The sequence below is a fragment of the Streptomyces sp. AC512_CC834 genome, assembly GCF_019049325.1.
In the GTDB taxonomy this organism is placed as follows: Bacteria; Actinomycetota; Actinomycetes; order Streptomycetales; family Streptomycetaceae; genus Streptomyces.
Map to the genome: position 1 here is coordinate 1 of NZ_JAGMUO010000013.1, position 54,969 is coordinate 54,969.

Genomic DNA, 54,969 nt, shown 5'->3' on the forward strand with positions numbered 1-54,969 from the left:
TTTCAACTTCACGGGAGCGGAACAGTCGGAGGAATAATCCGACCGTTCACAGCGTCCTCGCTGTTGTGTTACTTCAAAGGAACCTCAACCCGATCAGAAGAACCGATCAGGTCGAGGTATCAACATATCTGGCGTTGACTTTTGGCACGCTGTTGAGTTCTCAAGGAACGGACGCTTCCTTTGTACTCACCCGAGAGACTCTCTCAGGCTTTCCTCCGGGCGCTTCCCTTCGGTCCTGCTATCCTGCTGTCTTGCGTTTCCGACTCTATCAGATCTTTTCGACCCGATTCCCTGTCGGCGAGATTTGTCGTAGCCTCGGACTTTCGCCCGCCGACCTTTCGACATTCACTACGTTAGCGGACTTCCCCGTGGACTCATAATCGAGTCTCGCGAGTTTGAATTCAGGCATGCGGGCACACCGAATTCGCTCCCGCTGAAGGGAAGTCGTAGGTAGTGGGTTGGCCGCTTCCGGCTGCAGGCGATTGCCGTACCCGGGTCAAGCGGCTCGGGCTACCTTACGCGTCTCCCAAAGGCGAGTCAACTTCGGTGCCGGTGAGGAAGTTCCGGACGTCGGCGGCCAGGGAAGTCATATGCTCGCCGGCCTCCAGCCAGGTGGTCACTGAGGCGCCCCAGCCGCCAGCGGCCCGTGTCCACGGACGCAAGGCCCACGTCAGCCCGACGTAGCCGCCAGATCGGCAGACGGCCGACACCGTCAGGTCTCGGTCGTTGGTGCGCCAGCTCCGTTCGCCGTCCCATCCCCGGTAGTCGGCAGCGAGCTCTTCCAGGAACGCAGTGAGATCGCTGTCCCAGATCCAGGCGACGACCTCGTTGACGCGTGCGGTCAGGCCCGGGGCCCGTAGCTCGACGGCATAGTGCACGGAATCCGCGTCGAGGCTGAACCGGTCGCAGAACGTCACGCCCACGGAGGAGGTGTCCTGGCAGCGGATGATCACGCTGGACTTGTCGTCGTGGTGGCCGTCAGGGGATGCCATGCCAGGAACGCTAGGTCAGGGCTTCCTTGATCGTCATCCAGATTCGGCGCAGACCGGGACTCGGTCCGACTCCGGGCCGACTTACCGGCGAGCTGTCAGCAGGGCGCACAGCGGCTCAGGCTCCGGCGGGCGGCTTGGCTCTCGGGCTCAGTCGGTACGCCGAGACCGTCGGATCACCGGCGAGGTAGAAGCGGTGCTGCCAGTCGTGGGCTTGACTCACGCCCACCCGGGGGCCGACCCGGATGAGCGCGGGCTGTACTGGCTCGCCCTCGGACAACTCGACCGAGGCACCTGTCAGCAGGTCCGTGCCGTTGTGCTCTGCCGTGATGCCGAGCGCCTGGCAGAAGTTCCCCGGACCCCGCGCAAGGCGTGGACTCTCGACCCTCTCCCCTCGTCGCTTGCGTGCCAGGTCTTCGCCCTCGACGACTCTGCCTGCCCGGATGAGGACAGCCGAGGCGATGCCGTCCGTCCCGGTGACGACGTTGGCGCACCAGTGGAGGCCGTGGGACCGGTAGACGTAGAGGTGTCCCGCGGGTCCGAACATGACGGCGTTACGGGGTGTCCGGCCCCGGTAGGCGTGGGAGGCTGGGTCGGCCGTACCGGAGTACGCCTCGGTCTCCGTGATGGCGATGCTCACGGTTCCCTCGGGGGTCTTGCAGGTGAGGACGCTCCCGAGCAGCTTGGGGGCGACCTCTTCGGCAGGATGGGCGAGGGGGTCAACGTTCATGCCGACCGCCTTGGCATGCGCAGGTGAAGAGGATGGGGCGGTCGAGGAAATCCCTGGGCAGGGGCGTACGGTCGGGGCTCGCGATCATGCCGTCCGAGCGTAACGCAGCCGGGTCCGCACGCGGGGTGGTCAGGGAGCGTCCGACTTGCCAGGGTGTGGTGCGCGGAACCGGCCACGGCCGGATCGCGTTTGTAGAGATCGAGGATTCACACGCAAGCCTGGAGAGGGAGAGACATGGCGTTCAAGAAGCTGCTCGCGAGCCTGGGGGCCGGCGGGGCTTCGGTAGAGACCGTGCTGAGTGAGGTCAACGTCGTTCCGGGGGGTGTCGTCCAGGGCGAGGTGCGGATCCAGGGAGGGTCCGTCGACCAGGAGATCGAAGGGGTGTCGGTCGGGCTCCAGGCCAAGGTCGAGGTGGAGAGCGGCGACCAGGAGTACAAGCAGGACATCGAGTTCACCAAGGTGCGGCTGGGGGGTGCCTTCGAGCTGAAGGCCGGTGTCGTGCACGCGGTGCCGTTCGGCCTTGAGATCCCGTGGGAGACGCCGATCACCACGATCGACGGGCAGCCGCTGCGCGGGATGAACATTGGCGTCACCACGGAGCTGGAGATCGCGCGCGCCGTGGACTCCGGTGACCTGGACGCGATCAGCGTGCACCCGCTGCCGGCGCAGAAGGCGATCCTGGACGCGTTCATCCAGCTCGGTTTCCGCTTCAAGAACGCGGACATGGAGCGCGGTCACATCCGGGGTACCCGGCAGAAGCTGCCCTTCTACCAGGAGATCGAGTTCCACCCGCCGCAGCAGTACCGCGGGCTGAACCAGGTCGAGCTGAGCTTCGTGGCCGACGCGCAGGCGATGGACGTCATCCTGGAGATGGACAAGAAGCCGGGGCTGTTCAGCGAGGGCAGCGACTCGTTCCGCTCCTTCAAGGTGGGGCTGGACGACTACCAGGGCACCGACTGGACGGCGTACCTCAACCAGTGGCTGTCGGAGGTCGGCAGCAAGCGCAACTGGTTCTGAGGGATCCGGGGCAGCCTCTAGGCTCGGTCATCTCTGCACCAGACCATTCAGGAGGTACCGAGGTGACCGAGCTGAAGCGGCGTCCGCTCCCCCATGACTTCCACCCGCCCGTGCCGTCGTTCACCGTCACGAGTGAGGACGTCCCGGAGGGCGGGACGCTCAAGGACGCTCAGGTCCACGCGGTCGGCAACACCTCTCCGCATCTGCGGTGGGAGGGCTTCCCCGCCGGGACCAAGAGCTTCGCCGTGACGTGCTACGACCCGGACGCCCCCACGGGCAGCGGGTTCTGGCACTGGGTGGTGTTCGACATCCCGGCCTCGGTGACCGAACTGCCCGCGGGCGCGGGCAGCGACACGTTCGAGGGGTTGCCGGAGGGTGCCGTACACGCGCGCAACGACTACGGCAGCAGGGACTTCGGTGGTGCCGCGCCACCGGCCGGGGACGGCCCGCACCGGTATGTGTTCACGGTGTACGCCGTGGACGAGGAGAAGCTGGGGCCGGACGCGGAGGGGAGCCCGGCGTTTGTCGGCTTCAATCTGCGGTTCCACACGATCGCGCGTGCTCAGCTCATCGGTGAGTACGAGGTGCCCGCCGACAGCTAGCCGCTCGGAGCGTGCCGAGCGAGCATTCCGAGCGAGCGTTCATGGAACGTTTGCCCGCTCCTGGTCTTGGAATGGATCAGGGGCGGGCATTTTTGTTGCCGGGGGTGGCGGGGGCGTCCCGCGCGGGAGCAGCAGATATTGCGTTGTCCATCTCGGCGTGCCCGGCCAGAGTTGATCCCAGCCCGCCAGGGGGTGGGCCGGTGCGCACGGGAGGTGGGCTGGTATGCGGGACACGCTGGTGCTGAACGCGAGCTTCGAGCCGTTGTCGACGGTGACGTTGAATCGAGCCGTCGTTCTGGTGCTCCAGGACAAGGCCGTCGTCGAGCAGGCCCACCCCTCGCTGCGGATGCGCGGAGCCGCGCTCGACATACCCGCGCCCCGGGTGATCAGGCTGTGCCAGTACGTACGGGTGCCGTTTCGAAGACGCGCTCCGTGGTCGAGGAGGGGGGTGCTGGTCCGGGACCGGCACCGGTGCGCGTACTGCGGGCGGCGGGCGACGACCGTCGACCACGTGGTGCCGCGCTCGCACGGCGGGCAGGACTCCTGGCTGAACACGGTGGCCTCGTGCGCGGAGGACAATCACCGCAAGGCGAACCGGACGCCGGAGCAGGCGGGGATGCCGTTGCTGCGGGAGCCGTTCGAGCCCACGCCCGCCGATGCGATGTTGCTGGCGCTGGCCCGGGACGACTTCGCCGCGCTGCCGGGTTGGTTGGTTCTGGACGCTGCGTGACGGCTCCGCCGTGGGGCTTCGGGCTTGCCGCCCGGGTGCCGGGTGCCGGGTGCGGTGGTGTGTGGCTGGTCGCGCCCACGCGGCGGAGCCGTAAATCGATACAGCCCCGCGCCCCTGTGTGGGCGCGGGACGCGCCCTCAGTCGATCGACGGCTTCTCGCGGCGTTCCTGGGCGGGCACGCCGGCGCCGCCGTTGCCGCCGCCGCTGCCCGAACCGCCGCCCAGGCCGCCGAGGTTGCCCATGGCGCCGGAGAGGCCCTTGAGGGCGTCGCCGATTTCGCTGGGGACGATCCAGAGCTTGTTGGCGTCGCCCTCGGCGATCTTCGGGAGCATCTGGAGGTACTGGTAGGAGAGCAGCTTCTGGTCCGGGTCGCCGGCGTGGATGGCCTCGAAGACCGTGCGGACGGCCTGGGCCTCGCCCTCGGCGCGCAGGGCGGCGGCCTTGGCCTCACCTTCGGCGCGCAGGATCTGGGACTGCTTCTCGCCCTCGGCGCGCAGGATTTCGGACTGCCGGACACCTTCGGCCTGGAGGATCGCGGCGCGCTTGTCGCGGTCGGCGCGCATCTGCTTCTCCATCGAGTCCTGGATGGAGGTGGGCGGTTCGATGGCCTTGAGCTCGACGCGGTTGACGCGGATGCCCCACTTGCCGGTGGCCTCGTCGAGGACGCCGCGCAGGGCCGCGTTGATCTCCTCGCGGGAGGTCAGGGTCCGCTCCAGGTCCATGCCGCCGATGATGTTGCGCAGGGTGGTGACGGTGAGCTGCTCGATCGCCTGGATGTAGCTGGCAACCTCGTACGTCGCGGCGCGGGCGTCGGTCACCTGGTAGTAGATGACGGTGTCAATGTTGACGACCAGGTTGTCCTGCGTGATGACCGGCTGCGGCGGGAAGGGGACGACCTGTTCGCGCAGGTCGATGCGGTTGCGGATGGTGTCGATGAACGGGACCACGATGTTGAGGCCCGCGTTGAGTGTCCGCGTGTAGCGGCCGAAGCGCTCGACGATGGCGGCGCTGGCCTGTGGGATGACCTGGATGGTCTTGATCAGGGCGATGAAGACCAACACCACCAGGATGATCAAGACGATGATGACCGGTTCCATCGTGGTTGTCCGTCCCCTTCTCCGCCTTGGCGCTCCGGCAGATCCTATGTGGCCAGATCCTATTGGTCAGATCCCAATGATCTGACTGGCCGTGACTGGCCCTGACTACTGCTGATCTTACGGCTGTTGAGGATCTTGCTGGTCGAGTCTGACAGACCGTCGCACGACTCGGGGGGCCTTCGGGCCACTTGAGCACGGCGGGGTCACATGATGATCGCCGTGGCGCCCTCGATGTCCACGACGTCCACTGCCTCGCCCGCCTCGAAGGCACGCCCGGTGTCCAGGGCGCGTGCCGACCAGATCTCCCCGGCGAGTTTGATCCGGCCGCCGGAGCTGTCGACCCGCTCCAGGACGACGGCCTGTCTGCCCTTCAGGGCGTCCACGCCCGTGGCCAGTCGGGGCTGTTGGGAGCGGTGTCGGGCGGCGATGGGCCGTACGACGGCGATGAGGGCGACCGAGACGATGACGAAGACGAGGACCTGCACGACGAGGTCCGCGCCCAGCCCGGAGGCGACGGCGGCGGCGACCGCGCCGACGGCGAACATCCCGAACTCCGGCATCGCGGTCACGACGAGCGGGATTCCGAGCGCTGCCGCGGCGACGAGCCACCACACCCATGCGTCGATGTCGTTCACATGGTCATGGTAGGTCCGTGGGGCGTGCCGGGGACAGGGCGCACGGGGGGCGGCTCAGGACAGCGGGAGCCCCTGTGCGGTCCAGCGGTCGCCGTTCTGCTCGACGACGAGCGGGAGTCCGAAGCAGAGGGACAGGTTGCGGGAGGTCAGTTCGAGCTCCAGCGGGCCCGCGGCCATGACCTTGCCCTGACGGATCATCAGGACGTGGGTGAAGCCCGGGGCGATCTCCTCGACGTGGTGGGTGACCATGATCATGGAGGGTGCGATCGGGTCGCGGGCGAGCCGGCCGAGGCGGCGGACGAGGTCCTCGCGCCCGCCGAGGTCGAGGCCGGCGGCCGGCTCGTCGAGGAGGAGCAGCTCGGGGTCGGTCATCAGGGCGCGGGCGATCAGCGTGCGCTTGCGCTCGCCCTCGGAGAGGGTGCCGAACCTGCGGTCCATGTACTCGGTCATGCCGAGGCGGTCGAGGAAGGCGCGGGCGCGCTGCTCGTCGACGGCCTCGTACTCCTCCTGCCAGCCGGCGGTCATGCCGTACGCGGCGGTCAGCACGGTCTGCAGGACGGTCTGGCGCTTGGGCAGCTTGTCGGCCATGGCGATGCCGGCGATGCCGATGCGCGGGCGCAGCTCGAAGACGTCGGTGCCGGGCCTGCCGAGCGTCTCGCCGAGGATGGTGGCGGTGCCGTTGCTGGGGTAGAGGTAGCTGGACGCGACATTGAGGAGGGTGGTCTTGCCGGCGCCGTTGGGGCCGAGGATGACCCAGCGCTCGCCCTCCTTGACCGACCAGGAGACCTGGTCCACGAGAGCCCGGCCCTCACGGATCACGGATACGTCCTGAAGTTCCAGAACATCGCTCATGAGCGCGTTGTCTCCCCTTGCATTGTGGCCGGTCTCGGCTGTCGCGTATGCCTGTGGCTCGGGCCGCCGCGCCGGTGGGCGCAGGCCCTCCGGGAAATCTACGCCACCGGTCGGCTTCACCGTTCCATCGGTCCGGTCCTTAGGGTGTAGGCATGCTCTCGGAACCACGCGCAGGGCGCCTTGCCGCCTGGGGAAATGCCCTTATTGCCGGAATGGTCTCGCCGGATGACGCCGCCGTCGCGATCGTCGGCGAGGACGCGGTGCACCGGGTGGAGGGGCTGCCGGGCGAAGCGGCGCCGGTCGGTCTCACGTTGGCGCTGGGGCGGCTGCGGGCGCTCGGGGCGAGTGGGCTGCGGGTCGCGCTGCCCGTGCCGGGGCATCCGCTGGGGCTGAGCGGGCCGCCGGACTTCAACGCGCGGGCGTTGGAGGCCGAGGAGGCGGTGATCTGTCACGGTGCCTCGCTCGGGCTGGTGCCGGAGGTGCACGAGGCGGGGCCCGAGGGTGATGTGCATGTCGAGGTCGTCTGGCGCTGCCTGCCGGTGCGGGAGGCTCCGCCGGCGGATGTGCCCTCGCTCGGGGAGGCGGAGCGGGAGCTGGCGGAGGCGTTGCGGGACGCGACGGAGGTGCTGACGCGGCTCGACGTCGCCGGGTCGGGGCCGGTGGCGGAGGCGGCGGTCGCGGCGTACCGGGCGCGGGCGGAGCGTGGGCGGGAGGTGCTCGCGCCGGGGTATCCGCCGCGGGCGGTGCGGGTGCTGGAGTTGGCGCAGCGGGTGGGGGTGTTGGTGACGCTGGCGTCCGAGAACGGGCACGGGGGTGCGGTGAGCGCGTCGGAGATGGCGGCGCGGGGGGATGCGTTGCGGCCGGTGGAGCGGACGGCTCGGCGGGCGCTGGTCGCGGCGTACAACTCCGTTGTGGTGGAGCGGGGGCGGTGACGGTGCGGTGCCGTGTCTTGGAGGGGTGCCATGAGTGGGTGCGGGGGTGGGCGGGGGGGCGCTGCTCGGCGCTGACGAGGTGCCTCCCCCAGTGCCTGAACGGCCTGGGAGGTACCCCCATCGCCCACCCGTGCCGCCCCAGCGGCACGACTGCCCGCTGCTGGGGCGGCACGGCCGAGGGGCGGCTTCGGGGCGGGCTGCGTCAGTGGTTGACGCCCAGGTTGCCGAAGGCCGGGTTCAGGACGCCGATGACGTTGACGCTGTTGCCGACGGCGTTGACCGGGATGTGGATCGGCGCCTGGACCAGGTTGCCGGAGGCGACGCCCGGGGAGCCGATGGCCTGGCCGTGGGCGTGGGAGCCCCCGTCCGTGGCGGAGGCCATGCCCGCACCGGCGGCGATCAGTCCGCCGGTCACCATCGTCACGGCCGCTGCCTTCTTCAGGTTCTTCACTTACAAGCCCTCCTTGCGATCGCCGCGGCAGTCGCCGCGGCACGCACTGGAGAACGGCCGCACCCCTCGAAGGATGCGCCATATGGGGGACATTCCCACGACGGTATGAATCTCCGACCGGAAGGGAACCCTCCGCGGCGCTGCCGCGTACCGGCCGCCGGGGCCGGTCAGCCGGTCATCCGGCCACTCCGTGGCGTACGGCCCACAGCGCGGCCTGGGTGCGGTCCGCGAGGTCGAGTTTCATGAGGATGTTCGAGACGTGGGTCTTCACGGTCTTCTCGGAGAGCACCAGGGCACGGGCGATCTCCCGGTTGGAGCGGCCGTCGGCTATCAGGCCCAGCACTTCCCGCTCCCGCTCCGTGAGGGATCCCGCCCTCCCCGGGCCGGAGTTGCTCTCCTCCTGGCTCAGCAGGGCGCCCGCGACCTCGGGCTGGAGCAGGATGTGGCCGGCGTGGACGGAGCGGATGGCGCCCGCCAGCGCGTCGGGGTCGACGTCCTTGTAGACGTAACCGGCCGCGCCCGCCCGCAGGGCCGGGACCACGGTGCGCTGCTCGGTGAAGCTGGTGACGACCAGCACGCGCGCGTGGTTGTCCAGCTCGCGGAGTCTGCGCAGCGCGTCGACGCCGTCCATGCCCGGCATCTTGACGTCCATGAGGATCACGTCGGGTTTCAGTTCCTCGGCGCGGTCGACGCCCTGGGCTCCGTCGGCCGCCTCGCCCACCACCTCGATGTCCTCCTGCACCTCCAGGAATGTGCGCAGGCCCCGGCGGACCACTTGGTGGTCGTCGACGAGCAGCACCTTGATTGCGTCAGCCACCGGGGACCTCCATCTCGATCGTGGTGCCCTTGCCGGGCTCGGACCTCACGTTCAGCCTGCCCCCGGTGCCGTTCGCCCGGTCGCGCATCGAGACCAGGCCCAGGTGACGTCCCGCACGGCGCACCGTGCGCGGGTCGAAGCCGCTGCCGTCGTCGGTGACGCGCAGGACGGTCGCGGTGCCGTGCCGGCGCAGGGTCACGTCGACGTGTTCCGCCGCGGAGTGGCGCAGGGCGTTGTGCAGGGCCTCCTGGGCGACGCGCAGCAGCGCCTCCTCCTGGGCGGCGGGCAGGGCCTTGACCCCGTGGCCGGCGAAGGTCACGCGCGCGCCGTGGGCGCGGTCGAGGACCTGGATCTGGGTGCGCAGGGTGGCGACGAGGCCGTCCTCTTCCAGGGCGGCGGGGCGCAGCTCCACGACGGCGGCGCGCAGTTCGTCGGCGGCCTCCGCGGCGAGCGTGGCGACCTGGTGCAGCTCGCCCTTGGCACGGTCGGGGTCGCGGTCGACCAGGGCGGTGGCGGCCTGGGCGGTCAGGCGCAGGGAGAACAGCTTCTGGCTGACCGCGTCGTGCAGCTCGTGGGCGAGGCGGGAACGCTCCTCGGCGATGGTCAGTTCGCGGCTGCGTTCGTACAGGCGCGCGTTGGTGAGGGCGATCGCGGCGTGCTGGGCGAGGATGCCGAGCAAATCCTCGTCGTCCTGGGTGAAGCCGCAGGTGCCTTCGGGCTTGGGGCACGGGGGGTGTGGGGGGTGTCCCGCCACACCCCCCACAGGGCGCAGTTTGTTGGCCAGGAACAGGGCGCCGATGACCTCGTCGCCGTCGCGGATCGGCAGGCCCAGGAAGTCGACCATGTCGGGGTGGGCGGAGGGCCAGCCGCCGAAGCGGGGGTCCGTGCGGACGTCGGCGAGGCGCTCGGGGGTGGCCTCGTGGAGCATCGCGGCGAGGATGCCGTGCTGGCGCGGCAGGGGGCCGATGGCCTTCCACTGCTCGTCGCTGACGCCGTCGACCACGAACTGGGCGAAGCCGCCGTGGTCGTCGGGGACGCCGAGTGCCGCGTACTGCGCGTCGAGCAGCTCGCGGGCCGAGGCGACGATCGTCTTGAGGACGTCGCGCACCTCGAGGTGCCTGCTCATGGCCAGCAGCGCGGAACTCACCGCGGCGAGGCCGGACCGGGGGCCGTGACTCATGTCCTCACGGTACCGGCGGGGGGTGACAGCGGGGATCGGACCTGTGACCGCCGCCGCCTGGGACGGTGGGACTAGGACCGGGGTCTAGGACCGATGTCCCGCCCGCCGGGCCTAGGGCGAAGGGCCCTGCCCGGTTGGGGCCCGTGCCCGAGGCGGCCGGTGGGGCCCGGTTCCTACGTTGAGGATCACGCCGGACCGATCGGGCGGCGGGGACGACGAAGGGGACGTGTCATGCCGGTTGCGATCATCACCGGGGCGTCGAAGGGACTGGGCCGGGCGCTCGCCGGGGCCCTGGCGGCACGGGGCTGGGACCTGGTGCTCGACGCCAGGAACCCTGAGGTGCTCAAGGAGACGGCGGCGGCGCTGGAGGCGTACGGCACGCGTGTGACGGCGTTGCCGGGTGATGTCACCGACTCCTGGCACCGGGCGGGGCTGGTGACGGAGGCCAGGCACCTGGGCGGGGTGGACCTGCTGGTCAGCAACGCGAGCGCGCTGGGCGCCGAGCCGCTGGTGCGGCTCGATGAGCTGCCCCTGGACGGGCTGCGGCGGGCTCTGGAGGTGAACCTCGTGGCCGCGCTGGGCCTGGTCCAGGAGGCGCTGCCGGCGCTGCGGGCGGCGCCCGCGGGTGCGGTGGTGACGGTCAGTTCGGACGCGGCCGCCGAGGCGTACGAGACGTGGGGCGGGTACGGGGCGTCCAAGGCGGCGCTGGACCAGTTGGCGGCGGTGCTGGGCGCCGAGGAGCCGGGGCTGCGCGTGTGGGCGGTCGATCCGGGTGACATGGCCACGGATCTGTACGCCGCGGCCGTACCGGACGACGACGATCCGCGGCCGGATCCGGTGAGTGTCGTGCCGGCGCTGCTGCGGCTGCTGGACGAGCGGCCGGCGAGCGGGCGCTACGGGGCGCCGGCGCTGCTGGAGGCTCGCTGATGTCGGTGGCGCTGAGGGTTCCGGAGGAGTTGTCGGCCCGGGTGCCGGCCGAGCAGCGGGGGCCGGGCCTGGACCGGGACGACGTACGGCTGCTGGTGTCGCGCGGTACCGAGGTGTCGCACCACGGTTTCCGGGAGCTGCCGGGGCTGCTGCGGGCGGGTGATCTGCTGGTGGTCAACACGTCTCCCACGCGGGCCGCCGCCGTCGACGGCCGGGTCGGGCACGCGCGCGTGGTGGTGCACTTCTCCACGCGGGGGGACGACGGCCGGTGGGCGGTGGAGCTGCGGGAACCGGACGGAAGGGGCACCACGCGCGCGCGTGCGGGAGTAGTGGGAGTAGAGGGCGACGGGCCCCCGCCGAGGGGCGGTGGTAGGCGGGCGGCCGAGCCGGAGGGGACGGAGGTGTGGCTGCCGGGCGGTGCGCGGCTGGTGCTGGAGGAGCCGTTGAGTGCGCGCGGGGAGCGGTTGTGGTGGGCGCGGGTGTCGGGGGCGGAGGTGCCCGCGGTGCTGCGGGAGCACGGGAGGCCCATTCGTTACTCCTATACGGAGCGGGATCAGCCGCTGTCCGTCTACCAGACGGTGTTCGCGCTGCCGTCGAGGGACGGGACGGGCAGCGCGGAGATGCCGAGCGCGGCGCGGCCCTTCACGGCGCGGCTGGTGGCGGAGCTGGTGAGCCGTGGGGTGCAGTTCGCTCCGGTGACGCTGCACACGGGGGTGGCATCGGCGGAGTCGCACGAGCCGCCCTATCCGGAGTGGTTCGCCGTGCCGGAGACGTCGGCGCGGCTGATCAACGCGGTCGGCGCCGGTGACGGGCGGGTGGTGGCGGTGGGGACGACCGCCGTGCGGGCGGTGGAGTCGGCGGTGGGTGCCGACGGGGCCGTACGGGCTCGGGCGGGGTGGACCGATCTGGTCGTGACTCCGGAGCGCGGGGTGCGGGTGGTGGACGGGCTGCTGACGGGGCTGCACGAGCCCGAGGCCTCGCATCTGCTGATGCTGGAGGCGGTGGCGGGACGGGCGGCGATCGACCGCGGGTACGACGCGGCGGTGCGTGGGCGCTACCTGTGGCACGAGTTCGGGGACGTCCATCTCCTCCTGCCGTAGGAGAGGGCGTCCAGCCCCTCACACACTGCATTGCTCCAGCAACAAGACGTGAGAAAGGTGGGGGGTGGATGTGAGCCCTCGCATAGGGCGCACGTCACGTACGAAGGGGAGTAGGAGAACGACTCGTCCGTTTTGAGCGGGGCAGATGGTCCAATCTGCCCCGTTTTGCCCTTCCCCGATCCACTACCTCGGATCGTACGTCACACCTTTGCCTTCGGATTTTGCGGCCGCTAACAATTGCTCTCGTCGCTCAGCGCCGTGGATTTCCCTCCGCGGCGTTTGTGCCGGAAGCACCAACTGTCCCCACCGGACGAGAGCGACCTCCGCGCTATCCGAAGAGGTCTATCCCGCCATGCTCAAGAACATCCTTCCCCGTGGTCGTAGTCGTTCCCTGAACCGGAACCAGAAGGCCGCGATTGCCGGTGTCGGCGCGCTCGGCGCCGCCGCCGTCGCCCTCACCGCCGTCCCGGCCAGCGGCCAGACGACCACGAGCGAGGCCGCTCCCACGGCCAAGGTGGCGTACAGCACCAAGCAGATCCAGGACGTGCACGCCGGCGTCACCGGCCAGCTCGCCGGTGCGAGCCAGAAGGTCGCCTCCATCGAGGCGAAGAAGGAGGCGGCCACCGAGTCCGCCGCCAAGAAGGCCACCGCCGAGAAGTCCACGGCCAAGCGCGCGACCGAGAAGACCACGAGCCGCGACGCCAAGCGCACCGAGGTCAAGAAGGTCGCGAAGAAGAGCTACTCCAACAACCTCGACGGCTGGATCCGGGAGGCCCGGGCCATCATGAAGAAGCACGACATCCCGGGTACCTACGACGGCATCCACCGCAACATCATCCGGGAGTCCTCCGGCAACCCGAAGGCCATCAACGACTGGGACATCAACGCCATCAACGGCATCCCGTCGAAGGGCCTGCTCCAGGTCATCCCGCCGACGTTCAAGGCGTACCACGTGCCCGGCACGTCCTGGAACATCTACGACCCGGTCGCCAACATCGCCGCCGCGTGCAACTACGCCGCGGACAAGTACGGCACCATGGACAACGTCGACAGCGCGTACTGAGGTCGGCGCGGACCTCTTCACGCCGACGCCGACACCGAAGCCGACGCCGACACCCAGCCGTACGCCGAAGGGCGGCACCCTCCTGACGGGGTGCCGCCCTTCGGGGCCTTCAGTGGCCTTCAGCGGCTCTCGGTGGCCTTCGGGCCGTGGACTACTTGCGCATGACCTCGGGCTCGTGGCGGCGCAGGAAGCGGGCCACGAAGAAGCCGCAGATCACGCCGAGGACGATCAGCGCGGCCATGTCCATGCCCCAGGCGCCGAGGGTGTGCTCCCACAGCGGGTCCGCCTCGGCACCCTTCTCGGGCGGGCTGATCTTGTTGAAGTCCAGCGTGGCACCCGCCGCGGCGACCGCCCAGCGTGAGGGCATCAGGTACGAGAACTGGTTGACGCCGACCGCGCCGTTCAGGGCGAAGAGGCAGCCGGTGAAGACGACCTGGATGATCGCGAACATGACCAGCAGCGGCATGGTCTTCTCGGCGGTCTTCACCAGCGAGGAGATGATCAGGCCGAACATCATCGAGGTGAAGCCCAGCGCCATGATCGGCAGGGACAGCTCGACGAGCGTCATGCCCCCGAGGACCAGCCCCTCCTCCGGGATCTCCCGGGTGGCGAATCCGATCACGCCGACCAGCAGGCCCTGCAGCACGGTGATCACGCCGAGCACGAAGACCTTGGACATCAGGTACGCGGACCGGGACAGGCCGGTCGCGCGTTCCCGCTCGTAGATCACCCGTTCCTTGATCAGCTCACGGACCGAGTTCGCGGCGCCCGCGAAGCACGCGCCGACCGCGAGGATCAGCAGGACCGTGGTCGCGGTGCCGTTGGGGATGATCCGGCCATCCGCGTTGGGCGGGTTGGGCAACAGACCCTTGTCCGCGTCGATGAGCAGGCTCACCGCGCCCAGCACGGCCGGCAGGATCACCATCAGGGCCAGGAAGCCCTTGTCGGAGACGATCACCGAGGTATAGCGACGCACCAGTGTGACGAACTGGGACATCCAGCCCTGCGGTTTCGGCGGCTTCATCGCCTGCATCGCCGGTACCTGTACGGACTGCGCGGCGACGGCGTCGAGGTCCGCGGCGTACATCTGGTAGTGCTGCGAGCCCTTCCAGCGGCCCGCCCAGTCGTAGTCGCGGTAGTTCTCGAAGGCGGAGAAGACGTCGGCCCAGGTGTCGTAGCCGAAGAAGTTCAGCGCCTCCTCGGGCGGGCCGAAGTAGGCCACCGAACCGCCCGGCGCCATCACCAGCAGCTTGTCGCAGGTCGCCAGCTCGGCCACCGAGTGGGTGACGACGAGGACGGTGCGGCCGTCGTCGGCGAGGCCGCGCAGCAACTGCATGACGTCACGGTCCATGCCCGGGTCGAGGCCGGAGGTCGGCTCGTCCAGGAAGATCAGCGACGGCTTGGTGAGCAGCTCCAGGGCGACGGAGACGCGCTTGCGCTGGCCGCCGGACAGGGACGTGACCTTCTTGTCCTTGTGGATGTCCAGCTTCAGCTCGCGCAGCACCTCGTCGATACGGGCGTCGCGCTCGGCGGCCGTGGTGTCGGCCGGGAAGCGGAGCTTCGCCGCGTACTTCAGCGCCTTCTTGACGGTCAGCTCCTTGTGCAGGATGTCGTCCTGCGGGACCAGACCGATGCGCTGACGCAGCTCGGCGAACTGCTTGTACAGGTTCCGGTTGTCGTAGAGGACCTCGCCCTGGTCGGCGGGCCGGTATCCGGTGAGCGCCTTGAGCAGGGTCGACTTGCCGGAGCCGGACGGGCCGATGACCGCGATCAGCGACTTCTCGGGTACGCCGAAGGAGACGTCCTTGAGGATCTGCTTGCCGCCGTCGACCGTGACGGTCAGGTGCCGGGCGGAGAAGGAGACCTCACCGGTGTCGACGAACTCCTCGAGCCGGTCGCCAACGATCCGGAACGTCGAGTGGCCGACGCCCACGATGTCGGTCGGGCCGAGGAGCTGAGAGCCGCCCTTGGCGATCGGCAGACCGTTGACGTACGTGCCGTTGTGCGAGCCCAGGTCGCGGATCTCCATGCGCCCGTCGGGCGTGGCGTGGAACTCCGCGTGGTTGCGGGAGACCTGCAGGTCGGAGACGACCAGCTCGTTCTCCAGGGCACGGCCGATGCGCATCACCCGGCCGAGCGAGAACTGGTGGAACGTGGTCGGGCTGCGGTCGCCGTAGACCGGTGGCGCCCCCGCCGCGCCGCCGGGTCCCTGCTGCTGGGGGAAGTGCGGCGCGGCCTGCTGCGGCGGCTGCTGTTGCTGTTGCTGTTGCTGTTGCTGTTGCTGTTGCTGCCAGCCGGCCTGCTGGGCCTGTTGCTGCTGCCCGTACTGCGGAGCCTGTTGCTGCGGTGCCTGTTGCTGCGGCGGCTCCTGCGCCGGCGCCTGCGGGGCCCAGCCCGCGTTCGCGCTCTGCGCGGCGTACGGCTGCTGCTGCGGTTGGGCCTGCGGCGTGCCGACGGCGGCCTGGGCCGCGGTCAGGTTCACGCGCGGTCCGTCGGTCGCGTTGCCGAGGTTCAGCACCGTGCCGGCGCCGAGCTCCATCTGCTGGACCCGCTGTCCGTGCACGAACGTGCCGTTGGTGCTGCCGTGATCCTCGACGACCCAACTGCGGCCGTTGAAACTGATCGTGGCATGCCGCCAGGAGACCCTGGCGTCGTCGTAAACAAGCTCCCCCTGCGGATCGCGTCCGAGCGCGTATGACCGGGACGGATCGAGCGTCCAGGTCCGTCCATTGGATTCCAGTACGAGTTCCGGCACTCCAGCCCCACTGAGTTGTCCCCCGATGTACCCCCGTCGCGGGGAGTCTAGGGATGTCGAACATCGGGGGGAACTATTTCAGGCTCGGGCCCCTGACCGAAAGTCGGGCCTTGTGAAAAGTGCGTAGGCACCCACCGGCCGTTCCCGTTGACGGGGTTGAAACCTGCCCGGACAGTGGTATTCCACGCGAGGGGGACATGCGCGGCAACCTCGCCGCGCAGCGGATCGGGGGGTCTGCCATGAGCGCGTCCACAAGCGTCGGATCCGAGGGCCACGGCACCAGGGTGCCGTGGGGTGACGTACTGCTGTCCGCGATCGCCGCCGTGAGCTGGGCGTTGATCGGCATGGCGGGTACGGCGGCGCTCGGCCTGCATCTGCTGGACGCGGACGCGGCGGGCTCGCTCGGGACGATGACCGCGGCGGTCGTGGCGCTCGGGGCGGGTGGTTCGGTCACGCCGGCCGGTGATGTGTCCGCGTTCGGGCTGAAAGGAGCGGAGGCCCACACGGCCATCGAGATCACGCCACTGGGGGTGAGCCTGGTCGGTGCGCTGATCCTGTCGTTCTTCTTCCTGCGTTCTTTGCGAGCGGCCGGAGTTGTCGTCTCCCCCGCCGAACTTCTCGCGCGCGCGGGTGCGGTGGTCGGCCTGTTCGTGGCGATGACGGGCGGCCTGGCGTGGGCGGGTCACGACGTCATCACGATCGACGGCGGTGCGCTGGGGCTCGACGACCTGCCCGGCGGGGGCGGTGGCGGTGACGGTGGTCTGGAGATTCCGGGGCTCGGGGACGTGGGCGACATCGGCGGGCTGCTGCCCGACCGGGTCGGTGACCTCGTCGACGCACAGGCCGCCGTCGGGTTCACCGTCGACACCGTGCCGACGCTGCTGGGCGGGCTGGCCTGGTCCGCCGGCGTGCTGCTGATCGCGCTGCTGGCCTCGCGCCGCACGCCGCTGCCGCGCGGGTGCGAGGCCGTGCACCGGGTGGTGCGGCCGGCGGTGTCCGCCCTGGTCACGGTCGCGCTGACGGCGATTGCCGCCGGACTCGCGGCGGCGGCCTACGCGGCGATCGGCGACGACCACCCCCGGCGGATCGCGGGGGCGGCGCTGCTGGGCGCGCCGAACGGGGTCTGGCTCGGCGTCCCGGTCGGCCTCTTCGTGCCGTGGGACGGGCGGGCCACCGGTGAGCTGGTGCGGGTGCTCCCGGCTCCGCTGGACGACCTGCTGGGCGCGGGCTCCGAGGAGCCGGTCACGCTGGGGCGGCTGGCGGAGCTGGACGGGCGGGTGTGGCTGCTGGGGGTGGCCGCGGCGCTGATGATGCTGCTGGCCGGGGTACTGACGGCGGTACGGACACCCGTGGCGCCCGTGGCGCCCGGTGAGACACGTTCCTTCGCCTTCGCAGGGCGCTGCGCCCTGCGGCTGGGCGTCGCCACCGCGCTGACGCTGCCGCTACTGGCCTGGCTGACGGAGGTGTCCGTGAACGCCTCCCTGTCGGTGCTCGGTATCGATGCCTTCGGCGCGGGCATCGACCTGCGCGGACACCTCAGCACGGCCCTGCTGCTGGGTGCCGCGTGGGGCGCGGGTGCGGGAGCCGCCGGGGCGCTGCTGGCGCGGGCGAGCGGGGCGGCGGGGACGGGGGCGACGGAGGTGGCACGGGGTGCCGGGATGGCTGGGGTGGGGGTGGGGGCGGGTGATCCGAAGCATGCCGGGCCGCCCCCGCCGTCGGGACCGTACTGGCCTGCTGCGCCGCACCGGCCGCCCAATCCGGGCTCCAATCCATACCTGCGGTTGCGGGAGGGGGCCGGGGCGGGGGCGGGGGCGGGCCCAGAGTCGGCCCCAGGGTGCTCAGAGAGCCCAGAGGCAGGATGGGAACCGGGACGAATGCCAGGAACGGGAGAACCCGAAGACGCGCGGCCGTCCGGGGCACAGCCGCGCGGCGGCACAGGGCAGCGACCGGGCGGCGAGGGCCATGGGACCGGCGGCCCCGGGCAGTACGGCGACGAGGCAGGTCAGGAAGCCGACGGGACTGATCGCCCACCCGACGACGTGTACGGCGCCCCCACGGTGGCCGGACCGCTCGGGCAGCCGCCGGGAACGCCGCGCCGACCGCCGCCCCGCCGCTGGGGCGAGCGCCCACCGCCCCCTCCGCCCCCGCCTCCGGCGCCACCGCCGCGCCCCAGGGACGGACAATGAAGGGCGGCAGCGGTCCGGAGAGTGTCCCCGGCCGCATCCGTCCGCGTCCGCTCTCCGGCCGCACCCGCAGAGCGGAAGCTGACGCCGTATCTCGCGGACCCGAGAGGGCCCTGACGGCCGGCTGCGGCCACCCCGCGGTGGTACGCACAACCACCGGCACGACCGGCCCGAGTCCCCCGAGGCGGCCTCCGCGCGTGCAGGCGCCCGGTCACCGCCCGCCAGGGCGCGAAAAGCTCGCGGACCCCGCTCCCCCGCCACCGCCCCTGCCCCCGCCCGGCCCCCACGGGTCGTGTCCGTCAGGCGGACCTCAGGGGCGGGAGGCACCGCGTGCCGGATACGGTTGGAGCACCATGAGCGCTTCGCAGACCTCTGACGTTCCCACGCTTCTCGTCAAGATCTTCGGCAAGGACCGACCGGGCATCACGGCCGGCCTGTTCGACACCCTCGCCGCCTACTCCGTCGATGTCGTCGACATCGAGCAGGTCGTCACCCGTGGCCGGATCGTGCTGTGCGCGCTCGTGACCGAGCCGCCCCGTGGCCTGGAGGGCGACCTGCGGGCGACCGTCCACGGCTGGGCCGAGTCGCTGAAGCTGCAGGCTGAGATCATCTCCGGCATCGGCGACAACCGGCCGCGCGGTCTCGGCCGCTCCCTGGTCACGGTGCTCGGGCACCCGCTCACCGCGGAGGCGACCGCCGCCATAGCGGCCCGGATCACCGAGTCCGGCAGCAACATCGACCGTATTTTCCGGCTGGCCAAGTACCCGGTGACCGCCGTCGAGTTCGCGGTGTCCGGCGTGGAGACCGAACCGCTGCGCACGACGCTGGCCACCGAGGCCGCGGCGCTCGGCGTGGACATCGCGGTCGTCGCGGCGGGGCTGCACCGGCGGGCGCAGCGCCTGGTCGTGATGGACGTGGACTCCACGCTGATCCAGGACGAGGTCATCGAACTGTTCGCCGCGCACGCCGGCTGCGAGGACAAGGTCGCCGAGGTGACGGCGGCCGCGATGCGCGGGGAGCTGGACTTCGAGCAGTCGCTGCACGCGCGCGTGGCGTTGCTGGCGGGGCTGGACGCGTCGGTGGTGGAGAAGGTGCGCGCCGAGGTGCGGCTGACGCCGGGTGCCCGCACCCTGATCCGCACGCTGAAGCGGCTCGGCTACCAGGTGGGAGTCGTCTCCGGCGGTTTCACGCAGGTCACCGACGCTCTGAAGGAGCGGCTGGGGCTGGACTTCGCCCAGGCCAACACGCTGGAGATCGTCGACGGCAGGCTGACCGGCCGGGTCACCGGGGAGATCGTGGACCGGGCGGGCAAGGCGCGGCTGCTGCGCCGGTTCGCCGCCGAGGCGGGCGTACCGCTGTCGCAGACGGTGGCGATCGGCGACGGCGCCAACGACCTGGACATGCTGAACGCGGCGGGTCTCGGTGTCGCCTTCAACGCCAAGCCGGTGGTGCGCGAGGCGGCGCACACCGCGGTGAACGTGCCCTTCCTGGACACGGTGCTCTACCTGCTGGGCATCACCCGGGAGGAGGTCGAGGCCGCGGACACGGTGGACGAGGGTCTCGGCCTGTCCCTCGACCGGCTCTGATCCGGCGGGCGGGCCTCCGGCGGGGGCCCTCCGGCGCGGCGGTCCCGGCACGAGGAGGGCCCGGACCGCGAGGATGCCGGGCCCGGGCCCTGTCAGGTGCGTGGGTCAGTCGGTCGGCGCCCAGTAGTCGACCAGGGAAGCCCTGCCGGGTTCCACGTCCTTCCAGGCGCCCGTGAAGGTCAGGACGGCGAAGGCGGCGGTCGGGAAGCCACGGCTGCCCATCCGCTCGCGGGCCTCGTCCTCCGCCGAACCGGCCAGGATCTCGGTCACTCCCTCCATGCCGGGATTGTGGCCGATCACCAGCACGTTCTGCAGGTCGTCGGGGGTCTCGTTGAGCACGGCGATCAGCTCGCCGGGCGAGGCCTCGTAGATCCGCTCCTCATAGACGGTTTTCGGCCGGTGCGGGAACTCCTGGACGGCGAGCTTCCAGGTCTCGCGGGTCCGGGTCGAGGTGGAGCACAGGGCCTGGTCGAAGGGCACGCCGGTATCCGCCAGCCGGCGCCCGGCCTCTGCGGCGTCCTTGCGGCCCCGGTCGGCGAGCGGCCGCTCGTGGTCGGTCACCTGTGGCCAGTCGGCTTTCGCATGCCGGAAGAGAACAATCCTGCGGGGTTCTGCGACGCTCATGGCATCCAGCTTCGCATGAAACAGGCCATGGGGCTCTGGGAGTTGACATGCGGATTCACCGCGTGACGGGCGTCGCGGGCTCCGGTCCGGGCTCAGCGCGCGGTGAGCTGCTCCACGCGCTCCAGGAGATGGGCGATCGCGGGCTGCTCCGCGGCCGCGTGGGCGTCGGCGGGATTGAGTATCAGCAGGAGCAGCGCGACGAAGGCGAGCACGGGCAGGGCGAGGGCCCACCAGGGCAGCCGGATGTCGACGCCGCCGCGGGTCGCCTGGGGAGGCCGGGTCTGGGTAGGGGCCGACATGAGTGCCTCCGCTGGTCTTCGGGCGTCCCTGGTCCGTGCTGCGCGGCCCGCCTGTGGCGGGCACATCTCGAAGCTACGGAGTCCGCGGGCTCCAACCCATCCGGAGGTCCACCCACTTCACCCTGACCCTCGCCCCCTAGGGGATGGGGGGTTAACCCCACCATCCGGCGGCCGACGAGGGCGGCGTCACGGCGAGGCGATCGTCGCGATGATGCCGATGATCACGAAGATCGCGAGGAAGGAACCGAAGATGATCAGCATCTTCTTCTGGCCGTGCTGGGGGTTCGGGTCGAGGACTGGCATACGGCAAGTCTCGCATCCGTCGCCCGGGCCGGGTCCGGCGGGCCACCGACCGGGGGGTCAGCGGGCCGCCTCCTCCTCGACCGTGCGATCGCGCCCCGCCATGAAGCCGACCACCATCTGCGGCACCATCAGCGCGCTCATCAGTGCGATCGGCAGGCCCCAGCCGCCGCTGTGCTGGTAGAGCACGCCCACCAGCAGCGGGCCCGGGATGGAGATCAGGTAGCCGGTGCTCTGTGCGAAGGCGGACAACTGGGCGACGCCCGCTCCCGTCTTGGCCCGCATCCCGACCATGGTCAGCGCGAGCGGGAAGGCGCAGTTGGAGACGCCGAGCAGCAGGGCCCAGGCCCAGGCGCCGCCGACGGGGGCGAAGTACAGACCGGCGTATCCGGCGAGCCCGCACACGCCCAGGACCAGCACGATCGGGCCCTGGTGCGGCAGGCGGGTCGCCACCCGCGGGATGACGAAGGCGAGGGGTACGCCCATCACCATGATGACGGCGAGCAGCAGTCCGGCGGTGCCGGCGGACACGCCCGAGTCGCGGAAGATCTGCGCCATCCACCCCATCGTGATGTACGCGGCGGTGGCCTGGAGGCCGAAGAAGACGGCGAGCGCCCAGGCCGTACGGCTGCGGGTGATCCGCAGCGGGGGCTGTTCGGCGGTCTGCCCGCTCTGCCCGGTCTCCTGCCGCGGCGACGGCGTGGACGGCGCCTTCCGGTCCCGCACGAAGGGGATCCACGACACGATGGCCACGGCGGGCAGTACGGCCCAGACCGCGAGGCCCGGCTGCCAGTGGCCGCCCAGCGCGTTGGTCACGGGCACGGTCGCCGCGGCGGCGATGGAGGTGCCGAAGGCGAGGGCCATCGAGTACAGGCCGGTCATGGAGCCGACCCGGTCGGGGAAGTAGCGCTTGACGATGACCGGCATCAGGACGTTGCTGACCGCGATGCCCATCAGCGCGAGGGCGGTGGCGGCCAGGAAGCCGGCGGTACCGCCGGCGTACGGGCGTATCAGCAGGCCGGTGGTGATGGCGACCATGCCCGCGCAGACCACCGCGCCGGGTCCGAAGCGGCGGGCCAGCCGGGGGGCGGTGACCCCGAAGACGGCGAAGCAGAGCGGGGGCACGGAGGTGAGCAGTCCGGCGACACTGCCGCTCATGCCGAGCCCGTCGCGGACCTCTTCCAGGAGGGCGCCCAGGCTGGTGATGGCGGGGCGCAGGTTGAGCGCGGCGAGGACGATCCCGAGGAGGAGCAGGCGGGTGGTCCACGTCGTCCACGCGCGCGTGCCGGACGCCTCGCCGGGTGTCTCGCGCATCCCGCTGCCGTCCGTACGCGTCTCCGCACTCGTCTCCGTACGTGTCTCCGTCCGGGTTTCGTCACTAGCCATGAGACCCATCATAGAATCATGGGATGATTGATTGTCCACTCGCGTTGTCCACTCGCGTACGAAGGTGAGCCATGCCCCTGAGCCATCCCCGTCGTTCGGCACTGTCCGAGCAGGTCATCGCGGCGTTGCGACAGCAGATCGCCTCGGGCGAGTGGCCGGTCGGCTCCCGTATCCCCACCGAGCCCGAACTGGTCGAGCAGCTCGGCGTCGCCCGGAACACGGTCCGTGAGGCGGTCCGCGCGCTGGCCCACAACGGCCTGCTGGACATCCGCCAGGGCTCGGGCACGTACGTCGTGGCGACCAGCGAGCTGGCGGGCGTGATGCAGCGCCGCTTCGCCGACGCCGACCGCCGGCACGTCGCCGAGCTGCGTTCCACGCTGGAGTCGGCCGCCGCCCGGCTGGCCGCCGAGCGGCGCACGGAGAAGGACCTCAAGCAGTTGGACACGCTGATGGTGCGCCGCGAGGAGGCCTGGGAGACGGGCGACACGGAGGCCTTCGTGACGGCGGACGCGACCTTCCACCTGGCCGTCGTGGCCGCCTCGCACAACGACGTGATGACCGCGATGTACGCGGACCTGGGCGAGGTGATGCGGGACTGGCTGCGCGGGGACGTCGGCAGCGAGCTGACGCCCGAGACCCACATGGACCACACCCGGCTGGTCGACGCGATCCGCGCGGGGGACGCCGAAACGGCGGGGACGGAGGCCGCGGGCTACCCGTTCCTGTGCCGCCCCGGGCGGGTCAGCCGGCCCTCCGGTGGCTGACCCACGCCGACCCGACCGCCTTCCAGCACCGGCCGTCCAGACGTACGGTCTGCGCGGGCCCGGCCTCGACCGCCGGACCGTCGCTGTCGAGGTCCCACCAGCGCGCGCACTCGACGTGCAGGCGCACGTGGTCGGTCTCCGGGTACGGGTTGTGGCAGTACGCGGTCACATCGGAGCCGTCGACGCGGACCCGGCACTCGGCACCGAAGGGCTGTGCCGACGCGGTGTCCCCGGCGGGCACGCGCGCGTGGGACATCGCTTCGTACGGCAGGATCAGCACGCAGCCGAGGGCGAGGGTCGCTGAGGCCAGGCGGGCGAGTGGACGCACGAGGGGACCTCCTCGGCCGCACTGGGAGGGAAAGCGTGCATGGAGCACGCACCTCAGCATGCGCCGCCGCCCGCCCCACCGCCCGGCCGGCTGAGCCGAACGGGTGAGCCGAACGGGTGCATGCCGCGGGCTCGCACCCCGAAAAGGGATGCGGGCCCGCGAAGGCGATCGTCGTTCAGGCGCCGATGGCGTGCAGACCGCCGTCGACGTGGACGATCTCGCCCGTGGTCTTGGGGAACCAGTCGCTCAACAGCGCGACGATGCCGCGGCCGGCCGGCTCGGGGTCCTTGAGGTCCCACTCCAGCGGGGAGCGGCTGTCCCACACGGCGGCCAGGTCACTGAAGCCCGGGATGGACTTGGCGGCCATGGAGCCGAGCGGGCCCGCCGAGACCAGGTTGCAGCGGATGTTCTGCTTGCCCAGGTCACGGGCCATGTAGCGGCTGGTGGCCTCCAGCGCGGCCTTGGCCGGGCCCATCCAGTCGTACTGCGGCCAGGCGTACTGCGCGTCGAAGGTGAGGCCGACGACGGAGCCGCCGTTCTGCATCAGCGGCAGGCAGGCCGTGGTCAGCGACTTCAGGGAGAACGCCGAGACGTGCATCGCGGTGGCGACGGACTCGAACGGCGTGTTGAGGAAGTTGCCGCCGAGCGCGTCCTGCGGCGCGAAGCCGATGGAGTGCACGACGCCGTCGAGGCCGCCCAGCTCCTCGCCGACGACGTCGGCGAGCCGGCCGAGGTGCTCGTCGTTGGTGACGTCCAGCTCGATGACCTTGGTGGGCTTGGGCAGCTTCTTGGCGATGCGCTCGGTCAGGGTGGGCCGCGGGAACGCGGTCAGGATGACCTCGGCACCCTGCTCCTGGGCCAGCTTGGCGGCGTGGAAGGCGATGGACGCCTCCGTCAGCACACCGGTGATCAGGACGCGCTTGCCCTCGAGAATTCCGCTCATGGTGATCAGTGACCCATTCCCAGTCCGCCGTCAACGGGGATGACGGCTCCAGTGATGTACGAGGCGTCGTCCGAGGCAAGGAACCGCACCGTCGCGGCGATCTCCTCGGTCCGCGCGTACCGGGCGAGCGGCACCTGGGCGAGGATCTTCGCCTGCTGCTCCTCGGTGAGCTCCCTGGTCATGTCGGTGTCGACGAAGCCGGGCGCGACGACGTTGAAGGTGATGTTGCGCGAGCCCAGCTCACGGGCGAGGGAGCGCGCGAAGCCGACCAGCGCGGCCTTGGAGGCGGCGTAGTTCGCCTGCCCCGCGGACCCGAGGAGACCGACCACCGAGGAGATGAGGACGACGCGGCCCTTCTTGGCGCGGAGCATGGCGCGGTTCGCGCGCTTGACGACGCGGAAGGTGCCGGTGAGGTTGGTGTCGATGACGGACGTGAAGTCCTCCTCCGACATCCGCATCAGCAACTGGTCCTTGTTGACGCCGGCGTTGGCGATCAGGACCTCGACGGGACCGTGTGCTTCCTCGATCTCCTTGTAGGCCTGCTCCACCTGCTCAGTGTCGGTGATGTCGCACTTGACGGCGAGGAAGCCCGTGGGCGGCTCACCCGAGCGGTACGTGATCGCGACCTTGTCGCCGGCGTCGGTGAATGCGCGGGCGATGGCGAGGCCGATGCCCCGGTTGCCTCCGGTGACGAGAACCGAGCGGCTCAACGGATCACCCTTTCCCTAGCGGTCTGTTGTCCGCCCGAACACCCGGATGACAGGCGGTTATGACAGGCGGCTTCCTCGAAAATCTATCGGTCCCCGCCCGTCGGCGAAGACTCGGGCGCCCACAGTGGCTTACGGAGCTGACTGTCGGGTCCCTACAGAACCGCGCAGGGCTTCAGCCCTCGATACCGGGCGCGTGGGCGGGCAGGCCTTCCGCACGAGCCGTCTCCAGCATTCGGCGGTCGTAGGTCACCAGGGCCGTCAGGTCGTCCCGCAGCGACAGTGCGCCGGCCACGTGGATCGCGTCCAGTGTCCTCAGCCGCCCGACCAGCAGCGCCGCACCGTCACGCACCTCTCGGGTGAGGAGGATCTCGGTGATGCGGACGTCCAGATCATCCATCGCCTTCGGAAAGTGCCCCACGAGATCCAGCGTCCGTACGGTCTCCGCGAAACCGAGCGTGCTGGTGGCGAGCGGCTCCGTGGCCCGCTGCTGGAGGAAGGCGTCCAAGTCGCCCCAGTGATCCCGGCGCGTCATCCACGTGACCAGCGCGGACGTATCCATGTAGATCAACGCTCGTCCTCTTCGCGCTCGGCGAGCAACAGCGCCAGCGGATCGACGTCCTCCGCCACCTCGTAGTGCGGCATGCTGTGCCGGTCGGCGGCCGTGACCGGCTTCAACTTGATCTTCCCCTGCGCCACCAGGTGTGTGCTGGCATGCACCCAGCGTTCCGACCCGCTCTCGGCTTCCAACAGGGACGACACCCATACAGGCGTGGCTGTATGGGTGCACGCTCTGGACTGGGTTGGTAACTCCCCGTGACCCTGGGTGGGCCGGGCGGGGTTGAGATGAGTGAGGCGCGGACACGCGGACACGGGAGGCACAAGGCGATGAGGGCGGATCACGGCGGGGGCGGCGGCAGTAGCAACAACGCGAACGGTACGGAGGCGGAGCTCTCCGACAGTCTCAAGACCTTCGGCGCGGTCCTCAAGGCCCTGCGCGAGGAAGCCAGGGTGACCCAGGAGGAGTTCGCGCTGCGGGTGCGGTACTCGGCGGCGTACGTGGCCAAGATCGAGCAGGGGAAGCGGTTCCCTCCGGGGGATTTGCCCGCGCGGGCGGAGGAGGTGCTGGGGGCGGTCGCGGTCAAGGTCCTCACGGCGGCAGCGAGGAGCCTGACGCGGAGGGCGGGGCTGGCGTCGTGGTTCCGGCAGTGGGCGGGGATCGAGGAGGAGGCAATCTCCTTGTACGCGTATGAGTGCCGGGCGGTTCCGGGGTTGTTGCAGCCCGAGGAATACGCCAGGGCAGTGTTCACACGCCAACTTCCGCCGCACACCGAGGAGCAGATCGACCACAAGGTGGCCGCACGCCTTGAGCGCCAGACATTGGTGACGGAGCGGCCGAACACCGCCTTCACGTTCATCATCGAGCAGGCCATCCTGGAGCGTGGGCTCGGCGGCGCGTCGGTCACCGGGGCCGTCATCGACCACCTCCTGAACATGGGCGACCGCACCAACGTCGAGATCCAGATCATGCCCCTCCACCAGCAGGACCACTGCGGAGTGGACGGTCAGCTCTACATGGCCGAGACACCGGGACACCAATGGTTCGGTTACACCGAGGGGCATAGGTCGAGCAGCCTGATTGCTGATCCCGGCGAGGTGAGTGTCCTCCATCAGCGCTATGGCAAGCTGCGTTCCCAAGCCCTGGACTGCCGGGCTACGGTGAACCTGCTGGAACGGATGCGAGGAGCGCTATGAGCACCACCACTGAGCTGCACTGGTTCAAGAGCAGCTACAGCGGCGGAGATGGGGACAACTGCGTCGAGGTCGCCGTGCGCCCCGCGGCGGTCCACATCCGCGACTCGAAGGACACGCGCATCCGTCCGCTCGTCGTCACGCCGACCGCTTGGACGGCGCTTATGGCGCTGGCGGCGGACTCGTCTCTGGACGGCTGACTTCGCGCCGTACAAGACGTTCACGGGCGGGCACGGAAGCAGATCCCGTGCCCGCCCGTTGATCTGTGCCCGCTTGTGCTACTCCCCCGTAAGGGGCGGGAGCCCGCTTCCGCCGCTGGTCGCCCGTCCGCAGGCATCACCTTTTCAGTGAGCCCGGGCGAGTGAGACATGGTTCACTGCCTCCGACGGTCACCACAGGCAAGCGCCCGAAGGGATCTCCCCCCGTGCCTCACAGCATCGACGAAGCCTTCACGGCACTCCCCCTACGCGCCCTCGCCGACGCCGCCCTCGCCCGCGCGCGTGCGCTCGGTGCGGAGCACGCGGACTTCCGCCTTGAGCGGGTGCGCAACGCGTCCTGGCGGCTCAGGGACGCCAGGCCCGCCGGGTCCTCGGACACCACCGACCTCGGGTACGCGGTGCGGGTGGTGCACGGCGGTACGTGGGGTTTCGCGTCCGGCGTCGATCTCACCCTGGACGCCGCCGCCAAGGTCGCCTCGCAGGCGGTGGCGATGGCGAAGCTGTCCGCGCAGGTGATCAGGACCGCCGGGTCGGACGAGAGGGTGGAGCTCGCCGCCGAGCCGGTGCACGCCGACCGGACGTGGGTCTCGGCGTACGAGACCGATCCCTTCACCGTGCCCGACGGGGAGAAGTCGGCCCTGCTGGCCGACTGGAGCGCGCGGCTGCTGGCGGCCGCCGGGGTCGATCACGTGGACGCCTCGCTGCTCACCGTGCACGAGAACAAGTTCTACGCGGACACCGCCGGGACCACGACCACGCAGCAGCGGGTGCGGCTGCACCCGGTGCTCACCGCCGTGTCCGTGGACGACTCCAGCGGCGAGTTCGACTCCATGCGCACGCTCGCGCCGCCCGCCGGGCGTGGCTGGGAGTACCTGACCGGGACCGGCTGGGACTGGGAGGCCGAGCTGGCCGAGATCCCGGAGCTGCTCGCCGAGAAGATGCGGGCACCGAGCGTCGAGGCGGGGCTGTACGACCTGGTCGTGGACCCGTCGAACCTGTGGCTGACCATCCACGAGTCCATCGGGCACGCGACCGAGCTGGACCGGGCCCTCGGCTACGAGGCCGCCTACGCCGGGACCTCCTTCGCCACCTTCGACCGGCTCGGCAAGCTGCGCTACGGCTCGGAGCTGATGAACGTCACCGGCGACCGCACGGCCGAGCACGGGCTGGCGACCGTCGGGTACGACGACGAGGGCGTCGCAGGCCAGTCCTGGGACCTGGTGAAGGACGGCACGCTGGTGGGCTACCAGCTCGACCGGCGGATCGCGAGGCTCACCGGGTTCGAGCGGTCCAACGGGTGCGCCTACGCCGACTCCCCCGCCCACGTGCCGGTGCAGCGGATGGCCAACGTCTCGCTGCGGCCGGATCCGGGCGGGCTGTCGACCGAGGACCTGATCGGGGGTGTCGATCGCGGGATCTACGTCGTCGGGGACCGGTCCTGGAGCATTGACATGCAGCGCTACAACTTCCAGTTCACCGGTCAGCGGTTCTTCCGGATCGAGAACGGGCGGCTCGCCGGTCAGCTCCGGGACGTGGCGTACCAGGCGACGACCACCGACTTCTGGGGGTCCATGGCGGCCGTCGGCGGCCCGCAGACGTACGTCCTGGGCGGCGCCTTCAACTGCGGCAAGGCGCAGCCGGGGCAGGTCGCGGCGGTGTCGCACGGCTGCCCGTCCGCCCTCTTCAAGGGCGTCAACATCTTGAACACCACCCAGGAGGCGGGTCGATGAGCGCCGGTACGAACAAGCCGCACGAGATCGTCGAGCGGGCGCTGGAGCTGTCCCGGGCGGACGGGTGCGTCGTCATCGCCGACGAGGAGTCCACCGCCAACCTGCGCTGGGCGGGCAACGCGCTCACCACCAACGGCGTTACGCGCGGGCGCACGCTGACGGTTGTCGCCACCGTCGACGGGCGGGACGGCACGGCGTCCGGGGTCGTGTCGCGCTCGGCCGTGACCGTGGACGAACTGGAGCCTCTGGTGCGTGCGGCGGAGGCCGCCGCGCGGGGTGCCGGACCGGCCGAGGACGCGCAGCCGCTGGTCACGGGCGGGCCGGCCGCGCCCGACTTCACCGACGCGCCCGCCGAGACGTCGTCGGCCGTGTTCGCCGACTTCGCGCCGGCCCTCGGGGAGGCGTTCGCACGCGCGCGTGCGGGTGGCCGGGAGCTGTACGGCTTCGCCAACCACGAGATGACGTCGACGTACGTGGGCACGTCGACGGGGCTCAGGCTGCGGCACGACCAGCCCAACGGGACGCTGGAGCTGAACGCGAAGTCGCCCGACCGGGCCCGGTCCGCGTGGGCGGGGCGGGCCACGCGGGACTTCAAGGACGTCGACCCGGCGGCGCTCGACGCCGAGCTGGCCGTACGCCTGGGCTGGGCCGAGCGGCGGGTGGAGCTGCCCGCGGGGCGGTACGAGACGCTGCTGCCGCCGACCGCGGTCGCGGACCTGCTGATCTACCAGTACTGGTCGGGTTCCGGGCGGGACGCGGTGGAGGGGCGCACGGTGTTCTCCGAGCCGGGCGGCGGCACGCGGGTCGGCGAGCGGCTCGGCGAGCTGCCGCTGACCCTGCGCAGTGATCCGCACGAGCCGGGTCTGGAGAGCGCGCCCTTCGTGGTCGCGCACTCCTCGGGGGGCGACCAGTCGGTGTTCGACAACGGGCTGCCGGTGGCGGCGACCGACTGGATCCGCGCGGGTGAGCTGCACCGGCTGACGACGACCCGGCACAGCGCGGGCCTGACCGGGCTGCCGGTGGCGCCCGCGATCGGCAACCTGATCCTGGACGGCGGCGACCCCGACCGCTCGCTCGAAGAGATGGTGGCCGCTACCGAGCGGGGGCTGCTGCTGACCTGCCTCTGGTACATCCGCGAGGTCGACCCGGCGACGCTGCTGCTGACCGGGCTGACCCGGGACGGCGTCTATCTCGTCGAGCACGGCGAGGTCGTCGGCGAGGTGAACAACTTCCGGTTCAACGAGTCGCCGGTGGATCTGCTGGGCCGGGCCGCGGAGGCGGGGCGCACGGAGAAGACGCTGCCCAGGGAGTGGGGCGACTGGTTCACCAGGGCCGCGATGCCCGCGCTGCGGGTCCCGGATTTCAATATGAGCTCTGTCAGTCAGGGCGTATAACCTCGTAGTCGGCCGTCACCCGACTGCCGACCGCCCGAAGATCATGAGCATGTGGGAGACAAGAGAACCGTGACGGACATCGTCGACGAGCTGAAGTGGCGCGGGCTGTTCGCCCAGTCCACCGACGAGGACGCTTTGCGCAAGGCGCTCGCGGACGGTCCCGTCACGTTCTATTGCGGTTTCGACCCGACCGCGCCGTCCCTGCACGTGGGGCACCTGGTGCAGGTGCTCACCGTGCGCCGGCTCCAGCAGGCCGGGCACCGGCCGCTGGCGCTGGTCGGCGGGGCCACGGGTCAGATCGGCGACCCGCGTCCGACCGCGGAGCGCACGCTGAACTCGCCGGAGATCGTCGCCGGCTGGGTCGAGCGGCTGCGCGGCCAGATCGAGCCGTTCCTGTCCTTCGAGGGCGAGAACGCCGCGGTGATGGTCAACAACCTCGACTGGACCGAGGGCCTGTCGGCGATCGAGTTCCTGCGGGACATCGGCAAGCACTTCCGGGTCAACAAGATGCTGGCCAAGGACTCCGTCGCCCGCCGGCTGGAGTCCTCCGAGGGGATCAGCTACACGGAGTTCAGTTACCAACTGCTCCAGGCGATGGACTTCCTCCAGCTCTACCGGAGGTACGGCTGCACGATGCAGCAGGGCGGCAGCGACCAGTGGGGCAACCTCACGGCCGGGCTCGACCTGCTGCACCGGCTGGAGCCCGACGCGTCCGTGCACGCCTACGCGACGCCGCTGATGACCAAGGCGGACGGCACCAAGTTCGGCAAGACCGAGGGCGGCGCCGTCTGGCTCGACCCGGAGATGACGACGCCGTACGCGTTCTACCAGTTCTGGCTGAACGTGGACGACCGGGACATCTCGACGTACATGCGCATCCTGTCCTTCCGCTCCCGTGCGGAGCTGGAGGAGCTGGAGCGGCAGACCGAGGAGCGTCCGCAGGCCCGGGCCGCGCAGCGGGCGCTGGCCGAGGAGCTGACGACGCTGGTGCACGGCGCCGGTCAGACGGCCGCGGTGATCGCCGCGTCCAGGGCCCTTTTCGGCCAGGGCGATCTGGCGGAGCTGGACGAGCGGACGCTGGCGGCGGCCCTGTCCGAGCTGTCGCGCGTCGAGGTCGCGGAGCTGGGCCCGGTCGTCGACCTGTTCGCCGAGGTCGGTCTGGTGGCCAGCAAGTCCGCCGCGCGCCGCACGGTGAAGGAGGGCGGCGCCTACGTGAACAACGCCAAGGTCACCGGTGAGGATGCCGTCCCCGCCAAGGAGGATCTGCTGCACGGACGCTGGCTGGTGCTGCGCCGCGGCAAGAAGAACCTGGCCGCGGTGGAGGTCACCGGCGCCTGAGCGGGCACCTGAGCGGGCGCACGCGCGAGGGGCGGTCTCCGGGGCCGGGTGGCCGCCGGAGTCCGCCCCTTCGCCGTACCCGGGCGGCGGCCCCCGCCGTGCCAGGGCGGCGGCCCGGACGGGTCAGGCCCGTTCGCGCCGCTTGTTGCCGCGTACCGCCGTGTAGGCCGCGTCGCCGAGGCCGACGACGATGATCGCCGCCACCAACTGGAACAGGTGCCGCCACCAGTCGATGCCGGATGTCGCGTCGACGCCTGCCGCGCGGGCGATGGCGTTGCCGATGATCGCGCCGATCATGCCGCAGATGGTGGTCAGCCACAGCGGCATGTGCTGCTTGCCGGGGATGATCGCCTTGGCGATCAGACCGAGCACGAACCCCACGATGATCGCCCACAACCAGCCCATGACTGCCTCCTCGTACGGCTCGTACGGCTCTACGCGAGCATTGCCGCCAGTCTTCGGCCGTACCGCGTACGGCGCATGCCGGATACGGCCGAACGGGGGATTGGCGGCTACGCGGTGCGGCGCACGCGGAGCGGGCGAACCGGCGGTGACCCGCTCTCGTGAGCGGCGCAGGTGCGGCGTACCGTGGAGAGTTGTCCGGGACCGGAGTCCCCGAGCGGCCGCGGACGCGAGCGCGGCGGGGAAAGTCCGATGCGGGCGGATGGTGGAACCAGATGCGGAAGCAGAATGCCGGCGGCAGTGCCGAGGTGTTCCGGATCACCGGGGCCCGGACGGGCCTCCAGGAGGACGTGCGCGGGCGGCAGCGCCGGTACATCATCTCGATGTCGATCCGTACGCTGTCGGTGATCCTCGCCGTCTGCCTCTGGAACGTGGAACGGCACGTCGCGATCGTGGCCCTGGTTCTCGGGGCGGCCCTGCCCTACATCGCGGTCGTGATCGCCAACGCCGGGCGTGAGAACGCGCCATCCTTGCCGTCGACGTTCGTGAGGGCGCCCACCAAGCCGATGATCATGCCGCCCCGGGCCGAGGACGGGGCCGCGGAATCCGTCCCGGAGGGCGACGTGGCAGATCCGGCGCCCGACGCGGCCGGTGAGTCGCGCGGCCGGCCGTGACCGCTGGGGCGCGTGCCCGGGGCGGGCGTCGATTCCGCGCCAGGCCGAAGAAATGCTCAGATGAATCGTGTGGTTCCGGTGCCGGGCGATGGGTGGGCCGTGACATACTTCGTACGCGCTCCGCATCCCCCGTCGGAGCGACGGACCGACGCCGGGCAGCTCCCCCCGTGGCTGCTCGGCGTCGCCTTGTGTGTGGACCTTGTGCGTGGACCTGTGAGACGAAGCTGTGAGTGACGAGACCTCCCCGATCTGCTCGGCCAAGGGCTGCCGCACGCCCGCCGTGTGGGTGCTGGCGTGGAACAACCCGAAGATCCACACGCCGGAGCGCCGCAAGACGTGGATCGCGTGCGACGAGCACCGTGAGCACCTGTCCCAGTTCCTCGGGGCGCGGGGTTTCCTCAAGGACGTGGTCCCGCTCGCCGAGTGGGAAGCCCCGGAGGGCTCCGGCGGGTCCTGAGACCTGATCCGCCGGGCAGGCTAGCCTCCGATCGCCGACATCGGCCGGTCGGGCTGCACGAACGTCGGGTCGTCCAGGCCCGCGCCCGCCTTCTTGCCCCACATGGCCAGCCGCCAGACGCGGGCGATCTCCTCGTCGGGGGCGTCGGAGCGCAGGGCCGCGCGCAGGTCGGTCTCCTCGGTGGCGAACAGGCAGGTGCGGACCTGGCCGTCGGCGGTCAGGCGGGTGCGGTCGCAGGCCGAGCAGAACGGGCGGGTGACCGAGGCGATGACGCCGACGCGGTGCGGGCCGCCGTCCACGAGCCAGCGTTCGGCGGGGGCCGAGCCGCGCTCCTCGGAGCCTTCGGCGGTCAGCTCGAAGCGGGTGCGCAGAGAGGTCAGGATGTCACCGGCGGTGACCATGCCCTCGCGCTTCCAGCCGTGCTGGGCGTCCAGGGGCATCTGCTCGATGAAGCGCAGCTCGTACTCGTGCTCGACGGCCCAGGACAGCAGGTCGGGGGCCTCGTCGTCATTGAGCCCCGGCATCAGGACGCTGTTGACCTTGACCGGGGTGAGACCGGCCTCGCGGGCGGCTTCCAGGCCCTCCAGGACGTCCTTGTGGCGGTCCCTGCGGGTGAGGGTCTTGAAGACGTCCGGGCGCAGGGTGTCCAGGGAGACGTTGACCCGGTCCAGGCCCGCCGCCTTCAGGGCGGTCGCCGTGCGCCTGAGGCCGATGCCGTTGGTGGTGAGGGACATCTGGGGGCGCGGAGCGAGGGCGGCGACGCGCTCGACGATGCCGACCAGTCCGGGGCGCAGCAGCGGCTCCCCGCCGGTGAAGCGGACCTCCTCGATGCCGAGGGAGGTGACCGCGATGTCGATGAGGCGGACGATCTCGTCGTCCGTGAGCAGGTCGGTCTTGGCCAGCCACTGCAGGCCCTCTTCGGGCATGCAGTAGGTGCAGCGCAGATTGCAGCGGTCGGTGAGCGAGACCCTCAGGTCGGTGGCCACTCGGCCGTAGGTGTCGATGAGCACGTGGGCCCCCTCCCTCGACGCGGATCGGTGGAGCACTTCTCTCCTCCGATACCTGCGAGCCTACGTGACCGGTCCGACATCGACAGCGGCCCGATCCCACGACGCGGGACGCGGCCGCGTCGTAGGGATCTACGAGCGGCCGCGTCTCCCGATGGCCTCAGTGGGCGCCGGTACCGGTCAGGGACCGGACCTCCAGCTCCGCGTACTTGGCCTCGTCGGGCTTCTCCTTGGACAGGATCGTGCCCAGCCAGCCCATCAGGAAGCCGAACGGGATCGAGATGAGCCCCGGGTTCTGCAGCGGGAACCAGGCGAAGTCGACGTCCGGGAACATCGCCTTCGGGTCGCCGGAGACGACGGGCGAGAACAGCACCAGGCCGACGGCGACGATCAGGCCGCCGTAGATCGACCAAAGGGCGCCCTGGGTGGTGAACCTCTTCCAGAACAGGCTGTAGAGGATCGTCGGCAGGTTTGCGGACGCGGCGACCGCGAAGGCCAGGGCGACCAGGCCCGCCACGTTCAGGTCGCGGGCGAGGGCGCCGAGCGCGATGGAGACGATGCCGATGAAGACGGTCGCCCAGCGGGCCGCCTTCATCTCCTCCTTCTCGGTGGCCTGCCCCTTGCGGATGACGTTGGCGTAGATGTCGTGCGCGAAGGACGAGGACGAGGCGAGGGTGAGGCCCGCGACCACGGCGAGGATGGTCGCGAAGGCCACCGCCGAGATCGTGGCGAGCAGGATCGCGCCCCAGGCCGAGTCGACGCCGCCCACGTGCAGCGCGAGCAGGGGCGCGGCCGTGTTGCCGGACGGGTTGGACGCGATGATCTCGTCCTTCCCGACCAGTGCGGCGGCACCGAAACCGAGCGCGATGGTCATCAGGTAGAAGGCGCCGATGATGCCGATCGCCCAGTTCACGGACTTACGGGCGGCCTTCGCGTTGGGCACCGTGTAGAAGCGGATCAGGATGTGCGGCAGACCGGCGGTGCCGAGTACGAGGGCGATGCTGAGTGAGATGAAGTCCAGCTTGGACGTACCGGTCGCGCCGTACTTCAGTCCGGGCTCCAGGAAGGAGCTGCCCGCGCCGCTGTTCTCGGCGGCCTTGCCGAGCAGGTCGGAGATGTTGAAGTCGAACTTCAGCAGCACCAGGAAGGTGATCAGGATGGTGCCGCTGATCAGCAGCACGGCCTTGACCATCTGGACCCAGGTGGTGCCCTTCATGCCGCCGATGGTGACGTACACGATCATCAGCACGCCGACGAGGGCGACGATGAGGATCTTGCCCGCGTCGGAGGTGATGCCGAGCAGCAGCGAGACGAGGATGCCCGCGCCCGCCATCTGGGCCAGCAGGTAGAAGATCGAGACGACGATCGTGGAGGTGCCGGCGGCGGTGCGCACCGGACGCTGGCGCATGCGGTACGCGAGGACGTCGCCCATCGTGTAGCGGCCGGAGTTCCGGAGCGGCTCGGCGACCAGGAGCAGCGCGACCAGCCAGGCGACCAGGAAGCCGATGGAGTACAGGAAGCCGTCGTAGCCGAAGAGGGCGATGGCGCCTGCGATGCCGAGGAAGGACGCCGCGGACATGTAGTCACCGGAGACGGCGAGGCCGTTCTGGAAGGCGCTGAACTGGCGGCCGCCCGCGTAGAAGTCGGCGGCGTCCTTGGTCTGGCGGCCCGCCCAGACGGTGATGCCGAGCGTCGCGAGGACGAAGACCGCGAAGAGCGTGATGATGAGCGGCCGGTGCTCGCTGGCCTCGTTGGCGGCGAGTTCGGCGGCGAAAACGGACTGTGCGGGGCTCATGCGCCGCCCTCCATCCGGGACTTGATGGCCTCGGCCTTGGGGTCGAGCTTCGCGGCGGCGTGCCGCGAGTACCACCAGGCGATGAGGAACGTGGTGACGAACTGGGCGATGCCGAAGACGAAGGCGACGTTGATGTTGCCGAACAGCTTGGTGCCCATGAAGCCGCCGGCGTAGTTCGACAGCAGCACGTACAGCAGGTACCAGGCCACGAAGGCGACGGTCAGCGGGAACGCGAAGGAGCGGAAGGAGCGGCGCAGTTCGGCGAACTCGGCGCTCTGCTGCACTTCGGAGAACTCCTCGGCGGAGGGGAGTCGGTGTTCCTCATTCGAGGAGGACTCCCCGTTCGAGGGGGGCTCCTCTTTCGAGGGGGGCGGTGCGTCGGTGGCCACGGAGTCTCCTCGTACGACGGACATGACGGCTTGGACCTCGCTGTTCTCGCAGGGAACTGATCGTGCTCGGGCTCCCTGTCCAACGACACGGCGCACCGCGGGGACCGGTTCAACACCCGTGCCACTTTCCGAAGTCACCCTCGGTGGGTCATTGCTGGCCGGCGACTGCGGGAGATAGCTTCACCCTGCACCACTACGTCATGTACCTGCCCGGTCCGTCACCCGTGTCTCGGGCAGGTGCCGTTTGCCGGATGATGTGGAGACCCCATGGATCATCTGCGTTCCCCGAGTACCCCGTGCTCCAGACGCGGGCTCGCCCTCGCGGTGCCGGTCGCACCGGGCGTGAAGGGGTCGGACCGCGAGGTGAGCGACGCCGCGCAGGCACCTCCGCCTGCCCCGCAGGCACCTCCGCCTCCCTGCCACGCACCGGCAGCACGAGATTCCCGAGCTTTCCCGACGGACTGGAGACACCGCACATGACCGCACCCCTCCCGCGTCACCGCCGCGCCGTCGCGATCCCGGCCGGTCTGGCCGTGGCCGCGTCGCTGGCGTTCCTGCCGGGCACCCCGGCCGTCGCGGCACCCGCGGCCCAGGCCGCCCCCTCGGGCCCCTCGGCCGCGGCGGACGCGACCTCGCTCAGCTACGTCGTCAACGTCTCCCCGGGACACCGCCCTTCGCACACCGTGCGGCGGGCGATAGCCAAGGCCGGCGGCACGATCGTGACGTCGTACGACCGGATCGGCGTGATCGTCGTCCACTCCGCGAACCCCGACTTCGCCAAGACCGTCCGCAAGGTGCGCGGCGTGCAGTCGGCCGGTGCCACCCGCACCGCGCCGCTGCCCTCGGCCGCGACCACCGACACGGGCGCCCCGAAGGTGCTCAGCGGCAAGGAACTCGCCGCCGCGAAGGCCGACGCGAAGGCCGACGAGGGCCAGGACCCGCTGGAGCCGCTCCAGTGGGACCTGCCCGCCATCAAGGCGGACAAGGCGCACGAGAAGTCGCTGGGCAGCAGCAAGGTGACCGTCGCCGTCCTCGACACCGGCGTCGACGACACCCACCCGGACATCGCCCCGAACTTCGACCGCGAGGCGTCCGTCAACTGCGTCGCGGGCAAGCCGGACACCACCGACGGCGCCTGGCGGCCGAGCGCGGCCGAGAGCCCGCACGGCACCCATGTGGCCGGGGAGATAGCCGCCGCCAAGAACGGCATCGGCATGACCGGCGTGGCGCCCGGCGTGAAGGTGGCCGGCATCAAGGTCGGCAACCCCGACGGCTTCTTCTACACCGAGGCCGTGGTCTGCGGCTTCGTGTGGGCGGCCGAGCACGGCGTCGACGTGACCAACAACAGCTATTACACCGACCCGTGGTACTTCAACTGCAAGGACGACCCGGACCAGAAGGCACTCGTCGAGGCCGTCTCGCGGGCCACGCGGTACGCGGAGCGGAAGGGCGCGGTCAACGTCGCCGCGGCCGGCAACGAGAACTACGACCTCACCTCCGACGAGATCACCGACCCGTCCTCGCCGAACGACACCACGCCCGGTGACCGGACGGTCGACCCGTCGAAGTGCCTGGACCTCCCGACCCAGCTTCCGGGGGTCGTGACGGTCGCGGCGACCGGTGCGAAGGGCCTCAAGTCGTCGTTCTCCAACTACGGCCGGGGCATCATCGACATCGCCGCGCCGGGCGGCGACTCGACGGCCTACCAGACGCCGGAGCCGCCCGCCACCAGCGGACTGATCCTGGGCACGCTGCCCGGCGGCAAGTGGGGCTACATGGCCGGTACGTCGATGGCCTCGCCGCACGTCGCGGGCGTCGCCGCCCTGATCAAGTCGACGCACCCGCACGCCTCCCCCGCCATGGTCAAGGCCCTGCTGTACGCCGAGGCCGACGGCACGCGATGCGCCAACCCGTACGACATCGACGGCGACGGCAAGGTCGACGCGGTGTGCGAGGGCCCGAAGAACCGCAACGGCTTCTACGGCTGGGGCATGACCGACGCGCTGGACGCGGTGACCTGGTAGCCCACACACCGCTGACCCGCTGACCCGCTGACCCGCTGCCACCGCTGAGCAGCACGCGCGCGTGAAGCGGGCCGGGCGGCCACCCCGGCCGCCCGGCCCGGTTCGTCGCTCGAGCTTGCCCGGATCTGGGGACTTGGTGAAGATCCTGGGGTGACCTCGATACGCCCCCCGTCCCGGACCACCGGTGCCGAACGGCACGCGCGGCCCTCCGGCACCGGCCGGACCGTGGCCGTACTCGCGCTGGTGGCGCTCGCCGCGCTGATACCCGTACTCGGCCCGTCCCCCGCCCTGCACGGCACCGGGGAGGCCGAGGCACCCGGCACCGGCGGCATCGCCCTGCTGCGCGCGGTGCTCTTCGCCGCGCTGAGCGTGCCGCTCGGCGAACTCCTCGTCGACCGGCTGGCCCGGTCGCTCCCCGGCGCTCCCCCACAGCGGCCCCGCGGCTGGTCGCCGTACGCGGCCACCGCCGGTTTCGTGGCCGCGCTCGGGCTGGCGTCGGTCGTGGCCACCGGCAATCTGGTGCCGGACAGTGCCGCCGCCATCGACGTCGGCGGTCTCTACGAGTCCCGTGACGGCAAGCTCGCGCTCCTCGAGGTCAACGGGTTCCTCGCGGCGGGGCTGTGCGCCACCTCGCGCCGGCCCGGGCTCCAGGTCTGGCCGCTGGCCGCCGTGATCGTCGCGGAGGCGCTGCGCGCGCACCCCACGACCGAGTACAGCCCGCTGCTCGGATCCGGTCTGACCCTCGTCCATCTGACGTGCGCGTCGCTGTGGGTGGGCGGTCTGCTGTACGTGCTGCGGACCCTGCGGCAGTGGCGGGGCGCGGAGGCGGGGCCGGCCCTGCTGGGCCTCTACGCGCGCGTGGCGGCCGTGCTGCTGGCCGTCCTGACGGCGACGGGGGTGGGCAGTGCGCTGCGCCGGATGCCGGCGGGCACGATCGTGGACCAGCTCACGGACACGGCGTACGGGCGCGTGCTGCTCGCCAAGGTGCTTCTGGTGGCCGCCGTCGCCGTCCTCGCCCTGTGGGCCAGGATCCGGCTGGGCCGCGCGAGCGACCCGCTGTCGGCCTGCTCGCCCGCCCGCGCGGAGGTCGTCGCCCTGGGAGTGGTGGTCGCGGTGTCGGGGCTCCTGACGGCCCTTCCGGTACCGATCCGCTGGTGAGTGCGCGGCAGAGTGTGCGCCGGGGTGCCGCAACGCTCCCCCGGGGTGGGGAACTTGGCGCCGCGCGGCCCCTGCGGGTCCGGAGTGTCGGTCCCGGCCCGTATCCTCATTGACCATGCTCGAAGACCGCACGACCACGACCGCAGCGCCGTCCGACACGGCGTGGCCGGCCGCGTACCCGCAGGGGTACGCGGTCGTCGACGTGGAGACCACCGGCCTGGCCCGCGACGACCGCATCATCTCCGCGGCCGTCTACCGACTGGACGCCCGCGGCGAGGTCGAGGACCACTGGTACACCCTGGTCAATCCGCAGCGCGATCCCGGCCCGGTGTGGATACACGGTCTGACGAGCGACGTACTCCGGGGCGCGCCGCTCTTCCCGGACGTCGCCGAGGAGTTCGCCGCCCGGCTCGACGGGCGTGTCCTCGTCGCGCACAACGCCGTCTTCGACTGGCAGATGATCGCCCGCGAGTACGCGCGCGCGAAGCGCGAGGCGCCGGTGCGTCAACGGCTGTGCACCATCGCCCTGTCCAAGGAGCTGGGCCTGCCGCTGCCCAACCACAAGCTGGAGTCGCTGGCCGCGCACTTCGGCGTCGTACAGGAGCGGGCGCACCACGCGCTGGACGACGCGCGGGTGCTGGCGGAGGCGTTCCGGCCGAGCCTGCTCGCCGCGGCGGCCGGGAAGGTGCGGCTGCCGCTGCACGAGTGCCGGCCGCTGACCGAGTTCTCGGACCGGCCCGTGGCCCGGATCGGGCAACAGGCGGGCTACGGCGGCTACCGGCCGACCAGTTGGCGCCCTTCCCGCAAAAGGCCCGCGTGCCCCCATCCCAACCCGGGGCGGTACGAAGAGGGCAAACGGCTCAAGCAGGGCATGCGGGTCGCCTTCTCGGGTGACACCTCCGTCGAGCGCGACCTGCTGGAGGACCGCGCGACCGACGCGGGGCTGCACGTCGCCACCAGCCTGTCCCGGCTGACCAGCCTGCTGGTCACCAATGACCCCGAATCCGGCACGTCGAAGGTGGTCAAGGCCCGTCAGTTCGGCACACCGGTGGTGGACGAGGCGGCGTTCGGGCAACTGCTCGCGGATGTCGAGCCCGCGGACGGCTGAGCCGTACGTGAGCCGAGCCGTACGTGAGTCGTGGGTGAGCCGGCCGTGAGTCGTGGGTGAGCCGTACGGACGGGTGATTCCGGGCGACTCGCCCGGCGCCCGCTCGCCCGCGTCGCGGCGACGGCCCACCCTGTGGCGCATGGCGACATGTGAAGTCTGCGGCAACAACTACGGAATGACCTTCGAGGTCCACGCCCAGGGAGCGGTGCACGTCTTCGACTGCTTCTCCTGCGCGATCCACCGGATGGCCCCCATCTGCGAGCACTGCCGGGTGCAGGTCATCGGCCAGGGCGTCGAGGTCGAGGGGCACTGGTACTGCGGCGCCCACTGTGCCCGCGCCGAAGGGAGGGCCGGCATCGTCGACAAGGTCTGAGCGCCTCGGCCGTCGCGGGGACCTCCCCGCGAGGGCCGATCCCGGCCAAGGTACCGTCGACGCGTGTACCGCTTCCTCTTGTCCCGCCAGTGGGTGATCCTCAGTCTGGTGGCCGTGCTGCTCATCCCCACGATGATCCGGCTGGGCTTCTGGCAGATGCACCGCTACGAGGAACGCACCGCCCGCAACGACCTGGTCGCGCAGGCGCTCGGCGCGGAGCCGGTGACCGTGGAGTCGCTGACCGCTCCGGGCGAGAAGATCACCACGCGTGAGCGGTACCGCACCGTGACCGCGAAGGGCCGCTTCGACACGGACCACGAGGTCGTCGTCCGCCGCCGCACCGACTCCGACGACAACATCGGCTACCACGTGCTGACCCCGTTCGTCCTGGACGACGGCAAGGTCCTGCTGGTCAACCGGGGCTGGGTCCCCGCGAACGGCCAGAGCCAGACCGCGTTCCCCGAGGTCCCCGCGCCGCCCCGGGGAGAGATCACCGTCACCGGGCGGCTGATGCCCGACGAGACGACCGAAGCGAGCGGCATCAAGGATCTCGAGGGCCTGCCGGACCGGCAGATCATGCTCATCGACAGCGAGCAGCAGGCCGAGCGCCTGGACGCCCCGGTGCTCGGCGGATACGTCGTCCTGAAGGAGCCGGAGCCGAAGAACAGCACTCCGGAGCCGATCGGCACACCCGACAACGAGAACGCCGCGCTGAACTTCGCGTACGCCATCCAGTGGTGGCTGTTCGCCGCGGCCGTACCGGTCGGCTGGTGGTTCCTGGTCCGCCGCGAGAAGCGCGACCGGGAGGCCGCCGAGTCCGCCGAGTCCGCCGAGTCCGCCGAGGAAGGGGAACCGGCGCGGGCGGAACCCGCGACGATGTAGCGACCGGCACGGACGGCGCGGACGGATCCGATTGCTCCGTCCCCGGTCGGGAAGATGAGATCTCGTGCACACCCACATCGAGGACTACGCGCTCATCGGCGACCAGCAGACCGCGGCCCTGGTCTCCGCGGACGGCTCCGTGGACTGGCTCTGCCTGCCCCGCTTCGACTCGGCCGCCTGCTTCGCCAGAATCCTGGGCGACGAGGACAACGGCCACTGGCGCATCGCTCCCAAAGGTGCCGAACGCTGCACGCGGCGTGCCTACCGGCCGGACACCCTCGTCCTGGACACCGAGTGGGAGACCGAGGAGGGTTCGGTCCGGGTCACCGACCTGATGCCCCAGCGCGACCGTGCCCCCGACCTCGTACGCGTCGTGGAGGGCCTGAGCGGCGAGGTCACCGTGCACAGCGTGCTCCGGCTGCGCTTCGACTACGGCTCGATCGTGCCGTGGGTGCGCAGGTCCGACGGGCACCGGGTGGCCGTCGCCGGGCCGGACTCGGCCTGGCTGCGCAGCGAGCCCGCGGTCCGTAGCTGGGGCGAGGAGTTCGGGACGCACGCGGAGTTCACGGTCGCCGCGGGCGAGAAGGTCGCGTTCGTGCTGACCTGGCACCCCTCGCACGAGCCCCGCCCGCCGCTGATCGACCCGTACGAGTCGCTGGAGCACAGTGTCGAGGACTGGCGCCAGTGGGCCGCGCGCTGCCGCTACGAGGGTCCGTACCGGGACGCCGTCGTCCGTTCCCTGATCACGCTGAAGGCGCTCACCTACAAGCCCACCGGCGGCATCGTGGCCGCCCCCAGCACCTCGCTGCCCGAGGAACCGGGTGGCGTGCGCAACTGGGACTACCGCTTCTGCTGGCTGCGCGACTCCACCCTGACCCTGGGCGCCCTGCTGTCGGCCGGGTATCTGGAGGAGGCCGAGGCCTGGCGCGACTGGCTGCTGCGCGCGGTCGCGGGCAACCCGGCGGACCTGCAGATCATGTACGGCGTCGCGGGCGAGCGACGGCTGCCCGAGTTCGAGCTGCCCTGGCTGTCCGGCTTCGCCGGGTCCACGCCCGTACGCATCGGCAACGACGCGGTGAACCAGCTCCAGCTTGATGTGTACGGCGAGGTCATGGACTCCCTGTCGCTGGCCCGGCTGGCGGGCATGCGTCCCCGGCCGCAGATGTGGGAGCTGCAGTGCGCCCTGATGGAGTTCCTGGCCACGGCGTGGCGGGAGCCCGACGAGGGGTTGTGGGAGGTGCGGGGCGGGCGCCGGCAGTTCGTGCACTCGAAGGTGATGGCGTGGGTGGCCCTGGACCGGGCGGTGCGCACGCTGGAGCACCACCCCGAGCTGGGCGGCGGCGACCTCGACGGGTGGCGCGCACTGCGCGACGAGGTGCACCGCGAGGTGTGCGAGAAGGGCTACGACCCGCGGCGCAATACCTTCACCCAGTCCTACGGCTCGCGGGAGCTGGACGCCTCGCTGCTGCTCATCCCGCGCGTGGGCTTCCTGCCGCCGGACGACCCGCGCGTCGTCGGCACGGTCGACGCGATCGGCGCGGAACTGACCCGGGACGGCCTGGTGCACCGCTACAGCACCGAGGGCGAGCAGGTCGACGGGCTGCCGGGGGGCGAGGGGACGTTCCTGGTGTGCTCGTTCTGGTACGCCGACGCACTGCACGCGACCGGCCGGACGAAGGAGGCCAGGGAACTGTTCGGACGGCTGGTGGGGCTCGCCAACGACGTGGGGCTGCTGGCGGAGGAGTACGACCCGGTGGCCGGACGCCAGCTCGGCAACTTCCCGCAGGCCTTCAGTCACGTCGGCCTGGTGAACACGGCCCTCGCCCTGTTCGGGGACGAGGGGGCAGGATAGGGCCCATGGATCTTGGACTGAAGGACCGCGTGTACGTCGTCACGGGAGCCACCCGGGGCCTGGGCAACGCCACCGCGCGGGAGCTGGTCGCCGACGGGGCGAAGGTGGTCGTCACGGGGCGGGACGAGAAGAGCGTCACGGACGCCGCGGCGGCGCTGGGCCCGGACGTGGTGGGCGTGGCCGCGGACAACGCCGACCCGGAGGCCGCCGGCCGGCTGATCGCGACCGCCCGTGAGCGCTTCGGCCGCTTCGACGGCGTACTGATCAGTGTGGGCGGGCCGCCGCCCGGGTTCGTCGCCGACACCACGGACGAGCAGTGGCAGTCGGCGTTCGAGTCGGTGTTCCTCGGCGCGGTGCGTCTTGCGCGGACGGCGGCGGCCGAGCTGGAGGAGGGCGGGGTCGTCGGCTTCGTGCTGTCGGGCTCGGTGCACGAGCCGATCCCGGGCCTGACCATCTCCAACGGGCTGCGGCCCGGACTGGCCGGCTTCGCCAAGTCCCTCGCCGACGAGCTGGGCCCGCGCGGCATCCGCGTCGTCGGCCTGCTGCCGGGCCGCGTCGACACCGACCGGGTGCGCGAGCTGGACGGGCGGTCCGCCGACCCGGAGGCGACCAGGACGGCCGTCGAGTCGCGCATCCCGCTGCGCCGCTACGGCACCCCGGAGGAGTTCGGCCGCACGGCCGCGTTCCTGCTGTCCCCCGCCGCGTCGTACGTCACGGGCGTGATGCTTCCGGTGGACGGCGGCGGGCGGCACGGGTTCTAGGGCAGGCACGGGTTCTGGGGCACGGGTTCCAAAGGCACGGGTTCCAGGGCGGTCTCGGGTCCGCGCGCCGCCCGGGGTCCGTGTCAACTGACCCGTTCGGCGCGGTGCTTGACGCCCTGGAGGTGGACCTCCGCCGGGAGGGACGAGAGGTTCGCCGATTCCCGGGCGTGGGTCAGGGCCTGGGTGGTGAAATCGTGCAGGGCGGTGCCGGGGTCCACATGAGGGGCCAGGATCAGCCGGACGCGGGCCGCCGGGGCGTCGCGGCGGCCGGTGAGCCGGGCGCCCGCCCACTCGACCCCGTCCACCCGGTCCGCCTCCTGCGCGAGGACCGTCTCCAGGGCCCGGCCGCGCAGCGAGGCTCCCTCGCCGTCCCCGGTGTCGACGAGCACCTCGGTGAGCCGACGGCGGCGCACCACCGCGACCAGCCACCACAGGGCGAGCAGCAACAGGACGGCTAGGGCGGCGATGACGACCGGCCACCACCAGCCGGCGTCCCGCCACCGGGTCCGCTCGGCGTTGCTGAGCAGCACGTCGTGCGGCCCCTGGTGGACCCACCAGGAGGGCGCGGGGGCGTCGAAGCCCACGGCGAGCACCGCGCCGCCGACGGCGAGCAGGATCAGGCCCGCCAGTCCGACCAGCACCCTGTTCACGGTCCTGAGCACCGCGCTCACCCCTTCCGTCCGGGTCGTGCCACCCGCAGGGACACGGCGGGCGGCCGGGCGAGACCGAGCCCGCGCACCGCGTCGTCGAGCGCACCGTCCACCTCGGCCCGTACGTCGTCCAGTTCCCGGAAGTGCGACAGCGCGCGCACGCGGGCCTTCCGGCGGCGCATCCGCACCCGCGCCGACTGCACCCCGGAGACCTCCATGGCGCGGTCGCGCAGCACCTCGGCGGCGGCGTTCCGGTGCAGTCCGGCGCGTACGTCCGGGCGGGTGCGCCGCATCGGCAGCAGTCGGCGCAGACCGGGGGTGAGGGCCAGCACCACCAGCCAGAGCCCGAGCGCTGCGGCGACTCCCGCGCCGACCAGGGCCCACGTGTCGTCGACGGGCCGGTCGGCGAGCTGCCGGGCCAGGTCGCGGCGCCAGCCGAGGGCGGACCGGCCGGCCCGCACGGCGGCGATGTCGTAGAGGAAGATCCCCGCGAGGAGCAGGAGCAGCAGCGCGACGATGCCGGCCGGGACGCGGCGCGCGGACCAGAAGCGGCCGGCCCGTCCGCTTTCGGACGCACCGGTGGTGTCGGCGGTGTCGGTGGTGCCGGGTGCGCGCTTGTCCAACGACGGAGTCCTGCCCGGCTCCGTGCCGGGTTCCACGACCGGCAGGCGCTGGGTGCTGCCCTCTCCGGTCCCGAAGCCCTGGGGCTCGCTCATCGCGTCCTCCCGTGCCTCGCGCCGTACTCCGCCGCCAGGTGCAGCCGCTCCACCTGGACGACGACCTCCGGCACCGACATGCCCACCAACGCCCGTACCCGCTGGACGACTTGGTGACGCACCTGACCGCAGCGGGAGCCGATATCGCACGGGTAGCCGAGTTCTAGATGGACCCGGACGTGAGCGGTGTCGTGGTGGACGTCCACCGTGGCGTACGGGCGCGCAGCGTCCGGGTGGAGCGGGCCGACGGCCTCGAGCGCCGCCCGCGCGGCGACCTTGGCGACGACCCGGTCGGCGATCCGGGTGGCGCCGCGCTCGCCCGGCGCCACGACGGCCATGGGTCCGAGGAGCTCACCGGCCCCACCGCTCACGCCGGTCACCGCCGCCGGTCGTCGCGGGTACGGAAGAAGTCACCGAGGTCCATGTCCCCCTCCAGGAAGCGGCCGACGACGAACCCGACCGCCCCCAGGGCCGCCACCAGCAGGAAGGCGCCGAACCCGCCGAAATACCCGGCGAAGCCCAGTGCCATGCCGGCGATCATGCCGATCACGGCCATGCTCATGGTGCGCTCCCCTCATTCACCGTTCAGTCCTCTTCCCGCAGTCCTCTTCTCGCGGTCCACTTCCCGGTCGCCGTCCGGGTCACTTGATCCGGGGCTCCGGCTCCTCGTCCTCCTCGTCGGGCAGCTTCACGTCGCTCACCGCGATGTTGACCTCGACGACCTCCAGGCCGGTCATCCGCTCCACCGCCGCCACCACGTTCTCCCGCACGTCCCGGGCGACGTCCGCGATCGACACGCCGTACTCGACGACGATCTCCAGGTCGAGGGCGGTCTGCTTCTCACCCACCTCGGCCTTCACTCCGCGCGACACCCCGGACTTGGTGCCGCCGGGCACCCGGTCGCGCACGGCGCCGAAGGTGCGCGACATCCCGCTGCCCATGGCGTGCACACCGGCGACGTCGCGTGCCGCCATTCCGGTGATCTTCTCCACGACGCCGTCGGCGATCGTGGTGCGTCCACGGGTGCCGGGGTCGCCGCCGCCGCGTCGAATCGTCTGTCCCTTGGCCGTCCCGGGGGTCTCGATCGTGTCCTGCCCGGTCCGGTGGCTCTCCATGTCGCTCATCGCCGTACGTCCCTTCCGGTCGTAGTCCTGTAACCACGTTAGGTCGGGTTGCGGGCCCGCGCGCCACGGATGCGGCAGGCTGGAGGAATGACGACGGCGGACCGGTGGACGCGCGCGGTGCGGGAGCAGTTGGGTCTCGGCAGGCTGCTGCCGCTGGGCGGTCCGCGAGACGGCGCGTGGATCGCCGAACGTGCGGCGCGGGAGGTGCTGCTGGCCGCGGCGCGGGGCGTGTCGGGTGTCCGGCCCGGCGACCTGCGGGTCGGGCTCGCGGACCCGGAGGTCACGCACGAACCCGCGGTACCGCCTCCTCCGGGCGCGCTGCCGCCGGGGCCGCTGCGGGTGACGGCCGACTTCGCGGCGACGGCCGGGCTCGCCGCGGAGCCGCTGCCTGCGACGGCCGCACGTCTGCGTGCCGCGCTGGCGGACGCGGCGGCCGAGCGGCTCGGTCTCGCGGTGCCGGACGTGGACCTGCGGGTGACCGGCCTGCTGGACGCGGCCCCGAGCACCGCCCCCGGCCGGGACCCGCGACCGCCGGACCCGGATGCCGGGCAGGGGCCGGGGCACGCCGACGCGGACGCGGGGCGCATCGCGGGGGTCGCGCTGGCGGTGCCTGGTGTGGCGCGGCTGACGGGCGTCCTGGGCCGTCCGGTCCATGTGACGGAGCCGCTGCAGCGGGAGCGGGCCCTGCCGCGCCGCCATGTCCGGGTCGAGCTGGCGGTGGACGCGGACCACCGGGCCGTCGAGGTGGCCCGGCAGGTCCGCGCAGCGGTGTCCGAGGTCCTGCCGGACCGCCCGTCGGTGGCGGTGGTGGTGACTGCGGTCGACTGAACGGGCCGGGGACGCAGCAGTCCGCCCCCGGCCCGGCAGACCGACACGACGGTACGCACCTGTGCCCCACCCTCCGGGGACGCGGGCCCGTATGCCGTCGCCAATGAAGCCGTGGACGGCGTCGGCATCGGCGCAACGGGCGAGCCGCAGCACCTCCGCCACCGGCACCGCAGCGCCGACGCCCAGGCGTCACACCGGCCCCGGGACCCGGCATCCGGACCGGGCTCGTCGGCCGGTGCACCGGAAGCCACGGCCCCCGTCCACACCGGCCACGGCACCCGCCCGGGCATCGCACCAGCCCCGGAACGCGACATCCGGACCAAGCCTCCCCGGCCGACGCGCCCGAAGCCAAGACCCACCCTCCACACCGGCCACGGCACCCGCCCGGGCATCGCACCAGCCCCGGAACGCGACATCCGGGCCACGGCTCGTCGGCCGACGCGCCCGAAGCCAAGGCCCGCCGTCCACACCGGCCGCGGCACCCGCGCGGCGTCGCATCGGGCCCGGGGCGCGGTGTTCGGGCCGGGCTCGTCGGTTGGCGTGTCGGGAGGCGAGGGGCGCTGTCCGCGTCGGTCGCGGTGCCGGGCGGGGCCGGGCTACTCGCCGAGGCCGGCCAGGTCTCGCAGCCTGCGGCCCTGCGCGGCGCGTTCGGCGGCGCGCTGGGCCTCGTAGTCGCGGTTCTGGGCGCCCTGGAGCAGCGCCTTGGTCTCGACGACCGCGTCGCGCGGTGCGGCCAGGATCGCGGACACCAGGTCGTGCACGGTGCCGTCGAGCTGGTCCGCGGGCACGGCGACGTTGGCCAGGCCGGTGTTCACGGCCTCCTCGGCCGTGACGAAGCGCCCGGTCGCGCAGATCTCCAGCGCGCGGGCGTATCCGATCAGCGACACCAGGGGATGGGTGCCCGTCAGGTCCGGTACGAGGCCCAGGCTGGTCTCACGCATGGCGAACTGCACGTCGTCCGCGACGACCCGCAGGTCACAGGCGAGGGCTAGCTGGAAGCCCGCCCCGATGGCATGCCCCTGCACGGCCGCGACCGACACGAGGTCGCCGCGACGCCACCAGGTGAACGCGTCCTGGTACTCGGCGATGGTCGCGTCCAGCTCGGCGTCGCCGCCCCGCGCGAGGTCGATGAACGACGGTTCGCCGTCGAAGCCCTCGGGCGTGAACGCCTGCCGGTCGAGCCCGGCCGAGAAGGACCTGCCCTCGGCCCGCAGCACCACGACCCTGACGGAGCCGGGCAGCAGCCGGCCGGCCTCGGCGAGCGCCCGCCACAGAGCGGGGCTCTGCGCGTTGCGCTTGGCGGGGTTGGTCAGCGTCACCGTGGCGATCGCGTCGTCGACGGTGAGCCGCACGCCGTCCTGGTCGAGTGCGGGACCGGGGTCGTGGGCGGGCGAAGCCATGGGGCGCCTCCGAAAGGTGCGGTCGTCGTCCCCGCCGCGCGCCGGATGGTGCGCCGTGCGACGGCAGGGCTAAGTGACTGCACAGTAACCACCCGGACGGTCGGACGACCGACCGGGTGGCCACCGTCACTTTCGGAGCCGAGGGGCCGCCCGGGACATCAGGCCGATGTGGCCTTTTTGCCCCGGGTAGCCCCGCCACGCCCTCGGAGCGTGACGCCCGACTCGCTGAGCATGCGGTGCACAAAGCCATACGAGCGGCCGGTTTCCTCGGCCAACGCCCGGATGCTCGCACCGGCGTCGTACTTCTTCTTCAGGTCTGCCGCGAGCTTGTCGCGCGCGGCGCCGGTAACCCGGCTGCCCTTCTTCAGAGTCTCGGCCACCCGTGCCTCCTCATGGGAAGTGCGCTCTGGTCTCCTCATGATCACCCCTCCAGGCCCTCATGGCCACCCATTCGGCAAGGTCGATGAGACAAGGTTGTGACGACAGGAGCGCGTCCCCACATACGGAATCCGCGATTCCAGAGAATCTCGGCCGTACCGCCGAACGGGTTTCTCCACGAAATTCCAGGTCAGAAAGGCGTCACGGCCGGGACCCCCGGCAATGGGGGCCCGGCCGCGAAATCGATGTAGGACACACCTCTTGATGAGGAGATCTCACACAGATGGTGGATCACGGATCGGCCGAATGATCCATCACCAGTGGATCATCCATTCGATCAAGCGAGAGCGACGAGATCCGCGTAGTCGGCGCCCCACAGGTCCTCGACGCCGTCCGGAAGCAGAATGATCCGTTCCGGCTGGAGCGCCTCGACGGCGCCCTCGTCGTGGGTGACCAGGACGACGGCGCCCTTGTAGGTGCGCAGCGCGCCGAGGATCTCCTCACGGCTGGCCGGGTCGAGGTTGTTGGTGGGCTCGTCCAGGAGCAGCACGTTCGCCGAGGACACCACGAGGATGGCCAGCGCGAGGCGGGTCTTCTCGCCGCCGGACAGGACACCGGCGGGCTTGTCGACGTCGTCGCCGGGGAACAGGAACGAGCCCAGGGTCTTGCGGACCTCTACGAGGTCGAGGTCGGGGTTGGCCGAGCGCATGTTCTCCAGGACGGTGCGCTCGGGGTCGAGGGTCTCGTGCTCCTGCGCGTAGTAGCCGAGCTTGAGACCGTGCCCCTCGATGACCTCGCCGGTGTCGGGTTTCTCGGCGCCGCCGAGGAGGCGGAGCAGGGTCGTCTTGCCCGCGCCGTTGAGGCCGAGGATGACGACGCGCGAGCCCTTGTCGATGGCCAGGTCGACGTCGGTGAAGATCTCCAGCGATCCGTACGACTTCGACAGCCCCTCGGCCATGAGCGGGGTCTTGCCGCACGGGGAGGGCTCGGGGAAGCGCAGCTTGGCGACCTTGTCGGACTTCCGCTCGGCCTCCAGGCCGGCCAGCAGCTTGTCCGCCCGGCGGGCCATGTTCTGCGCGGCGACGGTCTTGGTGGCCTTGGCGCGCATCTTGTCGGCCTGCGAATGCAGCGCGGACGCCTTCTTCTCCGCGTTCTGCCGCTCCCGCTTGCGGCGCTTCTCGTCGGCCTCGCGCTGCTGCTGGTAGAGCCTCCAGCCCATGTTGTAGACATCGATCTGGGAGCGGTTGGCGTCCAGGTAGAACACCTTGTTGACGACCGTCTCGACCAGGTCGGCGTCGTGGGAGATCACGATGAAGCCGCCGCGGTAGGTCCTCAGGTAGTCGCGCAGCCAGACGATCGAGTCGGCGTCGAGGTGGTTGGTCGGCTCGTCGAGCAGCAGGGTGTCCGCGTCCGAGAACAGGATCCGGGCCAGCTCGATGCGGCGGCGCTGACCGCCGGAGAGCGTGTGCAGGGGCTGGCCGAGCACCCGGTCGGGCAGGTTGAGCGCGGCGGCGATGGTGGCGGCCTCGGCCTCGGCGGAGTAGCCGCCCTTGGTGAGGAACTCGGTCTCCTGGCGCTCGTACTGCCTGAGCGCCTTCTCACGGGTGGAGCCCTGACCGTTGGCGATGCGCTGCTCGTTCTCCCGCATCTTGCGGATCAGGGTGTCCAGGCCGCGGGCGGACAGGATGCGGTCGCGGGCGAGCACGTCGAGGTCGCCGGTGCGCGGGTCCTGCGGGAGGTAGCCGACCTCGCCGGAGCGGGTGACGGCACCGCCGGCGGGCTGGCCCTCACCGGCGAGGACCTTGGTGAGGGTGGTCTTGCCTGCGCCGTTGCGGCCGACCAGGCCGATGCGGTCGCCCTTGGCGACGCGGAAGGTGGCGCTTTCGATGAGAACGCGGGCACCGGCGCGCAGCTCGATGCCGGAGGCGGAGATCACGGTCAGACTCCTGGGGCGGGTGGGAGGCGGGATGGGCGGCTGTGGAGGTTCCCGCCGTCTAGTGCACGAGGAGAATGGCCATGGGGCCAGTCTAACGGCGCCGTGCAACCGCTTTTCCTCCCGTGTTCGGGAACGCGGATCGCGAGCGTTGTCAGTGGCCGGTGCAAGACTGGACAAACAGGTCCATCGACCACCGACCATCGACCACCGGCTCACAAGGGAGTGATCGGCATGGCAGGCAACGACGACGGACGCCCGAGCGTCTACCCGACGCTGCGGTACGCGGACGCCAAGGCGGCGATCCGGCAGCTCACCCAGGCCTTCGGCTTCACCGAACTCGCGGTGTACGAGGGCGAGGACGGCTCGGTGGCCCACGCCGAGCTGGCCCAGGGCAATGGCGCGGTCATGCTCGGCTCGCAGGGCACGGGCGGCCGCTTCGACGAGGCGATGAAGGACGGGAGCACGACCGGGGTGTACGTCGTGGTGGCGGACGTCGACGCCCATCACCGGCGGGCCGTCGAACACGGCGCGGAGATCCTGATGCCCCCGACGGACCAGGACTACGGCTCGCGGGACTACATGGCCCGTGACCTGGAGGGCAACATCTGGAGCTTCGGGACGTACGCGCCGGAGGTGCGCGGGTAGTCTCCGGCGGCCACCGGTCACCGGTCCGGTCAGCTACCCCCCGTGTGGACCTGGAAGGCCGCCCTGCGGACCGCCCTGGCCAGGGCGGGGTCGGGGTGTGCGGCGGCGAGGGCGACCAGGACCTGCACGGTGCGGGGGTGGCCGACGGCGCGGACCTCGTCGAGCAGGGCCGGGACGGTGGGCTGTACCGCCGATTCCAGGTGCCGCACGAGCAGCGGGGCCTCCCCGTGGTCGGCGACGGCGGCGGCGGTGTCGACCCACAGCCAGGTGGCCTCCCGGCGGGTGAGCACCTCATGGGCGTCCTCCGGGTCGGCGCCGTCGTGCTCGGCGAGCCACAGCAGGGCGTACGGCCGCAGCGTCGGCTCGTCGACCACGCCGCTGACGTCGGGCTCGGCGGGGGCGCCGACGACGCGCAGGGCTTCGAAGGCGAGGCCGCGCAGCAGGGCGTCCTCGCCGCGGGCGGCGGCGAGCAGCTCGGCGACGGCGCTGCCGACGGGGCGGGCGGCGAGCCAGGCGCGGTATTCGGCGCGGGCGGCGTTGGGACGGAGCTGGGCGCAGCCGCGGAGCATGCCCTCGGCCGACTGCTCGATGTTGCCGGCGGGGCTCTGTGCCGCGACGCAGATCTGCTCCAGCTTGACCCAGACCGCCCAGCTACCCAGCGGGGTGAGCGTGGCGTGGCCGTCGCCGCAAGTGAGGGCGCCGACGGAGGCGAGGGCGTGCAGAGCCCATTCGAGGAGGGGGGCGAGGGGGGTGTCGGCGGTCACCTCCGGGGGCGGCGGAGCCTGCGGGGTGCCGGGCTCGAGCCGGGGGCCGTAGGGCACCTCGCAGCGCTCGGTGCGCAGTTCGGTGACGCGCTGCTCCAGCAGGTCCAGAAGCTGCGCCACGGGGACGGGTCCGGCGGAGAGCTGGAGGAAGGAGAGCACCTGGGGCATCGCGGAGACGACCTCGGCGACGACCGCGTGCTCCTCGGCGGGTTCAGGGTGGGCGAGCGACCAGGCGTCGAAGAGGGCGACCCAGCCGCGCAGCACGGCGCTGTCGTCGCGGTTCCAGGCGCGCAGCCGCCAGCCGGGGCGGGCGGTGTCGCCGTGCACCTCGACCAGTCCGGCGAGGCGCGCGGTGTCCCAGTCGGCGCGGACCTTGGCACCGGTCAGGCCCAGTTCGCGGGCCGCGTGGTCGGCGGTCGCGTCGGACAGGGTGGCCTTGCCGTCGGCGGTCGCGCTGCCCCGGCCGGGGCCGAGTGCGGAGTCGGCCCAGCGGGCGACACGGGCAGCGTCGGCCAGGCCGGAGCGTGCCATTCCGGCCAGCTCCGACCGGGCCGGTGTGCCTTCCGGGGGGCGCGGCGCGGCGCGGCGCGGACGCCGTTGATTCATCGCTGGGGGGGCGGCGGCCAGGGGTCGCGGGCGGACGAGTCGAAGCCTGGAGTCGCGCGGAATACGGGACGTCACGGGTGCAGTCTTCCGGTTGACGGTCCGAAAACCCAAACGGAATGCCCCGGCGGCCCTCCGAGACGGCGAACGCGGGGTCCGGACGCGCTGTCGGGGCACCGGAACCGGCCAGTGGTACGGCGCTAAACGGAACCTGGGGACGCGCGGTGGAGCGGTGGATGGAACGGGGGATGGAACGGGGGCGCGCCGGGGTCGCTCCGGGAGTCACACCAAGGGGGTCATGAAGCGGCGCAGGGTCTCTTCGTAGTCCGCGGGATCGGCGTTCCACATGGCGCCGTGCGGGGCGTCCTGGACGGTGTGGAGAGCGACCAGGCGCGGGTGGGTGTCGGCGAGGCGGCGGGACAGGCGCCAGGGGGCCACCGCGTCGCCGGGGCCGTGGAAGATCAGGGTGGGGACCGCCGGGCGGTGCAGGCCCGCCGTGCCCACGTCCCGGTCGGCGTGCAGCCCGGCGCGGCCCTGCGCGGCACGGACGGCGAGCGGCAGGAACATGCCCGGGGTGCGGCGGGCGGCGGCGAGGGCGCGCAGGGTGGTCTCCCAACTGAGGACCGGGGAGTCCAGGACGAGGCCCGCGATGCGCTCGCGCACGCCAGAGAGCGCGGCGGCGCGCAGGGCCATGGTGGCGCCGGTGGACCAGCCGAGCAGGACCACCTGGCGGGCGCCGTGGTCGACGGCGTAGCGGACGGCCGCGTCCACGTCGCGCCATTCGGTCTCGCCGAAGTGGTGCAGGCCGTCGGGCGAGGGCGGTGCGCCGACGTCGCCGCGGTAGGCGAGGGCGAGTACCGGGACGTTCCGACCGTGCAGGGGGGCGATCAGGTTCAGGGCGTGTTCGCGGGTGGCGGCCAGGCCGTGCACGGCGATGATCCAGGTCGGCCGGGCGCCGGGCAGGAACCAGGCCGGGAGGGGGCCGAGTTCGCCGGGGACCTCGACGTCCGTGAACTCGAGGTCGAGGGCGGTCCCCGGGTTTCCCACGTACAGGTTCGGGGTGAACCACGCCCGGTCACCGGCGTCGAGGGTGCCGTGCGTGACACGTTCGAGGCGGCGTACGACGGTGTCGGCGCCGTGCTGGGCGCTGTCGAGGACCGGGCCGACGACCGCGTGGGAGCCGTCGCCTGCGAGCCCGTACCGGCCGGGGCGCAGCGCGGCCAGATCCCGGGTGAGGGTGATCTGCCCGGCGGCGGTGCCGTGCACGGTGAGGCGGGGTTCGGTCGGCAGGGGCCGGCCGGGGGGCGCCTTGAGCGCGGCGTCGCTGGCGAGCCGACCGGCGGCGACGCTCGCCGCACCGGCCGCGAGAGCTGCGGTGACGGCGGCTGCCGTTGCTGTGACAGTGCGCATGGGGCCAGTCTCCTGGTGGAGTCCTCGGGCGGCCAGTGGGCGGGTGACAGGGGGTGACGACGCCCCGCCGAGGGCGCCTGCCGGGAACGCCCGCCGGGCCGTGAGCCATGGGTCGCTCTCGCTGCCGGTACCCCCGAACCCGCCGGGTACGCGCTCCGCCGACCGCGGGCGGCCGCCGGGGGCCACCGCAAGTACGGGTCGTGC

At 71.5% G+C, this 54,969-nt stretch carries 58 protein-coding genes; 26 read left to right on the plus strand and 32 right to left on the minus strand.

Features of this window, described 5'->3' with window-relative positions; translation table 11 throughout:
• Window positions 1–515: 515 nt before the first annotated feature.
• Together KUM40_RS03390 and KUM40_RS03395 are read right to left on the minus strand one after the other, a co-directional pair.
• The gene (locus KUM40_RS03390; RefSeq protein ID WP_254394488.1) at window positions 516–992 is read right to left on the minus strand and encodes a DUF6228 family protein; all 477 of its coding nucleotides are present in this window, start codon (window positions 990–992) and stop codon (window positions 516–518) included.
• 115 nt (window positions 993–1,107) lie between these two features.
• On the minus strand, window positions 1,108–1,719 hold the full coding sequence (locus KUM40_RS03395; protein WP_217162646.1) for a DNA-3-methyladenine glycosylase: 612 nt from the start codon (window positions 1,717–1,719) through the stop codon (window positions 1,108–1,110).
• Window positions 1,720–1,953: 234 nt separating this feature from the next.
• Between KUM40_RS03395 and KUM40_RS03400 the strand changes: the two genes are divergently transcribed.
• From KUM40_RS03400 to KUM40_RS03410, 3 genes are all read left to right on the plus strand, one after another.
• Window positions 1,954–2,736 (plus strand): sporulation protein, encoded by a 783-nt coding sequence (locus KUM40_RS03400; protein WP_217162648.1) that lies wholly within the window; start codon window positions 1,954–1,956, stop codon window positions 2,734–2,736.
• Between the two features lie 62 nt (window positions 2,737–2,798).
• On the plus strand, window positions 2,799–3,338 hold the full coding sequence (locus tag KUM40_RS03405) for a YbhB/YbcL family Raf kinase inhibitor-like protein (RefSeq protein WP_217162650.1): 540 nt from the start codon (window positions 2,799–2,801) through the stop codon (window positions 3,336–3,338).
• Between the two features lie 223 nt (window positions 3,339–3,561).
• Entirely contained in the window at window positions 3,562–4,068 is a 507-nt protein-coding gene (locus tag KUM40_RS03410; RefSeq protein ID WP_217162652.1) for an HNH endonuclease, read from the plus strand.
• 137 nt (window positions 4,069–4,205) lie between these two features.
• Here the strand turns inward: KUM40_RS03410 and KUM40_RS03415 are convergent, their stop codons facing one another.
• The 3 genes from KUM40_RS03415 to KUM40_RS03425 form a co-directional block, all read right to left on the minus strand.
• Window positions 4,206–5,165, minus strand: coding sequence for an SPFH domain-containing protein (locus KUM40_RS03415; RefSeq protein WP_217162654.1), 960 nt, complete (start codon window positions 5,163–5,165; stop codon window positions 4,206–4,208).
• 203 nt (window positions 5,166–5,368) lie between these two features.
• Window positions 5,369–5,800: an NfeD family protein gene (locus KUM40_RS03420; RefSeq protein ID WP_217162656.1), complete on the minus strand. Its 432-nt coding sequence runs from the start codon at window positions 5,798–5,800 to the stop codon at window positions 5,369–5,371.
• A gap of 54 nt (window positions 5,801–5,854) precedes the next feature.
• Complete coding sequence (locus KUM40_RS03425) at window positions 5,855–6,652, minus strand: ABC transporter ATP-binding protein (RefSeq protein WP_217162658.1); 798 nt, start codon at window positions 6,650–6,652, stop codon at window positions 5,855–5,857.
• A gap of 152 nt (window positions 6,653–6,804) precedes the next feature.
• On the opposite strand from KUM40_RS03425, the gene KUM40_RS03430 reads away from it, so the two are divergent.
• On the plus strand, window positions 6,805–7,584 hold the full coding sequence (locus tag KUM40_RS03430) for a hypothetical protein (RefSeq protein ID WP_217162660.1): 780 nt from the start codon (window positions 6,805–6,807) through the stop codon (window positions 7,582–7,584).
• Window positions 7,585–7,786: 202 nt separating this feature from the next.
• Here the strand turns inward: KUM40_RS03430 and chpE are convergent, their stop codons facing one another.
• The 3 genes from chpE to KUM40_RS03445 all read right to left on the minus strand — a co-directional run bounded on the left by chpE (window position 7,787) and on the right by KUM40_RS03445 (window position 10,032).
• Entirely contained in the window at window positions 7,787–8,035 is a 249-nt protein-coding gene (chpE, locus tag KUM40_RS03435) for a chaplin ChpE (protein WP_217162662.1), read from the minus strand.
• A 175-nt stretch (window positions 8,036–8,210) separates the two neighbouring features.
• Complete coding sequence (locus KUM40_RS03440) at window positions 8,211–8,852, minus strand: response regulator transcription factor (protein WP_217162664.1); 642 nt, start codon at window positions 8,850–8,852, stop codon at window positions 8,211–8,213.
• Complete coding sequence (locus KUM40_RS03445; protein ID WP_217162666.1) at window positions 8,845–10,032, minus strand: GAF domain-containing sensor histidine kinase; 1,188 nt, start codon at window positions 10,030–10,032, stop codon at window positions 8,845–8,847. Before KUM40_RS03445 ends, KUM40_RS03440 begins: the two co-directional genes overlap by 8 nt.
• Window positions 10,033–10,263: 231 nt before the next feature.
• Between KUM40_RS03445 and KUM40_RS03450 the strand changes: the two genes are divergently transcribed.
• The 3 genes from KUM40_RS03450 to KUM40_RS03460 all read left to right on the plus strand — a co-directional run bounded on the left by KUM40_RS03450 (window position 10,264) and on the right by KUM40_RS03460 (window position 13,122).
• Window positions 10,264–10,959: an SDR family oxidoreductase gene (locus tag KUM40_RS03450; RefSeq protein ID WP_217162668.1), complete on the plus strand. Its 696-nt coding sequence runs from the start codon at window positions 10,264–10,266 to the stop codon at window positions 10,957–10,959.
• Complete coding sequence (locus KUM40_RS03455; protein WP_217162670.1) at window positions 10,959–12,059, plus strand: S-adenosylmethionine:tRNA ribosyltransferase-isomerase; 1,101 nt, start codon at window positions 10,959–10,961, stop codon at window positions 12,057–12,059. The genes KUM40_RS03450 and KUM40_RS03455 overlap by 1 nt, the downstream gene beginning before the upstream one ends.
• 352 nt (window positions 12,060–12,411) lie before the next feature.
• Window positions 12,412–13,122 (plus strand): transglycosylase SLT domain-containing protein, encoded by a 711-nt coding sequence (locus tag KUM40_RS03460; protein WP_217162672.1) that lies wholly within the window; start codon window positions 12,412–12,414, stop codon window positions 13,120–13,122.
• A gap of 151 nt (window positions 13,123–13,273) precedes the next feature.
• Here the strand turns inward: KUM40_RS03460 and KUM40_RS03465 are convergent, their stop codons facing one another.
• Window positions 13,274–15,877 (minus strand): FHA domain-containing protein, encoded by a 2,604-nt coding sequence (locus tag KUM40_RS03465; RefSeq protein ID WP_217162675.1) that lies wholly within the window; start codon window positions 15,875–15,877, stop codon window positions 13,274–13,276.
• Window positions 15,878–16,116: 239 nt separating this feature from the next.
• Between KUM40_RS03465 and KUM40_RS03470 the strand changes: the two genes are divergently transcribed.
• Together KUM40_RS03470 and serB are read left to right on the plus strand one after the other, a co-directional pair.
• Window positions 16,117–18,063, plus strand: coding sequence for a streptophobe family protein (locus tag KUM40_RS03470; protein WP_254394489.1), 1,947 nt, complete (start codon window positions 16,117–16,119; stop codon window positions 18,061–18,063).
• Between the two features lie 350 nt (window positions 18,064–18,413).
• A complete protein-coding gene (gene serB, locus KUM40_RS03475) occupies window positions 18,414–19,646 on the plus strand; it encodes a phosphoserine phosphatase SerB (protein ID WP_217162677.1) in 1,233 nt (410 codons plus the stop codon).
• A 105-nt stretch (window positions 19,647–19,751) separates the two neighbouring features.
• Here the strand turns inward: serB and KUM40_RS03480 are convergent, their stop codons facing one another.
• The 4 genes from KUM40_RS03480 to KUM40_RS03490 form a co-directional block, all read right to left on the minus strand.
• Entirely contained in the window at window positions 19,752–20,270 is a 519-nt protein-coding gene (locus KUM40_RS03480) for a histidine phosphatase family protein (protein ID WP_217162678.1), read from the minus strand.
• Window positions 20,271–20,362: 92 nt separating this feature from the next.
• A complete protein-coding gene (locus KUM40_RS03485) occupies window positions 20,363–20,569 on the minus strand; it encodes a hypothetical protein (RefSeq protein WP_217162679.1) in 207 nt (68 codons plus the stop codon).
• Window positions 20,570–20,755: 186 nt separating this feature from the next.
• Window positions 20,756–20,872, minus strand: a complete 117-nt coding sequence (locus tag KUM40_RS40990; RefSeq protein ID WP_254394490.1) for an SGM_5486 family transporter-associated protein — start codon at window positions 20,870–20,872, stop codon at window positions 20,756–20,758.
• A gap of 57 nt (window positions 20,873–20,929) precedes the next feature.
• Complete coding sequence (locus KUM40_RS03490; RefSeq protein WP_374227338.1) at window positions 20,930–22,183, minus strand: CynX/NimT family MFS transporter; 1,254 nt, start codon at window positions 22,181–22,183, stop codon at window positions 20,930–20,932.
• Between the two features lie 143 nt (window positions 22,184–22,326).
• Between KUM40_RS03490 and KUM40_RS03495 the strand changes: the two genes are divergently transcribed.
• On the plus strand, window positions 22,327–23,019 hold the full coding sequence (locus KUM40_RS03495; protein WP_217162681.1) for a FadR/GntR family transcriptional regulator: 693 nt from the start codon (window positions 22,327–22,329) through the stop codon (window positions 23,017–23,019).
• Here KUM40_RS03495 and KUM40_RS03500 read toward each other — a convergent pair.
• The 5 genes from KUM40_RS03500 to KUM40_RS03520 form a co-directional block, all read right to left on the minus strand.
• A complete protein-coding gene (locus tag KUM40_RS03500) occupies window positions 22,997–23,347 on the minus strand; it encodes a hypothetical protein (RefSeq protein WP_217162682.1) in 351 nt (116 codons plus the stop codon). The genes KUM40_RS03495 and KUM40_RS03500 overlap by 23 nt on opposite strands.
• 175 nt (window positions 23,348–23,522) lie before the next feature.
• On the minus strand, window positions 23,523–24,290 hold the full coding sequence (gene fabI / locus KUM40_RS03505; protein WP_217162685.1) for an enoyl-ACP reductase FabI: 768 nt from the start codon (window positions 24,288–24,290) through the stop codon (window positions 23,523–23,525).
• Between the two features lie 5 nt (window positions 24,291–24,295).
• A complete protein-coding gene (fabG, locus tag KUM40_RS03510; protein WP_217162687.1) occupies window positions 24,296–25,000 on the minus strand; it encodes a 3-oxoacyl-[acyl-carrier-protein] reductase in 705 nt (234 codons plus the stop codon).
• A gap of 172 nt (window positions 25,001–25,172) precedes the next feature.
• The gene (locus KUM40_RS03515; protein WP_254394508.1) at window positions 25,173–25,559 is read right to left on the minus strand and encodes a PIN domain-containing protein; all 387 of its coding nucleotides are present in this window, start codon (window positions 25,557–25,559) and stop codon (window positions 25,173–25,175) included.
• Between the two features lie 5 nt (window positions 25,560–25,564).
• Window positions 25,565–25,717 carry a hypothetical protein gene (locus tag KUM40_RS03520; protein ID WP_217162883.1) on the minus strand — a complete coding sequence of 51 codons (153 nt, stop codon included), beginning with the start codon at window positions 25,715–25,717 and terminating at the stop codon, window positions 25,565–25,567.
• Window positions 25,718–25,885: 168 nt separating this feature from the next.
• Between KUM40_RS03520 and KUM40_RS03525 the strand changes: the two genes are divergently transcribed.
• From KUM40_RS03525 to tyrS, 5 genes are all read left to right on the plus strand, one after another.
• Window positions 25,886–26,752, plus strand: a complete 867-nt coding sequence (locus KUM40_RS03525; protein ID WP_217162691.1) for a helix-turn-helix transcriptional regulator — start codon at window positions 25,886–25,888, stop codon at window positions 26,750–26,752.
• The gene (locus tag KUM40_RS03530) at window positions 26,749–26,949 is read left to right on the plus strand and encodes a DUF397 domain-containing protein (protein ID WP_217162693.1); all 201 of its coding nucleotides are present in this window, start codon (window positions 26,749–26,751) and stop codon (window positions 26,947–26,949) included. The genes KUM40_RS03525 and KUM40_RS03530 overlap by 4 nt, the downstream gene beginning before the upstream one ends.
• A 224-nt stretch (window positions 26,950–27,173) precedes the next feature.
• Window positions 27,174–28,697 (plus strand): TldD/PmbA family protein, encoded by a 1,524-nt coding sequence (locus tag KUM40_RS03535; protein ID WP_217162695.1) that lies wholly within the window; start codon window positions 27,174–27,176, stop codon window positions 28,695–28,697.
• Window positions 28,694–30,091: a metallopeptidase TldD-related protein gene (locus KUM40_RS03540; RefSeq protein ID WP_217162697.1), complete on the plus strand. Its 1,398-nt coding sequence runs from the start codon at window positions 28,694–28,696 to the stop codon at window positions 30,089–30,091. Before KUM40_RS03535 ends, KUM40_RS03540 begins: the two co-directional genes overlap by 4 nt.
• A gap of 69 nt (window positions 30,092–30,160) precedes the next feature.
• The gene (gene tyrS / locus KUM40_RS03545) at window positions 30,161–31,429 is read left to right on the plus strand and encodes a tyrosine--tRNA ligase (RefSeq protein WP_217162868.1); all 1,269 of its coding nucleotides are present in this window, start codon (window positions 30,161–30,163) and stop codon (window positions 31,427–31,429) included.
• A 123-nt stretch (window positions 31,430–31,552) separates the two neighbouring features.
• On the opposite strand, the gene KUM40_RS03550 is transcribed toward tyrS, so the two are convergent.
• Window positions 31,553–31,834: a GlsB/YeaQ/YmgE family stress response membrane protein gene (locus KUM40_RS03550; RefSeq protein ID WP_217162699.1), complete on the minus strand. Its 282-nt coding sequence runs from the start codon at window positions 31,832–31,834 to the stop codon at window positions 31,553–31,555.
• Window positions 31,835–32,106: 272 nt separating this feature from the next.
• On the opposite strand from KUM40_RS03550, the gene KUM40_RS03555 reads away from it, so the two are divergent.
• Together KUM40_RS03555 and KUM40_RS03560 are read left to right on the plus strand one after the other, a co-directional pair.
• A complete protein-coding gene (locus tag KUM40_RS03555) occupies window positions 32,107–32,505 on the plus strand; it encodes a DUF3099 domain-containing protein (RefSeq protein WP_217162701.1) in 399 nt (132 codons plus the stop codon).
• 226 nt (window positions 32,506–32,731) lie between these two features.
• On the plus strand, window positions 32,732–32,962 hold the full coding sequence (locus tag KUM40_RS03560) for a hypothetical protein (RefSeq protein WP_217162703.1): 231 nt from the start codon (window positions 32,732–32,734) through the stop codon (window positions 32,960–32,962).
• A gap of 20 nt (window positions 32,963–32,982) precedes the next feature.
• On the opposite strand, the gene moaA is transcribed toward KUM40_RS03560, so the two are convergent.
• From moaA to KUM40_RS03575, 3 genes are all read right to left on the minus strand, one after another.
• On the minus strand, window positions 32,983–33,972 hold the full coding sequence (gene moaA / locus KUM40_RS03565) for a GTP 3',8-cyclase MoaA (protein ID WP_217162706.1): 990 nt from the start codon (window positions 33,970–33,972) through the stop codon (window positions 32,983–32,985).
• 157 nt (window positions 33,973–34,129) lie between these two features.
• Window positions 34,130–35,764 (minus strand): cation acetate symporter, encoded by a 1,635-nt coding sequence (locus KUM40_RS03570; RefSeq protein ID WP_217162708.1) that lies wholly within the window; start codon window positions 35,762–35,764, stop codon window positions 34,130–34,132.
• The gene (locus KUM40_RS03575) at window positions 35,761–36,153 is read right to left on the minus strand and encodes a DUF485 domain-containing protein (RefSeq protein WP_217162710.1); all 393 of its coding nucleotides are present in this window, start codon (window positions 36,151–36,153) and stop codon (window positions 35,761–35,763) included. Before KUM40_RS03575 ends, KUM40_RS03570 begins: the two co-directional genes overlap by 4 nt.
• Before the next feature lie 476 nt (window positions 36,154–36,629).
• Here KUM40_RS03575 and KUM40_RS03580 point away from each other — a divergent pair, with 476 nt between their 5' ends.
• The 7 genes from KUM40_RS03580 to KUM40_RS03610 all read left to right on the plus strand — a co-directional run bounded on the left by KUM40_RS03580 (window position 36,630) and on the right by KUM40_RS03610 (window position 44,311).
• The gene (locus tag KUM40_RS03580) at window positions 36,630–38,177 is read left to right on the plus strand and encodes a S8 family serine peptidase (RefSeq protein WP_217162712.1); all 1,548 of its coding nucleotides are present in this window, start codon (window positions 36,630–36,632) and stop codon (window positions 38,175–38,177) included.
• A gap of 150 nt (window positions 38,178–38,327) precedes the next feature.
• Complete coding sequence (locus KUM40_RS03585) at window positions 38,328–39,335, plus strand: CopD family protein (RefSeq protein WP_217162714.1); 1,008 nt, start codon at window positions 38,328–38,330, stop codon at window positions 39,333–39,335.
• A 115-nt stretch (window positions 39,336–39,450) separates the two neighbouring features.
• The gene (locus KUM40_RS03590; protein ID WP_217162716.1) at window positions 39,451–40,443 is read left to right on the plus strand and encodes a DEDDh family exonuclease; all 993 of its coding nucleotides are present in this window, start codon (window positions 39,451–39,453) and stop codon (window positions 40,441–40,443) included.
• Between the two features lie 139 nt (window positions 40,444–40,582).
• A complete protein-coding gene (locus KUM40_RS03595) occupies window positions 40,583–40,816 on the plus strand; it encodes a hypothetical protein (protein ID WP_217162718.1) in 234 nt (77 codons plus the stop codon).
• Between the two features lie 63 nt (window positions 40,817–40,879).
• The gene (locus KUM40_RS03600) at window positions 40,880–41,698 is read left to right on the plus strand and encodes an SURF1 family protein (protein WP_217162720.1); all 819 of its coding nucleotides are present in this window, start codon (window positions 40,880–40,882) and stop codon (window positions 41,696–41,698) included.
• A 64-nt stretch (window positions 41,699–41,762) separates the two neighbouring features.
• Window positions 41,763–43,550: a glycoside hydrolase family 15 protein gene (locus tag KUM40_RS03605; protein ID WP_217162722.1), complete on the plus strand. Its 1,788-nt coding sequence runs from the start codon at window positions 41,763–41,765 to the stop codon at window positions 43,548–43,550.
• A 5-nt stretch (window positions 43,551–43,555) separates the two neighbouring features.
• Window positions 43,556–44,311, plus strand: a complete 756-nt coding sequence (locus KUM40_RS03610; protein WP_217162724.1) for an SDR family oxidoreductase — start codon at window positions 43,556–43,558, stop codon at window positions 44,309–44,311.
• An 83-nt stretch (window positions 44,312–44,394) separates the two neighbouring features.
• On the opposite strand, the gene amaP is transcribed toward KUM40_RS03610, so the two are convergent.
• From amaP to KUM40_RS03635, 5 genes are all read right to left on the minus strand, one after another.
• Complete coding sequence (gene amaP / locus KUM40_RS03615) at window positions 44,395–44,982, minus strand: alkaline shock response membrane anchor protein AmaP (protein WP_217162726.1); 588 nt, start codon at window positions 44,980–44,982, stop codon at window positions 44,395–44,397.
• Complete coding sequence (locus KUM40_RS03620) at window positions 44,979–45,677, minus strand: DUF6286 domain-containing protein (protein WP_217162728.1); 699 nt, start codon at window positions 45,675–45,677, stop codon at window positions 44,979–44,981. The genes amaP and KUM40_RS03620 overlap by 4 nt, the downstream gene beginning before the upstream one ends.
• On the minus strand, window positions 45,674–46,057 hold the full coding sequence (locus KUM40_RS03625) for a hypothetical protein (protein WP_217162730.1): 384 nt from the start codon (window positions 46,055–46,057) through the stop codon (window positions 45,674–45,676). Before KUM40_RS03625 ends, KUM40_RS03620 begins: the two co-directional genes overlap by 4 nt.
• Window positions 46,054–46,239 carry a hypothetical protein gene (locus KUM40_RS03630; protein ID WP_217162732.1) on the minus strand — a complete coding sequence of 62 codons (186 nt, stop codon included), beginning with the start codon at window positions 46,237–46,239 and terminating at the stop codon, window positions 46,054–46,056. Before KUM40_RS03630 ends, KUM40_RS03625 begins: the two co-directional genes overlap by 4 nt.
• 79 nt (window positions 46,240–46,318) lie before the next feature.
• Entirely contained in the window at window positions 46,319–46,801 is a 483-nt protein-coding gene (locus KUM40_RS03635; RefSeq protein ID WP_217162734.1) for an Asp23/Gls24 family envelope stress response protein, read from the minus strand.
• An 87-nt stretch (window positions 46,802–46,888) separates the two neighbouring features.
• Here KUM40_RS03635 and KUM40_RS03640 point away from each other — a divergent pair, with 87 nt between their 5' ends.
• Entirely contained in the window at window positions 46,889–47,629 is a 741-nt protein-coding gene (locus KUM40_RS03640; protein WP_217162736.1) for a nucleopolyhedrovirus P10 family protein, read from the plus strand.
• A gap of 596 nt (window positions 47,630–48,225) precedes the next feature.
• Here KUM40_RS03640 and KUM40_RS03645 read toward each other — a convergent pair.
• From KUM40_RS03645 to KUM40_RS03655, 3 genes are all read right to left on the minus strand, one after another.
• Entirely contained in the window at window positions 48,226–49,029 is an 804-nt protein-coding gene (locus KUM40_RS03645; protein ID WP_217162739.1) for an enoyl-CoA hydratase/isomerase family protein, read from the minus strand.
• Window positions 49,030–49,187: 158 nt separating this feature from the next.
• Entirely contained in the window at window positions 49,188–49,409 is a 222-nt protein-coding gene (locus KUM40_RS03650) for a helix-turn-helix domain-containing protein (protein ID WP_003976983.1), read from the minus strand.
• Between the two features lie 335 nt (window positions 49,410–49,744).
• On the minus strand, window positions 49,745–51,343 hold the full coding sequence (locus KUM40_RS03655; protein WP_217162741.1) for an ABC-F family ATP-binding cassette domain-containing protein: 1,599 nt from the start codon (window positions 51,341–51,343) through the stop codon (window positions 49,745–49,747).
• 231 nt (window positions 51,344–51,574) lie between these two features.
• On the opposite strand from KUM40_RS03655, the gene KUM40_RS03660 reads away from it, so the two are divergent.
• Complete coding sequence (locus KUM40_RS03660; protein ID WP_217162743.1) at window positions 51,575–51,988, plus strand: VOC family protein; 414 nt, start codon at window positions 51,575–51,577, stop codon at window positions 51,986–51,988.
• Window positions 51,989–52,017: 29 nt separating this feature from the next.
• Here the strand turns inward: KUM40_RS03660 and KUM40_RS03665 are convergent, their stop codons facing one another.
• Window positions 52,018–53,433, minus strand: coding sequence for a hypothetical protein (locus KUM40_RS03665; protein WP_217162745.1), 1,416 nt, complete (start codon window positions 53,431–53,433; stop codon window positions 52,018–52,020).
• Window positions 53,434–53,637: 204 nt separating this feature from the next.
• Entirely contained in the window at window positions 53,638–54,765 is a 1,128-nt protein-coding gene (locus KUM40_RS03670; RefSeq protein WP_217162747.1) for a S9 family peptidase, read from the minus strand.
• Window positions 54,766–54,969: the final 204 nt, after the last annotated feature.

What these genes read in the sequence shown, in the direction of transcription:
- KUM40_RS03590 (WP_217162716.1), top strand. Translation starts at nt 39,451, where the DNA reads ATGCTCGAAGACCGCACGACCACGACCGCAGCGCCGTCCGACACGGCG.
- KUM40_RS03430 (WP_217162660.1), top strand. Translation starts at nt 6,805, where the DNA reads ATGCTCTCGGAACCACGCGCAGGGCGCCTTGCCGCCTGGGGAAATGCC.
- KUM40_RS03415 (WP_217162654.1), bottom strand. Translation starts at nt 5,165, where the DNA reads ATGGAACCGGTCATCATCGTCTTGATCATCCTGGTGGTGTTGGTCTTC.
- KUM40_RS03640 (WP_217162736.1), top strand. Translation starts at nt 46,889, where the DNA reads ATGACGACGGCGGACCGGTGGACGCGCGCGGTGCGGGAGCAGTTGGGT.
- KUM40_RS03450 (WP_217162668.1), top strand. Translation starts at nt 10,264, where the DNA reads ATGCCGGTTGCGATCATCACCGGGGCGTCGAAGGGACTGGGCCGGGCG.
- KUM40_RS03670 (WP_217162747.1), bottom strand. Translation starts at nt 54,765, where the DNA reads ATGCGCACTGTCACAGCAACGGCAGCCGCCGTCACCGCAGCTCTCGCG.
- fabI (WP_217162685.1), bottom strand. Translation starts at nt 24,290, where the DNA reads ATGAGCGGAATTCTCGAGGGCAAGCGCGTCCTGATCACCGGTGTGCTG.
- KUM40_RS40990 (WP_254394490.1), bottom strand. Translation starts at nt 20,872, where the DNA reads ATGCCAGTCCTCGACCCGAACCCCCAGCACGGCCAGAAGAAGATGCTG.
- KUM40_RS03580 (WP_217162712.1), top strand. Translation starts at nt 36,630, where the DNA reads ATGACCGCACCCCTCCCGCGTCACCGCCGCGCCGTCGCGATCCCGGCC.
- KUM40_RS03530 (WP_217162693.1), top strand. Translation starts at nt 26,749, where the DNA reads ATGAGCACCACCACTGAGCTGCACTGGTTCAAGAGCAGCTACAGCGGC.
- serB (WP_217162677.1), top strand. Translation starts at nt 18,414, where the DNA reads ATGAGCGCTTCGCAGACCTCTGACGTTCCCACGCTTCTCGTCAAGATC.
- KUM40_RS03480 (WP_217162678.1), bottom strand. Translation starts at nt 20,270, where the DNA reads ATGAGCGTCGCAGAACCCCGCAGGATTGTTCTCTTCCGGCATGCGAAA.
- KUM40_RS03395 (WP_217162646.1), bottom strand. Translation starts at nt 1,719, where the DNA reads ATGAACGTTGACCCCCTCGCCCATCCTGCCGAAGAGGTCGCCCCCAAG.
- KUM40_RS03645 (WP_217162739.1), bottom strand. Translation starts at nt 49,029, where the DNA reads ATGGCTTCGCCCGCCCACGACCCCGGTCCCGCACTCGACCAGGACGGC.
- KUM40_RS03630 (WP_217162732.1), bottom strand. Translation starts at nt 46,239, where the DNA reads ATGAGCATGGCCGTGATCGGCATGATCGCCGGCATGGCACTGGGCTTC.
- KUM40_RS03410 (WP_217162652.1), top strand. Translation starts at nt 3,562, where the DNA reads ATGCGGGACACGCTGGTGCTGAACGCGAGCTTCGAGCCGTTGTCGACG.
- KUM40_RS03610 (WP_217162724.1), top strand. Translation starts at nt 43,556, where the DNA reads ATGGATCTTGGACTGAAGGACCGCGTGTACGTCGTCACGGGAGCCACC.
- KUM40_RS03445 (WP_217162666.1), bottom strand. Translation starts at nt 10,032, where the DNA reads ATGAGTCACGGCCCCCGGTCCGGCCTCGCCGCGGTGAGTTCCGCGCTG.
- KUM40_RS03400 (WP_217162648.1), top strand. Translation starts at nt 1,954, where the DNA reads ATGGCGTTCAAGAAGCTGCTCGCGAGCCTGGGGGCCGGCGGGGCTTCG.
- KUM40_RS03540 (WP_217162697.1), top strand. Translation starts at nt 28,694, where the DNA reads ATGAGCGCCGGTACGAACAAGCCGCACGAGATCGTCGAGCGGGCGCTG.
- KUM40_RS03470 (WP_254394489.1), top strand. Translation starts at nt 16,117, where the DNA reads ATGAGCGCGTCCACAAGCGTCGGATCCGAGGGCCACGGCACCAGGGTG.
- KUM40_RS03620 (WP_217162728.1), bottom strand. Translation starts at nt 45,677, where the DNA reads ATGAGCGAGCCCCAGGGCTTCGGGACCGGAGAGGGCAGCACCCAGCGC.
- KUM40_RS03595 (WP_217162718.1), top strand. Translation starts at nt 40,583, where the DNA reads ATGGCGACATGTGAAGTCTGCGGCAACAACTACGGAATGACCTTCGAG.
- KUM40_RS03570 (WP_217162708.1), bottom strand. Translation starts at nt 35,764, where the DNA reads ATGAGCCCCGCACAGTCCGTTTTCGCCGCCGAACTCGCCGCCAACGAG.
- KUM40_RS03550 (WP_217162699.1), bottom strand. Translation starts at nt 31,834, where the DNA reads ATGGGCTGGTTGTGGGCGATCATCGTGGGGTTCGTGCTCGGTCTGATC.
- KUM40_RS03515 (WP_254394508.1), bottom strand. Translation starts at nt 25,559, where the DNA reads ATGGATACGTCCGCGCTGGTCACGTGGATGACGCGCCGGGATCACTGG.
- KUM40_RS03490 (WP_374227338.1), bottom strand. Translation starts at nt 22,183, where the DNA reads ATGCGCGAGACACCCGGCGAGGCGTCCGGCACGCGCGCGTGGACGACG.
- KUM40_RS03390 (WP_254394488.1), bottom strand. Translation starts at nt 992, where the DNA reads ATGGCATCCCCTGACGGCCACCACGACGACAAGTCCAGCGTGATCATC.
- KUM40_RS03425 (WP_217162658.1), bottom strand. Translation starts at nt 6,652, where the DNA reads ATGAGCGATGTTCTGGAACTTCAGGACGTATCCGTGATCCGTGAGGGC.
- KUM40_RS03660 (WP_217162743.1), top strand. Translation starts at nt 51,575, where the DNA reads ATGGCAGGCAACGACGACGGACGCCCGAGCGTCTACCCGACGCTGCGG.
- KUM40_RS03555 (WP_217162701.1), top strand. Translation starts at nt 32,107, where the DNA reads ATGCGGAAGCAGAATGCCGGCGGCAGTGCCGAGGTGTTCCGGATCACC.
- KUM40_RS03525 (WP_217162691.1), top strand. Translation starts at nt 25,886, where the DNA reads ATGAGGGCGGATCACGGCGGGGGCGGCGGCAGTAGCAACAACGCGAAC.
- KUM40_RS03455 (WP_217162670.1), top strand. Translation starts at nt 10,959, where the DNA reads ATGTCGGTGGCGCTGAGGGTTCCGGAGGAGTTGTCGGCCCGGGTGCCG.
- KUM40_RS03485 (WP_217162679.1), bottom strand. Translation starts at nt 20,569, where the DNA reads ATGTCGGCCCCTACCCAGACCCGGCCTCCCCAGGCGACCCGCGGCGGC.
- KUM40_RS03635 (WP_217162734.1), bottom strand. Translation starts at nt 46,801, where the DNA reads ATGAGCGACATGGAGAGCCACCGGACCGGGCAGGACACGATCGAGACC.
- KUM40_RS03495 (WP_217162681.1), top strand. Translation starts at nt 22,327, where the DNA reads ATGCCCCTGAGCCATCCCCGTCGTTCGGCACTGTCCGAGCAGGTCATC.
- KUM40_RS03460 (WP_217162672.1), top strand. Translation starts at nt 12,412, where the DNA reads ATGCTCAAGAACATCCTTCCCCGTGGTCGTAGTCGTTCCCTGAACCGG.